General features: G+C 68.9%; 48 protein-coding genes, 1 tRNA gene and 4 pseudogenes (1 of these 53 running past the window's edge). 37 read left to right on the top strand and 16 right to left on the bottom strand.

Annotation, left to right across the window (positions count from 1 at the left end):
* The 14 genes from ACIOC1_RS20540 to ACIOC1_RS20475 form a co-directional block, all read left to right on the top strand.
* On the top strand, positions 1-334 hold the final stretch of the coding sequence (locus ACIOC1_RS20540; RefSeq protein WP_188282694.1) for a CDP-alcohol phosphatidyltransferase family protein. It extends 446 nt beyond the left edge of the window; 334 of the gene's 780 nt are visible here — the last part of the coding sequence; its start codon lies beyond the left edge, outside the window; its stop codon occupies positions 332-334.
* A 44-nt stretch (positions 335-378) separates the two neighbouring features.
* On the top strand, positions 379-1,224 hold the full coding sequence (locus ACIOC1_RS20535; protein ID WP_355339541.1) for a glycosyltransferase: 846 nt from the start codon (positions 379-381) through the stop codon (positions 1,222-1,224).
* A gap of 80 nt (positions 1,225-1,304) precedes the next feature.
* Positions 1,305-2,234: an ABC transporter permease gene (locus ACIOC1_RS20530; protein WP_355339451.1), complete on the top strand. Its 930-nt coding sequence runs from the start codon at positions 1,305-1,307 to the stop codon at positions 2,232-2,234.
* The gene (locus ACIOC1_RS20525; protein ID WP_355339454.1) at positions 2,221-3,030 is read left to right on the top strand and encodes an ABC transporter ATP-binding protein; all 810 of its coding nucleotides are present in this window, start codon (positions 2,221-2,223) and stop codon (positions 3,028-3,030) included. The genes ACIOC1_RS20530 and ACIOC1_RS20525 overlap by 14 nt, the downstream gene beginning before the upstream one ends.
* Positions 3,031-3,336: 306 nt before the next feature.
* The gene (gene hpnC / locus ACIOC1_RS20520) at positions 3,337-4,227 is read left to right on the top strand and encodes a squalene synthase HpnC (protein WP_401855871.1); all 891 of its coding nucleotides are present in this window, start codon (positions 3,337-3,339) and stop codon (positions 4,225-4,227) included.
* Positions 4,224-5,168, top strand: coding sequence for a presqualene diphosphate synthase HpnD (gene hpnD / locus ACIOC1_RS20515; RefSeq protein WP_355339460.1), 945 nt, complete (start codon positions 4,224-4,226; stop codon positions 5,166-5,168). Before hpnC ends, hpnD begins: the two co-directional genes overlap by 4 nt.
* 144 nt (positions 5,169-5,312) lie before the next feature.
* Complete coding sequence (gene hpnE / locus ACIOC1_RS20510) at positions 5,313-6,725, top strand: hydroxysqualene dehydroxylase HpnE (RefSeq protein ID WP_391051414.1); 1,413 nt, start codon at positions 5,313-5,315, stop codon at positions 6,723-6,725.
* Complete coding sequence (locus ACIOC1_RS20505) at positions 6,722-7,792, top strand: polyprenyl synthetase family protein (RefSeq protein WP_188282688.1); 1,071 nt, start codon at positions 6,722-6,724, stop codon at positions 7,790-7,792. Before hpnE ends, ACIOC1_RS20505 begins: the two co-directional genes overlap by 4 nt.
* A gap of 108 nt (positions 7,793-7,900) precedes the next feature.
* Positions 7,901-9,928 carry a squalene--hopene cyclase gene (gene shc / locus ACIOC1_RS20500; protein ID WP_391051416.1) on the top strand — a complete coding sequence of 676 codons (2,028 nt, stop codon included), beginning with the start codon at positions 7,901-7,903 and terminating at the stop codon, positions 9,926-9,928.
* A gap of 3 nt (positions 9,929-9,931) precedes the next feature.
* Positions 9,932-10,534, top strand: a complete 603-nt coding sequence (locus ACIOC1_RS20495; RefSeq protein ID WP_355339469.1) for a 1-hydroxy-2-methyl-2-butenyl 4-diphosphate reductase — start codon at positions 9,932-9,934, stop codon at positions 10,532-10,534.
* Between the two features lie 5 nt (positions 10,535-10,539).
* The gene (gene hpnH / locus ACIOC1_RS20490) at positions 10,540-11,568 is read left to right on the top strand and encodes an adenosyl-hopene transferase HpnH (protein ID WP_355339472.1); all 1,029 of its coding nucleotides are present in this window, start codon (positions 10,540-10,542) and stop codon (positions 11,566-11,568) included.
* Between the two features lie 7 nt (positions 11,569-11,575).
* A complete protein-coding gene (gene ispG / locus ACIOC1_RS20485; protein WP_391051419.1) occupies positions 11,576-12,769 on the top strand; it encodes a flavodoxin-dependent (E)-4-hydroxy-3-methylbut-2-enyl-diphosphate synthase in 1,194 nt (397 codons plus the stop codon).
* A 36-nt stretch (positions 12,770-12,805) separates the two neighbouring features.
* Entirely contained in the window at positions 12,806-14,818 is a 2,013-nt protein-coding gene (gene dxs / locus ACIOC1_RS20480; RefSeq protein ID WP_391051421.1) for a 1-deoxy-D-xylulose-5-phosphate synthase, read from the top strand.
* Entirely contained in the window at positions 14,805-16,259 is a 1,455-nt protein-coding gene (locus tag ACIOC1_RS20475; RefSeq protein WP_355342852.1) for an aspartate aminotransferase family protein, read from the top strand. The genes dxs and ACIOC1_RS20475 overlap by 14 nt, the downstream gene beginning before the upstream one ends.
* A 60-nt stretch (positions 16,260-16,319) precedes the next feature.
* On the opposite strand, the gene ACIOC1_RS20470 is transcribed toward ACIOC1_RS20475, so the two are convergent.
* Positions 16,320-17,177 (bottom strand): tyrosine-protein phosphatase, encoded by an 858-nt coding sequence (locus tag ACIOC1_RS20470; protein ID WP_391051424.1) that lies wholly within the window; start codon positions 17,175-17,177, stop codon positions 16,320-16,322.
* 214 nt (positions 17,178-17,391) lie between these two features.
* Between ACIOC1_RS20470 and ACIOC1_RS20465 the strand changes: the two genes are divergently transcribed.
* Complete coding sequence (locus tag ACIOC1_RS20465; RefSeq protein ID WP_391051426.1) at positions 17,392-18,183, top strand: GDSL-type esterase/lipase family protein; 792 nt, start codon at positions 17,392-17,394, stop codon at positions 18,181-18,183.
* Here ACIOC1_RS20465 and ACIOC1_RS20460 read toward each other — a convergent pair whose 3' ends face one another.
* Positions 18,184-18,645 (bottom strand): ATP-binding protein, encoded by a 462-nt coding sequence (locus ACIOC1_RS20460; RefSeq protein WP_355342846.1) that lies wholly within the window; start codon positions 18,643-18,645, stop codon positions 18,184-18,186.
* 178 nt (positions 18,646-18,823) lie between these two features.
* Between ACIOC1_RS20460 and ACIOC1_RS20455 the strand changes: the two genes are divergently transcribed.
* The 5 genes from ACIOC1_RS20455 (at position 18,824) to ACIOC1_RS20435 (ending at position 21,941) form a co-directional block, all read left to right on the top strand.
* On the top strand, positions 18,824-19,648 hold the full coding sequence (locus ACIOC1_RS20455) for a helix-turn-helix transcriptional regulator (RefSeq protein WP_355342885.1): 825 nt from the start codon (positions 18,824-18,826) through the stop codon (positions 19,646-19,648).
* A gap of 105 nt (positions 19,649-19,753) precedes the next feature.
* Positions 19,754-19,969: a DUF397 domain-containing protein gene (locus ACIOC1_RS20450; RefSeq protein WP_355342882.1), complete on the top strand. Its 216-nt coding sequence runs from the start codon at positions 19,754-19,756 to the stop codon at positions 19,967-19,969.
* 121 nt (positions 19,970-20,090) lie between these two features.
* Positions 20,091-20,897: an SAM-dependent methyltransferase gene (locus ACIOC1_RS20445; protein WP_391163745.1), complete on the top strand. Its 807-nt coding sequence runs from the start codon at positions 20,091-20,093 to the stop codon at positions 20,895-20,897.
* Between the two features lie 61 nt (positions 20,898-20,958).
* Positions 20,959-21,747, top strand: a complete 789-nt coding sequence (locus ACIOC1_RS20440; protein WP_401855863.1) for a helix-turn-helix domain-containing protein — start codon at positions 20,959-20,961, stop codon at positions 21,745-21,747.
* The gene (locus tag ACIOC1_RS20435) at positions 21,744-21,941 is read left to right on the top strand and encodes a DUF6126 family protein (protein ID WP_355342840.1); all 198 of its coding nucleotides are present in this window, start codon (positions 21,744-21,746) and stop codon (positions 21,939-21,941) included. Before ACIOC1_RS20440 ends, ACIOC1_RS20435 begins: the two co-directional genes overlap by 4 nt.
* A 76-nt stretch (positions 21,942-22,017) precedes the next feature.
* Here ACIOC1_RS20435 and ACIOC1_RS20430 read toward each other — a convergent pair whose 3' ends face one another.
* Positions 22,018-23,052, bottom strand: coding sequence for a saccharopine dehydrogenase family protein (locus ACIOC1_RS20430; RefSeq protein ID WP_401855859.1), 1,035 nt, complete (start codon positions 23,050-23,052; stop codon positions 22,018-22,020).
* Between the two features lie 102 nt (positions 23,053-23,154).
* Between ACIOC1_RS20430 and ACIOC1_RS20425 the strand changes: the two genes are divergently transcribed.
* The 4 genes from ACIOC1_RS20425 (at position 23,155) to ACIOC1_RS20410 (ending at position 28,207) form a co-directional block, all read left to right on the top strand.
* Positions 23,155-23,415 (top strand): DUF5302 domain-containing protein, encoded by a 261-nt coding sequence (locus ACIOC1_RS20425; protein ID WP_355342836.1) that lies wholly within the window; start codon positions 23,155-23,157, stop codon positions 23,413-23,415.
* A gap of 188 nt (positions 23,416-23,603) precedes the next feature.
* Complete coding sequence (locus tag ACIOC1_RS20420; RefSeq protein ID WP_401855856.1) at positions 23,604-25,622, top strand: M3 family metallopeptidase; 2,019 nt, start codon at positions 23,604-23,606, stop codon at positions 25,620-25,622.
* A 67-nt stretch (positions 25,623-25,689) separates the two neighbouring features.
* Positions 25,690-26,655, top strand: coding sequence for a GNAT family N-acetyltransferase (locus tag ACIOC1_RS20415; protein ID WP_401855854.1), 966 nt, complete (start codon positions 25,690-25,692; stop codon positions 26,653-26,655).
* 190 nt (positions 26,656-26,845) lie between these two features.
* Positions 26,846-28,207, top strand: coding sequence for an MBL fold metallo-hydrolase (locus ACIOC1_RS20410; RefSeq protein WP_391051438.1), 1,362 nt, complete (start codon positions 26,846-26,848; stop codon positions 28,205-28,207).
* Here the strand turns inward: ACIOC1_RS20410 and ACIOC1_RS20405 are convergent.
* Positions 28,183-28,803, bottom strand: coding sequence for a GNAT family N-acetyltransferase (locus ACIOC1_RS20405; RefSeq protein WP_401855852.1), 621 nt, complete (start codon positions 28,801-28,803; stop codon positions 28,183-28,185). The two genes, ACIOC1_RS20410 and ACIOC1_RS20405, sit on opposite strands and share 25 nt — an antisense overlap.
* Entirely contained in the window at positions 28,800-31,790 is a 2,991-nt protein-coding gene (locus ACIOC1_RS20400) for a glycoside hydrolase family 2 TIM barrel-domain containing protein (RefSeq protein ID WP_401855850.1), read from the bottom strand. The genes ACIOC1_RS20405 and ACIOC1_RS20400 overlap by 4 nt, the downstream gene beginning before the upstream one ends.
* A gap of 356 nt (positions 31,791-32,146) precedes the next feature.
* Here ACIOC1_RS20400 and ACIOC1_RS20395 point away from each other — a divergent pair, with 356 nt between their 5' ends.
* Positions 32,147-32,902 carry a hypothetical protein gene (locus tag ACIOC1_RS20395; RefSeq protein ID WP_401855848.1) on the top strand — a complete coding sequence of 252 codons (756 nt, stop codon included), beginning with the start codon at positions 32,147-32,149 and terminating at the stop codon, positions 32,900-32,902.
* A 297-nt stretch (positions 32,903-33,199) separates the two neighbouring features.
* Here the strand turns inward: ACIOC1_RS20395 and ACIOC1_RS20390 are convergent, their stop codons facing one another.
* Positions 33,200-34,102 (bottom strand): transketolase family protein, encoded by a 903-nt coding sequence (locus ACIOC1_RS20390; protein ID WP_401856103.1) that lies wholly within the window; start codon positions 34,100-34,102, stop codon positions 33,200-33,202.
* Positions 34,103-34,280: 178 nt separating this feature from the next.
* Entirely contained in the window at positions 34,281-35,000 is a 720-nt protein-coding gene (locus ACIOC1_RS20385; protein WP_401856102.1) for a transketolase, read from the bottom strand.
* A 60-nt stretch (positions 35,001-35,060) separates the two neighbouring features.
* On the opposite strand from ACIOC1_RS20385, the gene soxR reads away from it, so the two are divergent.
* On the top strand, positions 35,061-35,609 hold the full coding sequence (soxR, locus tag ACIOC1_RS20380; protein WP_401855846.1) for a redox-sensitive transcriptional activator SoxR: 549 nt from the start codon (positions 35,061-35,063) through the stop codon (positions 35,607-35,609).
* 82 nt (positions 35,610-35,691) lie between these two features.
* Here the strand turns inward: soxR and ACIOC1_RS20375 are convergent, their stop codons facing one another.
* On the bottom strand, positions 35,692-35,982 hold the full coding sequence (locus tag ACIOC1_RS20375; protein WP_188280171.1) for a YiaA/YiaB family inner membrane protein: 291 nt from the start codon (positions 35,980-35,982) through the stop codon (positions 35,692-35,694).
* 159 nt (positions 35,983-36,141) lie between these two features.
* On the opposite strand from ACIOC1_RS20375, the gene ACIOC1_RS20370 reads away from it, so the two are divergent.
* Positions 36,142-36,215: transfer RNA gene (locus ACIOC1_RS20370), tRNA-Pro, on the top strand.
* Between the two features lie 344 nt (positions 36,216-36,559).
* On the top strand, positions 36,560-36,808 hold the full coding sequence (locus tag ACIOC1_RS20365; RefSeq protein WP_401855843.1) for a hypothetical protein: 249 nt from the start codon (positions 36,560-36,562) through the stop codon (positions 36,806-36,808).
* A 457-nt stretch (positions 36,809-37,265) separates the two neighbouring features.
* On the opposite strand, the gene ACIOC1_RS20360 is transcribed toward ACIOC1_RS20365, so the two are convergent.
* From ACIOC1_RS20360 to ACIOC1_RS20350, 3 genes are all read right to left on the bottom strand, one after another.
* Complete coding sequence (locus ACIOC1_RS20360; RefSeq protein WP_401855841.1) at positions 37,266-37,796, bottom strand: hypothetical protein; 531 nt, start codon at positions 37,794-37,796, stop codon at positions 37,266-37,268.
* Between the two features lie 339 nt (positions 37,797-38,135).
* On the bottom strand, positions 38,136-39,230 hold the full coding sequence (locus ACIOC1_RS20355) for an IS630 family transposase (RefSeq protein WP_401855838.1): 1,095 nt from the start codon (positions 39,228-39,230) through the stop codon (positions 38,136-38,138).
* A gap of 51 nt (positions 39,231-39,281) precedes the next feature.
* A complete protein-coding gene (locus ACIOC1_RS20350; protein WP_401855835.1) occupies positions 39,282-39,548 on the bottom strand; it encodes a hypothetical protein in 267 nt (88 codons plus the stop codon).
* A gap of 558 nt (positions 39,549-40,106) precedes the next feature.
* Between ACIOC1_RS20350 and ACIOC1_RS20345 the strand changes: the two genes are divergently transcribed.
* Both ACIOC1_RS20345 and ACIOC1_RS20340 read left to right on the top strand, forming a co-directional pair.
* On the top strand, positions 40,107-40,973 hold the full coding sequence (locus tag ACIOC1_RS20345) for a class I SAM-dependent methyltransferase (protein WP_401855832.1): 867 nt from the start codon (positions 40,107-40,109) through the stop codon (positions 40,971-40,973).
* Positions 40,974-41,158: 185 nt separating this feature from the next.
* Positions 41,159-41,497: a hypothetical protein gene (locus tag ACIOC1_RS20340; RefSeq protein ID WP_401855829.1), complete on the top strand. Its 339-nt coding sequence runs from the start codon at positions 41,159-41,161 to the stop codon at positions 41,495-41,497.
* Between the two features lie 119 nt (positions 41,498-41,616).
* Here ACIOC1_RS20340 and ACIOC1_RS20335 read toward each other — a convergent pair whose 3' ends face one another.
* Complete coding sequence (locus tag ACIOC1_RS20335; RefSeq protein ID WP_401855826.1) at positions 41,617-41,961, bottom strand: hypothetical protein; 345 nt, start codon at positions 41,959-41,961, stop codon at positions 41,617-41,619.
* A gap of 5 nt (positions 41,962-41,966) precedes the next feature.
* Positions 41,967-48,224, bottom strand: a complete 6,258-nt coding sequence (locus ACIOC1_RS20330) for an RHS repeat-associated core domain-containing protein (protein WP_401855824.1) — start codon at positions 48,222-48,224, stop codon at positions 41,967-41,969.
* A gap of 542 nt (positions 48,225-48,766) precedes the next feature.
* Here ACIOC1_RS20330 and ACIOC1_RS20325 point away from each other — a divergent pair.
* The 4 genes and pseudogenes from ACIOC1_RS20325 to ACIOC1_RS20310 form a co-directional block, all read left to right on the top strand.
* Positions 48,767-49,222: pseudogene (locus tag ACIOC1_RS20325) on the top strand (DUF4265 domain-containing protein); the annotation flags it as partial.
* A pseudogene (locus tag ACIOC1_RS20320) lies at positions 49,158-49,625 on the top strand (Mu transposase domain-containing protein); the annotation flags it as partial. The pseudogenes ACIOC1_RS20325 and ACIOC1_RS20320, both read left to right, overlap by 65 nt.
* Before the next feature lie 186 nt (positions 49,626-49,811).
* A pseudogene (gene istB / locus ACIOC1_RS20315) lies at positions 49,812-50,513 on the top strand (IS21-like element helper ATPase IstB); the annotation flags it as partial.
* Between the two features lie 79 nt (positions 50,514-50,592).
* Positions 50,593-51,174, top strand: coding sequence for a suppressor of fused domain protein (locus ACIOC1_RS20310; RefSeq protein WP_401855821.1), 582 nt, complete (start codon positions 50,593-50,595; stop codon positions 51,172-51,174).
* Positions 51,175-51,320: 146 nt separating this feature from the next.
* Here the strand turns inward: ACIOC1_RS20310 and ACIOC1_RS20305 are convergent, their stop codons facing one another.
* Both ACIOC1_RS20305 and ACIOC1_RS20300 read right to left on the bottom strand, forming a co-directional pair.
* Positions 51,321-51,725, bottom strand: coding sequence for a DUF6896 domain-containing protein (locus ACIOC1_RS20305; protein WP_401855818.1), 405 nt, complete (start codon positions 51,723-51,725; stop codon positions 51,321-51,323).
* A gap of 1,666 nt (positions 51,726-53,391) precedes the next feature.
* A pseudogene (locus ACIOC1_RS20300) lies at positions 53,392-54,634 on the bottom strand (IS701 family transposase).
* A 125-nt stretch (positions 54,635-54,759) separates the two neighbouring features.
* Between ACIOC1_RS20300 and ACIOC1_RS20295 the strand changes: the two are divergent.
* The 3 genes from ACIOC1_RS20295 to ACIOC1_RS20285 all read left to right on the top strand — a co-directional run bounded on the left by ACIOC1_RS20295 (position 54,760) and on the right by ACIOC1_RS20285 (position 56,248).
* Complete coding sequence (locus ACIOC1_RS20295; RefSeq protein ID WP_401855815.1) at positions 54,760-55,164, top strand: hypothetical protein; 405 nt, start codon at positions 54,760-54,762, stop codon at positions 55,162-55,164.
* Positions 55,165-55,415: 251 nt separating this feature from the next.
* Positions 55,416-55,823: a hypothetical protein gene (locus ACIOC1_RS20290; RefSeq protein WP_401855812.1), complete on the top strand. Its 408-nt coding sequence runs from the start codon at positions 55,416-55,418 to the stop codon at positions 55,821-55,823.
* Between the two features lie 122 nt (positions 55,824-55,945).
* Positions 55,946-56,248, top strand: coding sequence for a hypothetical protein (locus ACIOC1_RS20285; RefSeq protein ID WP_401855809.1), 303 nt, complete (start codon positions 55,946-55,948; stop codon positions 56,246-56,248).
* 1,021 nt (positions 56,249-57,269) lie between these two features.
* On the opposite strand, the gene ACIOC1_RS20280 is transcribed toward ACIOC1_RS20285, so the two are convergent.
* Positions 57,270-57,671: RHS repeat-associated core domain-containing protein (locus ACIOC1_RS20280; RefSeq protein ID WP_401855807.1), on the bottom strand; the 402-nt coding region annotated here is incomplete at its 5' end.

Below are 57,671 nucleotides of genomic sequence, written 5' to 3'. Positions count from 1 at the left end.
CCTCGCCGCGCTCGGCGCGGTGCTGATCAAGGCCGAGACCGACCTCGTCGGGGTCGCCCGGCACCAGGGCGGGCTCCCGCCGGTCAAGGAGGCGGCGTCCGAGCCGCGCTCCTCCGGAGTGGCGCTGGCCCGCAAGGCCGCCGCCGCGCTGAAGTGGCACCGCCTCGTGCTGGGCGTCGAGGCGTCCCTGCTCATCCTGCTGCTCGCGATCGTGGACCAGGCGCGCGGCGACCTGTTCTTCACCCGGCTCGGCGTCGCCGTGCTGGCGGGCATCGCGCTGCTCCAGACCCTGCTGCACCTGGTCTCCGTCCTCGCCTCCAGCAGGCTGAAGTGAGCACGCAGGGGACGCCGCTGCGCGTCGGCGCGATCATCATCACCATGGGCAACCGCCCCGCGGAGCTGAACGACCTGCTGGACTCGGTCGCCAAGCAGCAGGGCCCGCCGGTGACGGTCGCCGTGGTCGGCAACGGGTCACCGCTGCCGCCGCTGCCCGCCGAGGTGCGCACCGCGGAGCTGCCCGAGAACCTGGGCATCCCCGGCGGGCGCAACGTCGGCATCGAGATGTTCGGCCCCGGCGCCGAGGAAGTGGACGTCGTCCTCTTCCTGGACGACGACGGGCTGCTGCCGGGCGACGACACCGCGGAGCTGGTCAGGCGGGCCTTCGAGGCCGACCCCGAGCTGGGCATCATCAGCTTCCGGATCGCCGACCCCGAGACCGGGCAGACGCAGCGCAGGCACGTCCCCCGGCTGCGCGCCGCCGACCCGATGCGGGACTCGCGGGTCACCACCTTCCTGGGCGGCGCGTGCGCCGTGCGCAGCCGCGTCATCCAGCAGGTCGGTCCGCTGCCCGCCGAATTCTTCTACGCGCACGAGGAGACAGATCTGGCCTGGCGCGCTCTTGACGCGGGTTGGCTGATCGACTATCGGCATGACATGGTGCTGTTCCACCCGGCGACCTCACCCGCCCGGCACGCGGTGTACCACCGGTTGGTGGCCCGTAACCGGGTGTGGCTGGCCCGGCGCAATCTGCCCTGGCCGCTGGTCCCGGCGTACCTCGGCGTCTGGTTCGCGCTGACGCTGGTGCGCCGGCCGTCCGGGCCGGCGCTGCGAGCGTGGCTCGGCGGATTCCGTGAGGGATGGACAACCCCCTGCGGTCAACGGCGGCCGATGCGCTGGCGGACCGTCTGGAGGTTGACCCGGCTAGGCCGACCCCCGATCATCTGACAAGCTCGGACCTGAGAGCATCAGGCGCAGCCCGGGATTCCCCTGCCCCGGCGCGCACCTTGAGGACGAAAGTGTCAACTGTGAGCGAGACAACGCACAATGGTGCGGTCGCCGTCGGTGTCCCCCCGGCACCCACGGCCGATGACGGCCTCAGCCCCGCCCAGGTAGCGGCCAAGTACGGCTTGTCCGTCAGTGGCGCCCGGCCTGGCCTGGTGGAGTACACGCGGCAGCTCTGGGGCCGTCGACATTTCATCAACGAGTTCGCCAAGGCGCGCACCCAGGCGCAGTACACCCAGGCCCGCCTCGGCCAGCTCTGGCAGGTGATGACGCCCCTGCTGAACGCGGCGGTGTACTACCTGATCTTCGGTCTGCTGATCGGCACCAGCAAAGGCATCGACAACTTCATCGCCTTCCTGGTCACCGGCATCTTCATCTTCACCTTCACGCAGTCCTCGGTACTCAGCGGCGTGCGCGCGGTGTCCGGCAACCTCGGTCTGATCAGGGCGCTGCACTTCCCGCGCGCCTCGATGCCGATCGCCTTCACGCTGATGCAGCTCCAGCAGCTCATCATGTCGATGTTCGTCCTGCTGGCGATCGTGCTGATGACCGGTGAGGTGCCGAACGCCTCCTGGCTGCTGATGTTCCCCGCGCTGATCACGCAGTGGGTCTTCAACACCGGCCTGGCGCTGATCGTGGCGCGGCTGGGCAGCAAGATGACGGACCTGGCGCAGCTCATGCCGTTCATCCTGCGCACCTGGATGTACATGTCCGGCGTCATGTACAGCATCGAGAAGCTGACCAGCGACGCGCCGCACTTCGTACGCATCCTGCTCGACATCAACCCGGCCGCGGTCTACATCGATCTGATGCGCTTCGCGCTCATCGACAGCGTGACCTCCTCCCAGTTGCCGCCGCACGTGTGGGCGTCCGCGGTCGGCTGGGCCGTGCTGGTGGGCGTCGGCGGCTACGTCTACTTCTGGAAGGCGGAGGAGCAATATGGCCGTGGCTGAGCAGCAGAGCGTCGAGAGGGCACAGCAGCCCTCCGACAGCCGCGTTCCCACCGTGATAGTGGACGACGTGCACATCGTCTACACGGTGCACGGCGCGGGCACCGGCAAGGGCAGCGCGACCGCCGCCCTGGGCCGGCTGATCTCCCGCAAGGGCTCGCCGAACGTCCGCCGGGTGCACGCGGTCAAGGGCGTCAGCTTCACCTCGTACCGCGGTGAGGCGATCGGCATCATCGGTTCCAACGGCTCCGGCAAGTCGACGATCCTGCGCGCCATCGCGGGTCTGCTGCCGCCGGAGCGCGGGAAGATCTACACCGACGGCCAGCCGTCGCTGCTGGGCGTCAACGCGGCGCTGATGAACGACCTCACGGGTGAGCGCAACGTCATCCTGGGCGGTCTGGCCATGGGCATGACGCAGGACGAGGTGCGCCGCCGCTACCAGGGGATCGTCGACTTCTCGGGCATCAACGAGAAGGGCGACTTCATCTCGCTGCCGATGCGGACGTACTCCTCCGGCATGGCGGCGCGCCTGCGGTTCTCGATCGCGGCGGCCAAGAACCACGACGTGCTGATGATCGACGAGGCGCTGGCCACCGGCGACCGCGCGTTCCAGCGCCGGTCAGAGGCCCGGATCAGGGAACTGCGCAAGGAAGCGGGCACGGTCTTCCTCGTCAGCCACAACAACAACTCCATCCGCGACACGTGCGACCGCGTGGTGTGGCTGGAGAAGGGCGAGCTGTTGATGGACGGTCTGACCGATGACGTGCTCAAGGCGTACGAGGAGCACACCGGCAAGTAGCGTTCCCTGCCTGCTCGCAGGCGTACGAGGTCCCCGTCGGACGATCCGGCGGGGACCTTGTATGTCAATCCCACCACGTGTCACGCCCCCGGCGTACGCCGCAGCATCACCGGTCGTAAGCTGTACCGGTGCTGGGAGCCTGGAGATGATCGAAACCGCTGACCGACACCCGGGTGCGACACCCGGTGCGGCGTGTCCGAAATGGGAAGTATCTGCTGGGCGGTGTAGAACGGGGGGTGTGGCGGCCATGATGATCGGGACCATCCTGCTCCGGGGCACGCTCGCCGCCTGTGTGCCGGGAAGAGCATGGTGACCGGGGACGCCGAGTCCCGGGCCGTCCTGGACAAGGCCGCGCGCGAGAACTTCCCCGTGGCACCGGTGTTCCTGCCGCGTGCCTGGCGCCGGGACCTGATGGCGGTGTACGGATTCGCCCGGCTGGTGGACGACATCGGCGACGGCGACCTGGCGGGGGGCGGCCGGGAGGACGCGCTGCGACTCGGACTGTCCGCCGACTCCGCCGACGACCGGCTCGCGATGCTGGACGCCTTCGAGGCCGACCTCAACCGCGTGTTCGACAGCACTCCCCGGCACCCGCTGCTGCTCGCGCTCCAGCCCACCGTCCGCCGCCACGACCTCAGCCCCGAGCCCTTCCTCGGTCTGATCGCCGCCAACCGGCAGGACCAGCAGGTGCGGCGGTACGCGACCTACGACGACCTGCTGGCGTACTGCGAATTGTCCGCCAATCCGGTCGGCCGGCTGGTGCTGTCCATCACCGGCACCTCGACGCCCGAGCGCGTCCGGCGCTCGGACGCGGTCTGCACCGCGCTCCAGATCGTGGAGCATCTCCAGGACGTGGCCGAGGACCTCGGCCGCGACCGGATCTATCTGCCCGCCGAGGACATGAAGCGTTTCTCGGTCGAGGAGGCCGATCTCGCCGCCGCGACGGCCGGCGCACAGGTGCGCGCCCTGGTCGCGCACGAGGCGGAACGCGCCGGATACTTGTTGGATGAAGGTACCCCCCTGGTGGGCAGCGTCCGTGGCAGGCTCAGGCTGCTGCTCGCCGGATTCGTCGGCGGCGGCCGTGCCGCGCTGAAGGCGGTCGAAGCGGCGGGGTACGACGTACTGGCGGTATCGCCGAAAGCCACCAAGCCCAGCCTGCTGCGCGAGGTGGGGTCGACATTGCGAAGAGAGGGGTGAGCCGGACCGTGAACGGTTCCGCCCACACGTCCGGTCCCGTGCTCGCGGCCTACCGCTACTGCGAGGCTGTGACCGGCCACGAGGCCCGCAACTTCGCGTACGGCATCCGCCTGCTGCCCGCCCCCAAACGGCAGGCGATGTCCGCGCTGTACGCGTTCTCCCGCCGGGTCGACGACATCGGCGACGGTGAACTGCCGCCGCGGGAGAAGGCCGAGCGGCTCGACGGCACCCGCGCGCTGCTCACCCGCGTCCGCGCGGGAGAGGTCGCGGAGGACGACACCGACCCGGTCGCGGTCGCGCTCGCCGACTCCGCGCGCCGCTTCCCGCTGCCGCTCGAAGGGCTCGACGAACTCATCGACGGCGTCCTGATGGACGTCCGCGGCGAGACGTACGAGACCTGGGACGACCTCGCCGTGTACTGCCGTTGCGTGGCCGGCGCGATCGGACGGCTCTCGCTTGGCGTGTTCGGCACCGCGAATGGGCACGATCATGCGCGTGCCGCAGAATATGCCGACACGCTCGGCCTCGCCCTACAACTCACCAACATCCTCCGGGACGTCCGCGAGGACGCCGCGAACGGACGGACGTACCTGCCCGCCGAGGATCTCGCCAAGTTCGGCTGCGCGGCCGGTTTCCACAGCGATACCGCGCCGCCCGGCTCCGACTTCCCCGGCCTGGTGGAATTCGAAGTACGGCGCGCCCGCGCCCTGTTCGCCACCGGATACCGGCTGCTCCCGATGCTCGACCGGCGCAGCGGCGCTTGCGTCTCGGCCATGGCCGGGATCTACCGCAGGCTGCTCGACCGGATCGCCGCCGACCCCGAGGCCGTCCTGCGCGGCCGGGTGTCACTGCCCGGACGGCAGAAGGCGTACGTCGCCGTCCGCGGCCTCGCGGGGCTCGACGCCCGCCGTACCGCCCGCTCCCCACGAGGTGACGCGTGAGACCGTCCCGCGACGGCGCGGGTCCGCGCGCACGGCACGGGGCACGGTACGCGCACGACGAGGCAACCACCGGGACACGTACGGCGTCACTGCCAGCAACGGTTCGCCGTGCTGGACACGGCGGGGCCGAAGGGGGGAGGACGCATGACCGCGCATGAGCGGATCACCACCGACGGCGGCGGCATGCGCACCGCCGTCGTGGTCGGCGGCGGACTCGCCGGTACGACGGCCGCGCTCGCGCTGGCCGACGCCGGGGTGCGCGTCACCCTCGCCGAGGCCAGACCCCGGCTCGGCGGCCTCGCCTTCTCCTTCAAGCGCGGCGAGTTGACCGTCGACAACGGCCAGCACGTCTTTCTGCGCTGCTGCGACGCCTACCAGTGGTTCATCGACCGGATCGCGGCCCGCGACCTGGTGACCCTTCAGGACCGGCTGGACGTACCGGTCCTGGAGGCCGACACGCTCCGGCTGGGGCGGCTGTCCAGGACCGCGCTGCCGGTGCCCCTGCACCTGGCCGCGAGCCTGCTCCGCTACCCGCATCTGAGTCCGCGTGAGCGGGCCTCGGTGGGCCGCGCCGCGCTCGCGCTGGGCCGCCTCGACCTGGACGACCCGGCCCTGGACCGTACGGACTTCGCGAGCTGGCTCAGCGCGCGCGGGCAGTCGGCGCGCACCATCGAGGCGCTGTGGGACCTGGTCGGTGTGGCCACGCTCAACGCGCGGTCGGCCGACGCCTCGTTGGGCCTGGCCGCGAAGGTCTTCAAGACCGGACTGCTCTCCGACCCGGGGGCCGCCGACATCGGCTGGGCCTCGGCGCCGCTGGGCGACCTGCACGACGGCCGGGCCCGCGCCGCGCTGGACACCGCGGGCGTACGCACCATGCTGCGCTCCCGTACCACCGGCATCAAAGAGGCGGCGGACGGCGGCTGGCACGTCTCGATCGAGACCGGACCGGGACGCGGCGAGCAACTCGACGCGGACATCGTGGTGTTGGCGGTCCCGCAGCGCGAGGCGCACGGCCTGCTGCCCGCCGGATCGCTCGAAGATCCGGAAAAGCTCTTGCGCATCGGTACCGCTCCGATCCTCAATATGCATGTGATCTACAACAGACAGGTGCTCCGACAGCCGTTCTTCGCGGCACTCGGCAGCCCCGTCCAGTGGGTCTTCGACCGCACCGTCAGTTCCGGGCTCACCGGCGGCGGTCAGTACGTGGCCGTGTCCCAGTCGGCGGTGGAGGACGAGATCGACCTCCCCGTGGCCGAGTTGCGCGCCCGCTACCTGCCCGAGCTGGAACGGCTGCTGCCCGCGGCCCGCGGCGCGGGCGTCCGCGACTTCTTCGTCACCCGGGAACGCACCGCGACCTTCGCGCCCACTCCGGGTGTCGGGAGCTTGCGGCCCGGTCCGGTGACCCGCGCCCCCGGCCTCTACCTGGCCGGGTCGTGGACCGCCACCGGCTGGCCCGCGACCATGGAGAGCGCGGTGCGCAGCGGCCTGCACGCCTCCCGAGAAGCGTTGTCCGCGCTCGGGATGCCATTCGACAACGGCGTCCTGGAGGCGGCATGAGTGCTATTGGTGCAACCAGAGGAGAGAACGTGACCGCCACCGGCGTCATCGAACTGCTGGAAAACGGCCGCATCCTGACCACACCCGTACTGCGCGCGGCCGTGGCCCGCCTCGCACCCCCGATGGACACCGTCGCCGCCTACCACTTCGGCTGGATCGACGAGGCGGGCCGCCCCGCGGACGGCGACGGCGGCAAGGCCGTACGCCCGGCGCTGGCCCTGCTGTCCGCGGAGGCCGCGGGCGCCTCGGCCGAGACGGGCGTACCCGGCGCCGTCGCCGTGGAGCTGGTGCACAACTTCTCGCTGCTGCACGACGACCTGATGGACGGCGACGAGCAGCGGCGGCACCGCGACACGGTATGGAAGGTGCACGGTCCCGCCCAGGCGATCCTGGTCGGCGACGCGCTCTTCGCGCTCGCCAACGAGCTGCTGCTGGAACAGGGCACGGTCGACGCCGGCCGGGCCACCCGCCGGCTGACCACCGCCACCCGCAAACTGATCGACGGTCAGGCGCAGGACATCTCCTTCGAGCACCGCGAGCGGGTCACCGTCCAGGAGTGCCTGGAGATGGAGGGCAACAAGACCGGCGCGCTGCTGGCCTGCGCGTCCTCCATCGGCGCGGTGCTCGGCGGGGCCTCGGAGTCCGACGCCGACGCGCTGGAGGAGTACGGCTACCACCTGGGGCTCGCCTTCCAGGCGGTGGACGACCTGCTGGGCATCTGGGGCGACCCCGCGGCCACCGGCAAGCAGACCTGGAGCGACCTGCGGCAGCGCAAGAAGTCGCTTCCCGTGGTCGCCGCGCTCGCCGCGGGAGGGTCCGCGTCGGAGCGCCTGGGTGAACTGCTCGCGGCGGACGCGAAGAATCCTGAAACCGGTGCCTTCAGCGAGGAAGAGTTCGCTATGCGCGCGGCGTTGATCGAAGAGGCCGGTGGACGTGAGTGGACCTCCCAGGAGGCCAGGAGGCAGTACGCGACCGCCATCGCCGCGCTGGACAAAATGGACATGCCGGAACAAATTCAACGTAAGCTCGTTGGTCTCGCGGATTTTGTGGTGGTCCGCGAGAAATAAAGAGAACGACAGAACGAAACGTGGAGCGCTAACGTCGCCGGTCCCTCTTATGTGACGGCCGACGGCCGCCCCAACACCGCAGATAGTCTCAACTGCAAAGGGGAAGCCATGACAGCGACGACCGATGGCAGTCCAGGGACGCCAACCCACCGGACACCTTCGGCCAGCAGCACCTCGGAGCCGGACCCTGTTCCAGCCGACGGCACCGAGGCGGCGGCGCAGCGTGCCGTGCAGCGCGCCGCAGACCACCTTCTGGCACGGCAGCACCCCGACGGATGGTGGAAGGGCGACCTCGAAACGAACGTGACGATGGACGCCGAGGATCTGTTGCTCCGACAGTTCCTGGGTATCCAGGACGAGCAGACCACCGCGGCCTCCGCCCGGTGGATCCGCTCGCAGCAGCGTGAGGACGGCGCCTGGCCCACCTTTCACGGCGGGCCGGGCGACGTGTCGGCCACCATCGAGGCGTATGTCGCGCTGCGACTCGCCGGGGACTCCCCGGACGAGGCGCACATGGCACTCGCCGCCAAGTGGTCGCGCGGCGAAGGGGGAGTGGCGGCCAGCCGGGTCTTCACCCGCATCTGGCTGGCCCTGTTCGGCTGGTGGAGCTGGGACGACCTCCCGGAACTGCCGCCCGAGATCATCTACCTGCCCAAGTGGATGCCGCTGAACATCTACTCGTTCGGCTGCTGGGCGCGGCAGACCATCGTGCCGCTCACCGTCGTCGGAGCCCACCGCCCGGTCCGCCCGGCGCCGTTCGGCATCGACGAGCTGCACATCAACCCCAAACAGCCCAACCCCAAGCGGCGCAGAGCCTCCATCAGGACCTGGGACGGCGTCTTCGAGCGGCTCGACCAGGTGCTGCACGTCTACCGCCGCTTCAGCCCGCGCATGGTGCGGCGCAGCGCCATGCACGCCTGTGCCCGCTGGATCATCGAGCGTCAGGAGGCCGACGGCTGCTGGGGAGGAATCCAGCCACCCGCCGTCTACTCCGTGATCGCCCTGCACCTGCTGGGCTACGAGCTCGACCACCCGGTGGTCAAGGCCGGTCTCGACTCGCTGGATCGTTTCGCCGTATGGCCGGAAGAGGGCGTCCGGATGATCGAGGCGTGCCAGTCCCCGGTCTGGGACACCTGCCTCGCCGCCATCGCGCTCGCCGACGCGGGCGTCCCCGCGGACGACCCGGCGCTGGTCAAGTCGGCCGAATGGATGCTCGGCGAGCAGATCACCCGGCCGGGTGACTGGTCCGTGCAGCGGCCCCAGCTCGCCCCGGGCGGCTGGGCGTTCGAATTCCACAACGACATCTACCCCGACATCGACGACACCGCCGAGGTCGTCCTCGCCCTGCGCAGGATCGACCACCCGGACCGGGCGCGCGTCGACTCCGCGGTGGAGAAGGCCGTGCGCTGGAACGTCGGGATGCAGTCGCGGAACGGCGCGTGGGGCGCCTTCGACGCCGACAACACCAGCCGGTTCCCGAACCGGCTGCCCTTCTGCGACTTCGGCGAGGTCATCGACCCGCCGTCGGCCGACGTCACGGCGCACGTGGTGGAGATGCTCGCCGCGCTCGGTCTCGAGCACGACGAGCACGCCCGCCGCGGCATCGAGTGGCTGCTGGCGGAACAGGAGGACAACGGCGCCTGGTTCGGCCGTTGGGGGGTCAATTACATCTACGGCACGGGGTCCGCCGTCCCCGCGCTGGCCTCGGCCGGTCTGCCGTCGAGCCACCCGGCGATCCGCAAGGCGGTGAGCTGGCTGGAATCGGTGCAGAACAACGACGGTGGCTGGGGCGAGGACCTGCGCTCCTACTCCGACCGGGAATGGGTGGGCCGCGGTGCCTCCACCGCCTCGCAGACCGCGTGGGCCCTGATGGCGCTGCTGGCGGCGGGCGAACGGGACGGTGACGCGGTCGCGCGCGGGGTGCGCTGGCTGACCGACACCCAGCTCCCCGACGGGTCGTGGGACGAGCCGTACTTCACCGGTACGGGCTTCCCTCGCGACTTCTCGATCAACTACCACCTCTACCGCATGGTCTTCCCGCTGACCGCCCTCGGGCGATACGTACGCGACGAGCCGTTCGGTACCGCGGGTGCCCCGGCCGTCACCGCCGGAACCGCCGCTGGAAAGGGGGCCTAGTTCGTGGGCCATACAGGACCGCCGCTGCTGGTGGTGTGCGCCCTGCGCATCGAGAAGGTCGCGCTGCGCAGGGGAGCGGCCCGGAACGCCGCCGAAAGGGTCACCGTGCTCAGGACCGGCATGGGACCCACGGCCGCCGACCGGGTGGTCCGTGAGGCCCTGCACCAACCGGAGCTGCGCGGCTCGGCCGTCCTCACCACGGGCTTCTGTGCCGGGCTCGCGCCCGGCATGCGCCCCGGTGATGTCGTGGTCGCCGAGGACGGCCACGAGAGCGAGGCGCTCGCCGCCGCGCTCAAGGCGGCCGGTCACACCGTGCACACCGGCCCCCTCGCAGAATCCGACCATGTCGTGCGGGGCGCCGAGCGCACCGCACTGGCGGCGACCGGTGCCATCGCCGTGGACATGGAATCGGCCGCGATGCGACGCGCCGCGCTCGCCGAAGGCGCGCGCCACATCGCGGCGGCCCGAGTCGTCGTCGACACGCCCGAGTTCGAACTCGTACGTGTCGGAACGCTTCGCACCGGGATCATCGCATTCCGGGTGCTCAGAGATCTTGTTCCTGCCTTTCTTGATTGGCACCGCACTACCGTGCTCCCCTGGAGGTGAGCTAGATGGCTATGCCGCTCCGTCAGACCATCCGTGTCGCGTCGTACCTCTTCGAACAGAAAATGGTCAGGCGCCGCGAAAAGTTCCCGCTCATCGTCGAGCTCGAACCGCTCTTCGCCTGCAACCTCAAATGTGAGGGCTGCGGCAAGATCCAGCACCCCGCCAACGTGCTGAAGCAGCGCATGCCGGTGGCCCAGGCCGTCGGCGCGGTGCTGGAGTCGGGCGCGCCGATGGTGTCCATCGCGGGTGGTGAGCCGCTGATGCACCCCCAGATCGACGAGATCGTCCGGCAACTCGTCGCGAAGAAGAAGTACGTCTTCCTCTGCACCAATGCCCTTCTGCTGCGCAAGAAAATCGAGAAGTTCACACCTTCTCCTTACTTTGCCTTTACCGTTCACATTGACGGTATGCGCGAGCGGCACGACGAGTCCGTGGCCAAGGAAGGCACCTTCGACGAGGCCGTGGCCGCGATCAAGGAAGCCCAGCGCCGCGGTTTCCGGGTCACCACGAACTCGACTTTCTTCAACACCGACACGCCGCAGACGATCATCGAGGTGATGAACTACCTCAATGACGATCTGAAGGTCGAGGAGATGATGCTGTCTCCCGCGTACGCCTACGAGAAGGCGCCCGACCAGGACCACTTCCTGGGCGTGACGCAGACCCGTGAGCTGTTCAAGAAGGCGTTCGACGACGGCAACCGGCGCAAGTGGCGGCTCAACCACAGCCCGCTCTTCCTGGACTTCCTGGAGGGCAAGGCGGACTTCCCCTGCACCGCGTGGGCGATCCCCAACTACTCGCTCTTCGGCTGGCAGCGCCCCTGCTACCTGATGGCCGACGGGTACGTGGCCACGTACCAGAAGCTCCTGGACGAGACGGACTGGGACAAGTACGGCCGGGGCAAGGACGACCGGTGCGACAACTGCATGGCGCACTGCGGTTACGAGCCCACGGCCGTCATGGCCACCATGGGCTCCCTGAAGGAGTCCATCCGCGCCGCCCGTGAGACGGTCGCCTCCAACAGGGCGAAGTGACCTGACGATGACAGCAGTCGAGCCGGTCGCGCTCGGCCTGCCCTCCCTGCCGGCCCGGCCTCTGGCGACGCGTCGTGTTTCGCGTCGTATCCAGGTCGGGTCGGTCCCGGTGGGCGGGGACGCGCCTGTTTCCGTCCAGTCGATGACGACGACCCGTACTTCTGACATCGGTGCCACTCTTCAGCAGATCGCTGAGCTGACGGCTTCGGGCTGTCAGATCGTGCGGGTGGCGTGTCCGACGCAGGATGACGCCGACGCGTTGGCGACGATCGCGAAGAAGTCGCAGATTCCGGTGATCGCGGACATTCATTTTCAGCCGAAGTACGTGTTCGCGGCGATCGATGCCGGGTGTGCGGCGGTTCGGGTGAATCCGGGGAACATCAAGCAGTTCGACGACAAGGTGAAGGAGATCGCGCGGGCGGCTTCGGACGCGGGGACGCCGATCCGGATCGGTGTGAACGCGGGGTCGCTGGACGCGCGGCTGCTGAGGAAGTACGGGAAGGCGACGCCTGAGGCGCTGGTGGAGTCCGCGCTGTGGGAGGCGTCGCTGTTCGAGGAGCACGGTTTCCGGGACATCAAGATCTCGGTGAAGCACAACGACCCGGTGGTGATGGTCAACGCGTACCGGCTGCTGGCGGCGCAGTCGGACTATCCGCTGCACCTGGGTGTGACGGAGGCGGGTCCGGCGTTCCAGGGGACGATCAAGTCCGCTGTGGCGTTCGGTGCGCTGCTGTCGGAGGGTATCGGGGACACGATCCGGGTGTCGTTGTCGGCTCCTCCGGCGGAGGAGGTCAAGGTCGGGATTCAGATTCTGGAGTCGTTGAATCTGCGGCAGCGGCGGCTGGAGATCGTGTCGTGTCCGTCGTGCGGGCGTGCGCAGGTGGATGTGTACAAGCTGGCGGATCAGGTGTCGGCGGGTCTTGACGGTATGGAGGTTCCGCTGCGGGTCGCGGTGATGGGCTGTGTCGTCAACGGTCCGGGTGAGGCCCGTGAGGCCGACCTCGGTGTGGCGTCGGGCAATGGCAAGGGTCAGATCTTCGTCAAGGGTGAGGTCATCAAGACCGTGCCGGAGTCGAAGATCGTCGAGACGCTGATCGAAGAGGCGATGAAACTCGCCGAGCAGATGGAGGCCGACGGCACCACGTCGGGTGAACCCTCCGTGACCGTCGGCGGCCAAGCCGTCGCGGGAACGGTCGGCTGAACATAGCAATCCCGGCAGGGGGAACGAGGTCCACTTATGTCGATGCTGGAGAACATCCGAAGCCCGCGCGACCTGAAGGCACTGCCCGAAGGCCGGCTCGACGAACTGGCCGCCGACATCCGGCAGTTCCTGGTCCAGGCCGTGGCCAGGACCGGCGGCCACCTGGGACCGAATCTGGGGGTGGTGGAGCTGACGATCGCGCTCCACCGCGTCTTCGACTCGCCCGCCGACCGGATCCTGTGGGACACCGGCCACCAGTCCTACGTCCACAAACTGCTCACCGGCCGCCAGGACTTCTCCAAACTGCGCAGCAAGGGCGGCCTGTCCGGCTACCCCTGTCGCGCCGAGTCCGAGCACGACGTGATCGAGAACAGCCACGCCTCCACCGTCCTCGGCTGGGCCGACGGCCTCGCCAAGGCCAACCAGGTCAAGGGCGGCGACGACCATGTGGTCGCCGTCATCGGCGACGGCGCGCTCACCGGCGGCATGGCCTGGGAGGCGCTGAACAACATCGCCGCGGGCCGGGACCGCCCGCTGATCATCGTCGTCAACGACAACGAGCGGTCGTACGCCCCGACCATCGGCGGTCTGGCCAACCACCTCACCACGCTGCGCACCACCGACGGCTACGAACGCTTCCTGTCCTGGGGCAAGAGCGTCCTCCAGCAGACCCCGGTCATCGGGCAGCCGCTCTACGAGTCGCTGCACGGCGCGAAGAAGGGCTTCAAGGACTCCTTCGCCCCGCAGGGCATGTTCGAGGACCTGGGCCTGAAGTACGTCGGCCCGATCGACGGCCACGACATCGCCGCCGTCGAGACCGCGCTGCGCCGCGCCAAGCGGTTCAGCGGCCCGGTGCTGGTGCACTGCCTCACCGAGAAGGGCCGCGGCTACCCGGCCGCCGAGCAGGACGAGGCGGACCGCTTCCACACCGTCGGCGCGATCAACCCGCTCACCGGCCGCCCGCTCGCCCCGGTCGGCGGCCCGTCGTGGACCTCCGTCTTCGGCAAGGAGATGGTCCGGGTCGGCGCCGAGCGGCCCGACGTCGTGGCGATCACCGCGGCCATGCTGCAACCGGTCGGACTCGAAGCCTTCGCGAAGGCGTACCCGCACCGGGTCTACGACGTCGGCATCGCCGAACAGCACGCCGCGACCTCGGCCGCGGGCCTGGCCACCGGCGGACTGCACCCGGTGGTCGCGGTCTACGCGACCTTCCTCAACCGCGCCTTCGACCAGGTCCTGATGGACGTGGCGCTGCACAAGTGCGGAGTCACCTTCGTCCTGGACCGGGCCGGGGTGACCGGGGTCGACGGCGCCTCGCACAACGGCATGTGGGACATGTCGATCCTCCAGGTCGTGCCGGGGCTGCGGATCGCCGCGCCGCGCGACGCCGACCAACTGCGGGCCCAACTGCGCGAAGCCCTCGACGTGGACGACGCGCCCACCGTGATCCGCTTTCCGAAGGAGACCGTCGGCGAGCCGCTGCCCGCCGTCGACCGGGTCGGCGGCATGGACGTGCTGCACCGGCCGTCCGAGGGCGAGACGTCCGATGTGCTGCTGGTCTCGGTCGGCGCGCTCGGCGCCACCTGCCTGTCGGTCGCGGAACTGCTGGCCGGCCGAGGTATCGGCGTCACCGTCGTCGACCCGCGCTGGGTCAAGCCGGTCGACCCGGCGCTGCCCGAACTGGCCGCGCGCCACCGCATGGTGGCCGTCGTGGAGGACAACGGCCGCGCGGGCGGCGTCGGTTCGACCGTCGCGCAGGCGCTCCGCGACGCGGGCGTGGACGTGCCGCTGCGCGACTTCGGCATCCCGCAGCAGTTCCTCGCGCACGCCAAGCGCGCCGAGGTGCTGGCCGACATCGGACTGACCCCCGCCGAGATCGCGGGCCGGATCGGCGCGGCCCTGACCCGTATCGACACCCGTACCGACACCCGGAACGGCGGCGCGCGTACGGTGACGGTCGGGGAACCGGCCGGGGCCGCGGACGACACCGCGCGGGAGGCCGTACCCATTCACGTACGCAAGGAGCAGGTGAGCGATGACATCGTCTGAGAGCAGCGTGGGCGAAGGGCCCGCCCCGCAGGCCGGCGGCGGCGAAGTGCCCGGCCCGGCCAAGGGGTTCGACCTGGCGACGCTGCTCGCCGAGCGCGGCGGCGAGCGCTACGACCTGCACGCCAAGCACCTGAACCACCAGCTTCCGCGGATGCTGCACACCATCGGCTTCGACAAGGTCTACGAGCGGGCCGAGGGCGCGCATTTCTGGGACGCCGACGGCAACGACTACCTGGACATGCTCGCCGGATTCGGCGTGATGGGCGTCGGACGCCACCACCCGGTGGTCCGCAAGGCGCTGCACGACGTGCTCGACGCGGGGCTCGCGGACCTGACCCGCTTCGACTGCCAGCCGCTGCCCGGCCTGCTCGCCGAGAAGCTGCTCGCCCACTCGCCGCACCTGGACCGGGTGTTCTTCGGCAACAGCGGCACCGAGGCCGTCGAGACCGCGCTGAAATTCGCCCGGTACGCCACCGGCAAGACGCGCGTCCTGTACTGCAAGCACTCCTTCCACGGGCTGACCACCGGGTCGCTGTCCGTCAACGGCGAGGCCGGATTCCAGGACGGCTTCGCACCGCTGCTGCCCGACACCCCGATCGAGGTGGGCGATCTCGAAGCGCTCGCACGGGAGTTGAAGCGCGGCGACGTGGCCGCGATGATCATCGAGCCGATCCAGGGCCACGGCGTCTACATCCCGCCGCCCGGATACCTGCGCGCCGCCCAGGAGTTGCTGCACAAGCACAAGGCGCTGCTCATCTGCGACGAGGTGCAGACCGGCATCGGCCGCACCGGCACCTTCTACGCCTACCAGCAGGAGGAGGGCGTCGAGCCCGACCTGCTGACCGTCGCCAAGACGCTCTCCGGCGGATACGTGCCGGTCGGCGCCACGCTCGGCAAGGACTGGATCTTCAAGAAGGTCTACTCCTCCATGGACCGGGTCCTGGTGCACTCCGCCAGCTTCGGGTCCAACGCCCAGGCGATGGCGGCGGGACTGGCCACGCTGTCGGTGGTGGAGGACGAGCGGCTGGTCGAGAACTCCCGGCTGATGGGCGACCTGCTGCGCACCCGGCTGGCCGCGCTCACCGACCAGTACGAGTTCCTGAAGGACGTCCGCGGTCGCGGCCTGATGGTCGGCATCGAATTCGGCCGCCCCAAGTCGCTCGGCCTGCGCAGCCGTTGGACGATGCTCCAGGCCGCCCGCAAGGGGCTCTTCGCGCAGATGGTCGTGGTGCCGCTGCTCCAGCGGCACCACATCCTCACCCAGGTCTCCGGCGACCACGTCGAGGTCATCAAGCTGATCCCGCCGCTGGTCGTGAACGAGGCGGACGTCGACCGCTTCGTGACGGCCTTCACCGCCGTCATGGACGACGCGCACGGTGGGGGCGGCCTGATGTGGGACTTCGGCCGCACGCTGGTCAAGCAGGCGGTCGCCAACCGCTGAGGCGCACCGCCGGGACACGGACGGGGGCCCGTACGCCGCGCGTACGGGCCCCCGGGGGTCTCAGTCCGTCAGCAGCACGTCCCGCAGCCGCTCGCGCCGCTCCTTCGTCAGGCCCAGGCCCTCCTCCAGATAGCGGTCGACCGAGCCCCACTCCTCGTCGATGGTCTCGAAGGCGGCCCGCAGGTACTCCGCCCGCGCCTCGAAGAGCGGGTCGAGCAGCGCCATCACCGCCGGGTCGATCTCGGAGCCGGTGCTGCCGTCGCCGCGGCGCACCCGGTAGCGGCGGTGCGGCGCGTTGCTCTCCAGGTAGTCCGCCTCGATGGCGGCGCGCTCGACGCCCAGCGCCAGCAGGATGATCGCGATCGACGTACCCGCGCGGTCCTTGCCCGCGGCGCAGTGCAGCAGCGCGGGGACGGCCGGGTCGGCGGGCTCGGTGAGCAGTTCGAGCATCCGGGCGTGCTCCGCGGTGCGCTCGCGGATCAACGTGCGGTAGGACTGCGCCATCCGCTCCGCGGCGCGCCCCTCGCCCAGCACCTCCTCCAGCGCGGCCAGGTCGCCGTTGCGGACGGTGTGCCAGAAACCGGCGTTGTTGTTGTTCGCCGGGTCGCTGAGCGGGAGGTTCACATTGACGGTGCCCGGCAGGTCGACGTCCGGGCCCTCGACGCGGATGTCGTCCCGGTTGCGGAAGTCGAAGATCGTGTGCAGGCCGAGCCCGGTGAGGAACGCGATGGCGTCGGCGTCGGCGTGCGCGAGGTGACCGCTGCGGAACAGCACGCCCGGCCGTACCCGGCGCCCGTCCGTCGTGGGCAGACCCCCGACGTCCCGGAAATTCCGCACACCGGTCAGTTCGGGCTCTGACAGCGCCTCGGCTATCGGCTCGGATCCGGTCGGGTCGGTCCGCGGCAATTCCTGCGTCACCGGTGATCCTCCTACCTCTCATACGTCGCGACCTGGGGCACTGCCGACGATACGGCAGCGCGGAACACCACGTACCGAACGGTATGTGTCCGGTGCGCCGTCATCAGGCGGCCTATTCCTTCCTGGCGGCTTTGACCTGGTGGGATGAATCACGTCGCGTCAACCCCTCCTTACGGTCGCGTAAGTCACACCCGGAGGAGAAAGATGGTCCGACGTGGCTGACGATTCGCAAACAGACGACAACGGTGCGATCGGGTCGTACACCGCGGTGGGGGACAGCTTCACCGAAGGCGTCGGCGACCCCGGTCCTGACGGTATGTACGTGGGCTGGGCCGACCGCCTGGCCGTACTCCTCGCCGACCGGCGCGAGGAACACACCTTCCGCTACGCCAATCTCGCGGTCCGCGGCCGGCTGCTCGACCAGATCGTGGCCGCGCAGGTGCCGCGCGCCAAGGAACTCGCTCCCGACCTGGTGACCTTCTGCGCCGGGGGCAACGACATCCTGCGCCCCGGCGGTGACCCCGACGCCATCGCCGAGCGCTTCGAGGCCGCCGTCGCCGATCTCAGCGGCGCCGTCGGCACGGTGCTGGTCTGTACGGGCTTCGACACCCGCGACGTACCCGTGCTGCGGCACCTGCGCGGCAAGATCGCCACGTACACCGCGCATGTCAGGTCCATCGCCGACCGCTACGACTGTCCGGTGCTCGACCTGTGGTCGCTGCGTTCGGTGCAGGACCGCAGGGCCTGGAGCGACGACCGGCTCCACCTGTCGCCCGAGGGGCACACCAGGGTCGCGCTGCGCGCCGCGCAGGTGCTCGGCCTCGACGTGCCCGCCGACCCCGACCAAGCGTGGCCGCCGCTGTCCCAGCGGCCGGCCTCCGCGGTGCGCAAGGACAACATCCAGTGGGCCAGGGAGTATCTGGTGCCGTGGATCGGACGGCGGCTGCGCGGGGAGTCCTCCGGCGACGACGTCGAGCCGAAGCGGCCCGATCTGCTGCCGCTGTAGCTAACACGAGGGCGCGGGGTGTACGGCCAGTTCGGCCCACACCACGCGCCCTGTCCCGTCTTCCGCGGGTTCCGATCCCCAGGCCGTCGCCAGCACGCTCACCAGGAGCAGTCCGCGACCGCCCTCCTCGTCCGCGCCCGCGTCGCACGGTTCGGGCCTGCTGGAGCCCCGGCCCTGGTCGGTCACTTCCAGCCGTATCACCGCGCCGCGCTGGTGCACGACGCAGGTGATCTTCTCGCTGTCGGTGTGCCGCACCGCGTTGGTGAACAGTTCGGTCACCACCAGGCTCGCGTCGTCCACCAGTTCGGGGCACACGTTCCACTCGCTCAGCCGGTCGCGTATCCGGCCCCGGGCGTCGGCCACCGAAGCGCTCTGCGCGGGCAGCCGAAAGACGTCGTGGCGGCCACAGCCGCCACCGGTGTCATGGCGCTCGCGTCGGAGAGCGTTGGGTGAAGGAACCACTCCGTAACTATGGGGCTCGTGCCGGACACATGGCAAGGTCCGTTCTGTAATTTGCAAATTCAACAGAACACGCTGTCGCTGACGCTGACGACATGCCACACTGCTTATCAGTCAAGGGAGTTGGGGGTTGAGCCACGTGATGGACCCGCGGCCGGGCGGCGCTCCGACCGTCCTGCGCATGGTGCTCGGCAAGCGACTCCAGGACCTCCGCGAGCGGGCCGGGCTCAGCTTCGAACAGGCCGGGCAGGCCCTCGATGTCACCCACGCCACGATCCGGCGGATGGAAAAGGCCGAAGTCGGGCTGAAGATCCCCTATGTCGAAAAACTCCTGATCACCTACGGAATCACCACTCCCGAGGAGATCGGCGGCTTCCTGGCCCTGGCCCGCGAGGCCAACCGGCCCGGCTGGTGGCACAGCTTCCGCGACGTCCTGCCGGACTGGTTCAGCGCCTTCGTCAGCCTGGAGGGCGAGGCCACCGTCATCCGCGCCTACGAGCCGCACTACGTGCCCGGCCTGCTCCAGACCCCCGCGTACGCGCGCGCCGTACTGCGCGCGGGGATGCCGCACGCGGCGGCCGAGGAGATAGACCGCCTGGTCGAACTGCGCGTCGAGCGCCAGACGCTGGTCCGCAAGCACGAGGCCCCGCTGCTGTGGGTCGTCATGGACGAGACCGTGCTGCGCCGCCCCATCGGCGGCCGGCGGGTGATGCGCGAGCAGATCGACGCCCTCGCCGAGGCGACCGAGCTGCCGAACGTGCGCCTCCAGGTCATCCCGTTCGCCTCCGGCCCGCACCCCGCCATGTACGGGCCCTTCCACATCTTCCGGTTCCAGCTCCAGGAGATCCCGGACATCGCCTACGCGGAGAGCCTGGTGGGCGGCGTCTACTTCGACGAGCGGGACGACGTGTCCACCTTCCTGGAGGCACTCGACCGGATGTGCGCGCAGGCCGCGCCGGCACAGAGCACCAAGGCCATCCTCGATGGCATGCGCAAGGAGATCTGAACCATGGATCGCGTCAGCAACGACGGCGTGTACGGGTACGGCGACATCTACGACACCGTGCACGACGCCGCCCACGGCAGACATCACGACGGCATCTACAACGGAATGCCCGCCACCGAACTCGGTCCCGACGGGTGGCGCAAACCCTGGAGCGGCGGCAACGGCGGCTCCTGCGTGGAAGCGAAACGGCTGAACGACGGACGGGTGGCGCTGCGCCAGTCGACCGACCCCGACGGTCCGGCGCTGATCTACACCAATCACGAGATCACCACCTTCATCCAGGGCGCCAAGGCAGGCGAAGCGGATTTCCTCCTCGGATGAGCACCACGCACGAAGGACCGCGTGTCACCCACGCGCGAAGCGCCGCGTACGACGCGGGACGCACCACGTATGACGCACAGAGCACAGCGGCACAGCAGAAGCGAAGGAAGCGGAGGACGGCGTGACCGACCAGGGATTCCCCGTCGACGAGATAGACACCAGCAAACCGCATCCGGCCCGTATGTACGACTACTTCCTCGGTGGTTGGGACAACTACGAGGTGGACCGGGAAGCCGCTCAGCGTGTCCTCGACGTCGCCCCGGACGTGGTCCTGGGCGCCCGCGCCAACCGCGCGTTCCTGAGCAGAGCCGTCCGCCACCTGGTGGAGGGCGGAATCCGGCAGATCATCGACATCGGCACCGGCATACCCACCTCGCCGAACACCCACGAGGTCGCGCACTCGGTCTCGCCCGACGTCCGGATCGCCTACATCGACAACGACCCGATCGTGGCCACCCACGCCGGGGCGCGGCTGATCGGCACCGGCAACACCGGCTTCTTCCTCGGGGACATGCGCGATCCGCGCACGATCCTGGAGCACCCCACCATCAGCGAGCTGATCGACTTCGACGAGCCGGTCGCGCTGCTGCTGGTGTCGGTGCTGCACTTCGTCACCGACGCCGAGGACCCGGCAGGCATGCTCGGCACGCTGCGCGAGGCGCTGCCGGCCGGCAGCTACCTGGTGCTCTCGCACGCCACCGCGGACTTCCACACCGACGTGGCGCCCGAGGTGATGGAGGTCTACAAGAAGGCCACCGCCTCGCTGACCGCCCGCAGCCACGCCGACGTGCTCGCCTTCTTCGACGGGTACGACCTGATCGAGCCCGGTCTGGTCCAGGTCCCGCTCTGGCACCCGGAGGGCCCGGAGCTCAAGCCCGCCGAGCTGCGCAAGATCGGGGTCTACGGGGGCATCGGCCGCAAGCGCTGATCACCGCGGTTTTTTGCCTCTGAGGTAACTCGTTTGCCTGAGAGGCAAGCCGTGCTGTTCCATGGAAGGCATGGACGCCACCCACGGCACGGACATCCTCGACTCCGTGGACAGTGCGCCACCCCCGGGTGCGCTGTCCACGGACCATCTCGTCCTCGCGCCCCGCCTGCGGGACCGGCGACGCGCCAGCGGCCTCACCCTGGAGACCGCCGCCCGACGGCTTGAGCTGTCCGCGGCCCATCTGTCCCGGCTGGAGTCCGGCCTGCGCCAGCCCTCGCTGCCAGTCCTGCTCGGCCTGGCCCGGCTCTACGGCACCACCGTCTCCGACCTGCTGGGCGAGACGGAGGCCGAGCCGGATCCCATCGTACGCGGCGACCGTATGACGGCCGTGCCCGCGGGCGGCTGGACGTACTGGCGGGCGGGCGGCACCGGCCGCGCGATGCAGGCGCTGCGCGTGCACATACCCTCGGGCGCCCAGCGCGCGCTCGTCCGCGTCCACCCCGGCGAGGAGTGGCTGTACGTGACCGGGGGCACGCTGCTGCTCAGCCTCGGCGACCGCGGCCACACCCTGGGTGCGGGGGACTCCGCGCACTTCGACTCGCTGGTGCCGCACCGGCTGGAGGCGGCGGACGCCGGGGGAGTGGACCTGCTGTTCGTCCACACCCTCATGCAGAGCGAGACCTCCGCCCTGTGCGTCAGCCCGCAGGACGCCGCCGCGGGCCCCGCGCCCGCCGACGCCCCGCGCACCGGTACCGGCCGCGCCGACCCCACGCGCGGCACCCACCAGGACCGTACGGATCAGCCCCGCGCACGCGCCCGGGGCGACGAGACCAGAGGAGCCCGGCGATGAGCGGCCAGAACCCGGCACCCGCCCCGACCCCCGAGCAGGTGCCCCCGCCCCGCTCGCTGGTGGTCGGCACCACCAACGGCAGCGAGAAGCGCAAGGAACGCGGCGTCGTCCTGCGCGTCCTGGTCTACGTCGTGGTCGCCCACGCGCTGGCCTTCTTCATCTGGCTGCTGTTCCTGGTCGGCAACCGCGGCTGAGCGGCCCCTGTGGGGCGGGACCGCCCGCCGCGTCAGCACACCGCGCCGCGTCAGGACACCGCGCCCGGCGGCGCGCTCAGCCCAGCGCCTCCACCGTGACCGTCACCCCGTCCAGCGTGCCCGCGTAGTCCGCGCCCAGCGCCAGCGACGGCGTCTGGAAGCCGGTCGGCAGCCCCGGCAGCCGCCCGACGATCCGCAGCACGGAATCGGCCGTCATACCGTACGGGCCGGGGCCGGTGAGGGTCGCGGTCACCGTGTTGCCCGCCGCGTCGCGGGCACGGCCCCACACCTCGCTGCGGCTCCCGCTCAGGGCGCGCTCGCCGGGACCGCGCACCAGCTTGCCGACCACACCCGCCAGCGCCCCGCGCAGCGGCCCGACCCGCAGCAGCCTGCTCGCGGCGAGCGCGGGCGTCGGCACGGGCACATAGGTGTACGTGGTCACGTCGGGAATGCCCGTCGAGTAGTAGGCGGTGCTGACATCGCCCCACGGGATCGACACGACCTTGCGGGTGCCGGAAGGGAAGGCGGCCTGCACCTGTCGGGAGCCGACCGGCACCGTACGGATCTCGCCGCCGGTACGGATCCTGCCGCCCACGCCCATCCCTTCGAGCGCGGTCCGCGCGGTACCGGGACTCGCCCCGCCGCCGATCAGGAAGGCGAGGTCGAGCTGGGTCGCGTCCGGCAGCCGGGCGGCGAGCAGCGCGGCGACGCAGTCGGTCGGCACCACGTCGAAGCCCGCGCCGGGCAGCAGGGTGATCCCGGCCTTCTCCGCGCGCGCGTCGAGCGCGTGCAGCGACTCGAAGACATCGATCTCACCGGTGATGTCCACGTAGTGGGTACCGGAGTCGAGACAGGCGGTCGCCATCGGCAGCGCGGTGCGCGCGAAGGGGCCCGCGCAGTGCGCCACCGTCTCCACGCCGTCCAGTCCATGGCGTATCGCGACCGGGTCACCGAGACCGAACACCCGGTGTTCCAGGCCCAGTTCGGCGGCCAGCGGCACCAGTTTCGCGGCGTTGCGACCGGCCAGCACAGGGCGCTGTCCCAGTGCTGCGGCGCGGCGGGCGATCAAGCGGCCGGTGTAGCCGGTGGCGCCGTACAACAGCCAGGTCATCAGTCTGATCCTCCCCGGAAGTGGTGAACGGAACCGTACACGCGCCGTGTGCCCCGGCGATATCGGGTGGGCCGACGCCGTCCGGCATGCGACTCTGGTGGCATGACCGACCAAGAGCAGGAGGCCACCGTGGCCGCTGAAGCAGCACCGCAGGACGCCGCGGCGGAACCGGAGACCGATTCGGACGCCGAGGCGCAGGCGCCGGACGAGGACGAGGTGAAGCGGAAGTTCCGCGAGGCACTGGAGCGCAAGCAGAGCGCGCGCAAGGGATCCGCCTCGGGCGGCAACAACCAGTCCAAGATCCATGGCGCGCACGGCAAGGCCGGAGGACAGCGGGAATTCCGTCGCAAGAGTGGCGGCTGACACCGGGACCGTAGCCGCACGGCACCGCAGTCCCACCGTCGTACCGGCAGCACATCACCGTCCCACCGCCGTACCGGCATCACATCGGCGCCCGCACAGGTCAGTGACCTGTGCGGGCGCTTTTCACGATCCGCGCGAGCGCTCGTCACGGCCTGACGGCGGGCAGGGCGCCGCGTAGGGTCGACGGGGTGACGACGAATCCGTTCCTCAGCCCGAGTCCGCTGCCGTACGAGCTGCCGCCGTTCGCCGACATCAGGGACGAGCACTACCTGCCCGCCTTCGAGCAGGGCCTGGCGGAGCACCTCGCGGAGGTCGAGGCCATCGCGGCCGACCCGGAGCCCGCGACCTTCGAGAACACCCTCGTCGCGCTGGAGCGTTCGGGCGCGCTGCTCGCCCGGGTGAGCGCCGCCTTCTTCAACCAGGCGTCCGCGCACATCACCCCCGCCGTGCAGGAGACCGAGTCACGGATCAGCCCGCTGCTCGCCGCGCACAACGACGCCGTCCGCCTCAACCCCGGCCTCTACGCCCGGATCACGTCGCTGTACGACACCCGCGACTCCCTCGGCCTCGACGCCGAGTCGCTGCGCCTGCTGGAGCGCTACCGCACCGCCTTCCAGCGCTCCGGCGCGGAGCTTGACGCGGACGGCCAGCGACGGCTGCGCGAGCTGAACGCCGAGATCGCCGCCGCCTCCACCGCCTTCGGCCAGAACATCGTCGCCGCCAGCAAGGCCGCCGCCCTCGTCCTCGACGACCCCGCCCAGCTCTCCGGCCTGTCCGCGGGCGCGATCGCCGCCGCGGCCGAGAACGGCACCGCGCTCGGCCACGACGGCTCCTACGTACTGAGCCTGCGCAACTTCTCGAACCAGCTCGAACTCGGCTCGCTGGACGACCGCGACGTGCGCCGCCGCCTGCTCACCGCGTCCCTGAATCGCGCCCAGGACACCAACGGCCCGCTCGCCGTCACCATCGCCACCCTGCGGGCCGAACGCGCCGCGCTGCTCGGCTACCCCAGCCACGCCGCGTACGTCGTCGCCGACCGCACCGCGGGCACCCCGCAGGCCGTCACCGACCTGCTCGACCGCCTGGTGCCGCCCGCTCTGGCCAACGCCGAGCGCGAGGCGGACGCCCTCGCGGAACTGGCGGGCGGGCCCGTCGAGGCGTGGGACTGGTCGTACTACGCGGAGAAGGTCCGCAAGGAGCGCCACGACATCGACGAGGCCGCGCTGCGCCCGTACTTCGCGCTCGACAAGGTGCTGCACGACGGGGTCTTCCACGCCGCCCACGAGGTCTACGGCATCACCGTCACCGAACGCCCCGACCTGGTCGGCTACCACCCCGACGTCCGGGTCTTCGAGGTCTTCGACGCCGACGGCAGCCCCCTCGGCCTCTTCCTCGGCGACTTCTTCGCCCGCGCGTCCAAGCGCGGCGGGGCCTGGATGAATTCCCTGGTCAGCCAGTCGGAACTGCTGGGCAAGCGACCGGTGGTGGTCAACAACCACAACATCGCCAAGCCCGCGGCGGGCGAGCCCGCGCTGCTGACGTTCAGTCAGGTCGACACGCTCTTCCACGAGTTCGGGCACGCGCTGCACGGCCTGTTCTCCGCCGTCCGCTACCCGTACTTCTCCGGCACCAGCGTGCCGAGCGACTTCGTCGAATACCCCTCCCAGGTCAACGAGATGTGGTCGTTGTGGCCCTCGGTCCTGGAGCGCTACGCCGTCCACCACGAGACGGGCGAGCCGATGCCCGCCGACGTCGTCCAACGCATGCGGGACGCCGCCCGGTTCGGACAGGGCTTCACCACCGTCGAGTACCTCGCCGCCGCCCTGCTCGACTGGGCCTGGCACACCCTGCCCGCGGGCACCGACCCCGGCGACGCGCTGGCGTTCGAGGCGGCGGCGCTCAAGAAGGCGGGACTGGCCCACCCCGCGATCCCGCCGCGCTACCGGACGACGTACTTCCAGCACGTCTTCGCCAGCCAGTACAGCGCGGGCTACTACTCCTACATCTGGAGCGAGGTCCTGGACGCCGACACCGTCACCTGGTTCGAGGACAACGGCGGCCTGCGCCGCGCCAACGGCGACACCTTCCGCCGCGCGCTGCTCTCCAGGGGCGGCAGCGTCGACCCGATGGCGGCCTTCGCCGCCTTCCGCGGCCGGCCGCCGCGCACCGAGCCGCTGCTGGAGCGCCGGGGGCTGCTGACGCCGTGACCGCCCCGCGCGGCCGACGCCGGAAAACGGGGTGCGCGCGGCCCGGGCGCGGGGCCACCATGGGCCGATGAGCTGGACGATCACCGCGGACCTGACCGCGTTCGAGACCGAGGCGGGACCGTTCCTGCGGGAGCGCCCTGTGGAGAATTCGGTGCCGATCACCGTCACCGCCGCGCTGCGCCGCCGCGGGCTCGACGCGTACGGCGGGCAGCCGCCGCTGTTCGGCTGGTGGCGCCCCGAACCCGGCGCAGCGGTCGCCGCGGCCTTCCTCCGTACGCCGCCGCATCCGCCGCTGCTGACCGGCGGCCCGCCGTCCGCGGCCGGTGAGCTGGCCGAGGTCTGGCCCGGCGAGGCCCCTGGCGGGGTGCGCGGCGAGCGCGAGAGCGCCGAGGCGTTCGGCGCGGCCTGGGCCGCGAGGACCGGCGCCGAGGTCACGGTCGAGCGCGCCATGCGGCTCTACCGGCTCTGGGACCTCACCCCGCGCAGGCCCGCGCCGCCCGGCCGCGCCAGGGTCGCGGGCCCCGCCGACCGCGAGCTGCTGCTGCGCTGGCACCGCGCCTTCACCGTCGACATCGGCGAGCCGCCCGTGGACGACGAGCGGGCCATGGACGACGCCATCGCGCTCGGCGGACGCACCTTGTGGGAGCGGGACGGCGAGCCCGTCGCGATGGCCGGGAGGGCCGCCGACGCGGCGGACCCGTCGGGCACCGTCCGGGTGGTCGCCGTCTACACCCCGCCCGCGCACCGGGGCCACGGGTACGCGGGCGGCGCCACCGCGGCCGTCTCGCGCGCCGCGCTCGACGCGGGCGCCCGCGATGTCGTGCTCTTCGCCGACCTCGCCAATCCGGTCAGCAACGCGCTGTACCGGCATCTGGGGTTCCGGCCGGTCCGCGACCACGTGTCGCTGGCCTTCGGTGACGGGGATCGGGACGGGGACGGGGACGTGTCGGGCGGCGGGGCCTTGGCCGGCGGCGGGGACGTGTCGGGCGGCGGGGCCTTGTCCGGCGGCGGGAGCGGCGAACCGGGGGAGTGACGCGAAACGGCCGTCGCGGCGGCCGGGCCACCGTAAGCGGATATGACGGCAGATGTGACACCGGGGACGGGGGAGAACCGGTGAAGGCGGCCCGGCCCGGGGCCTCGGCGCCCCGGCGGGCGCGGCGGACCGCCGCATAATGGGTGGTGGCGGGACCCCGCCGCTCGTCGTCATCTGCTCTGGAGGACCCGTGACCGGCGCCGGCCGACAGCCGTCCCGCCTCGTGAAGATGCGCCCCCCGTCGTTCGGCGCGGACCCCACGGGCGCCCGGCTGGAACGCATCCTTTCCTCACCGAATTACGCGGACGGCGCCTTCGTCAACCCCGTCGGCGCCCGCAGCGTCCCCAGCGGCAGCATGTTCAAGGCGCTTCCGGCCAGTTTCCGCAAGGAGGCCAGGCAGCCGCGCAAGCCCGCGGGGCCGGTGCCCCTGCACCCCACCACGCTCGCCGACATCGCGCGCCCGCCCGCCTCCGGGCTGCGGCTGACCTGGATGGGCCACTCCACGGTGCTCGCCGAGATCGGCGGCAGGCGCGTGCTGTTCGACCCGGTGTGGGGCGAGCGCTGTTCGCCCTTCGCCTTCGCGGGCCCCAAGCGCGTGCACCCCGCGCCGGTCCCGCTGGAGTCGCTGACCGGCCTGGACGCGGTCGTCATCTCGCACGACCACTACGACCACCTGGACATGCCCTCCATCGTCGCGCTGGTCCGCAGCGACGCCGTCTTCGCGGTGCCGCTGGGCGTCGGCGCGCACCTGGAGCACTGGGGCGTACCGCCCGAGCGGCTGCGCGAGCTGGACTGGAACGAGTCCACGGAGATCGCGGGGCTCACCCTGACCGCCACCCCGGCCCGGCACTTCTGCGGACGCGGCCTGCGCGGTCGCCAGCAGACCCTGTGGGCGTCCTGGGCCGTCACCGACGGCACCCACCGCATCTACCACAGCGGCGACACCGGCTACTTCCCCGGCTTCGCGGACATCGGCGCGCAGCACGGCCCGTTCGACGCCACGATGATCCAGATCGGTGCCTACAGCGAGTACTGGCCCGACATCCACATGACCCCGGCCGAGGGGCTGCTGGCGCACAGCGACCTGTCGGGCGGCACGCCCGCGGGCACGATGCTGCCGATCCACTGGGCCACCTTCAACCTGGCCATGCACTCCTGGGCGGTGCCCGCCGAGGGCAGCGTCGCCGCCGCGCGCGAGACCGGGGCGAAGATCGCCACCCCGCGGCCCGGCGCGCCCTTCGAGCCCGCCGACGAACAGCCCGAGGACTGGTGGTGGCGGGCCGTCGCCATGCCGCCCGCGGGCGGCTGGCCCGAGCGGCCGGAGCACGCGGAGGGGACCGAGCGGATCAACGCACCGGACGGGTCGGAGACCGCCGAGGCTCCCGAGGCCGCCGGAAGCGTGGACGGGGACGCGGCGGCCGAGTCCGGCTCCGGGTCCGAGTCCGCTTCCGGCTCCGGTTCTGGCTCCGCTTCCGGGTCCGCTTCCGGCTCCGATTCCGAGGACGCCGGTCGTACGGACAGCGGCGACTACGAGGTGGCGCGGCCCAAGTAGGTCAGCTCCCCGGCGTCCGGCACCGCGATCTCGTGGAAGCCGAGCCGGTCGTAGAAGGCCCGCGCGGGAGCGTTGGCGGTGAGCATCCCCAGATGCACCGCCGATACGCCCCTGGCGGCCAGGGCGCCGAGGAACGCCTCCATCAACGCCCGCCCGTGGCCGCCGCGTTGGAAGTCCGGCAGCACATCGATGTGCAGATGCGCCGGATACGCGGCCAACTCCGGCTGCCGCGCCATCCGTTCCGGGTGGTGCAGCAGCACGGCCATCGCCTCGCTCGGCGTCCCCGGCTCCCCGGCCGGCTCGGGGAAGCGGTCCGCGACCGTCGGCAGCCACTCGTCGCGGAAGCGCTCGACGAAGGCCGCCGTGTCACCGGTGCCCAGCACGTAACCGACCGCCCGGCCGCACCCGTCGTCCAGCACGAAGGCCGCCTCCGGCTCCAGCACGGCGTACGGCGCCGCGAAGATCGCCCCCAGCAGCTCGTGGTCCCGCTCCGGATACCGCGCGCTCGCGTCCCCGCCCGCGTCAGCCGTGCGCAGGCAGATGTCGTACAGCGCGGGCAGGTCCTCCGGCCTGAACGGGCGTATCGCGGTGGTCACTCGGTCTCCAGAAGCGGGAGGTCCGCGGGCTCCTCGGGGTCCGCGGCGGCGGGCAGGCTCATGAAGGTGAACGCGAAGGCGGCGGGCGCCGCGCGCAGTTGGTGCCGGGGGAGTACGTCGGGGCCGCAGGCCGCGCTGCCCATGCCGTGCAGCGCGTGGTCGAGGTGCACCCACAGCACCTCGGAACGCGTCAACTCGTGGGTGTGCGTGGCCCGGTCGAGTTCCCCGGTGCTCCACGGACGGGCGGTGAACCAGAACGGCGGCTCGCCCTCCACGTGCAGCCCGGTGCCGTCCGCGCGGCGCAGCCGCGCCCACCGCACGTCCGCGCGTGCGCCGTTCTCCTGGGGGCGTACGTACGGCGTCTGGAGCCCGTCCACGGTGCCGGTGTACCGGCCGATCCGGGACGCGGCGCGCGTGTCGGGGTACGCCTCGCCGGGCCCGCCGCCGTACCACTCGACGCGGTCCAGGGTCTGGCACAGCCCGAGCCGTACCCCGAGCCGGGGGAGCGGCAGCGTCCAGTCGCCCTCGGGCGTGACCTCGACGCCCAGGCGCAGCCGGTCCCCGGTGGCCGTCCAGGTGTAGACGGTACGCAGCGCCAGGTCGGAGGAGGCCGGGGCGACCCGGGTGGTGACGGTGAGCGCGTCACCGCCGACGGCCACGGAGACGATCCGGTGCCGCATCCGGTCGAGGCCCAACTCCCGCCACAGCCGATCCAGTTGACCCTCGGGATTCCAGTCCGCGCCGCGGTCGTTGTCGGTCGGGGCACGCCACACGTCCAGCACGGGTCCGGTGACCGCCGCGCCCTCCAGATAGCGCAGCGTGCCGTCCGCCGCGTCGAAGACGCCGGGGCCCAGCACGATCAGACCGCCCTCGGCGAGCCGCGGGGAGTGCGGATCGCCGACGCGCGCGGTGGCCGCGTCCGCCGGCGCGGGGGCCGCGAACTGCGTCCACGCCACCTCGTGACCCGACGGCGCCCACGCGGTGTCCTCGGCGAGCACCGCCCGCACCGTCCACCACCCCTCGCCGCGGCCCACCGTCCGCGCCGCCCGCGGCAGTTCGAGCACCGCGCTCTGCCCGGGGCCGAGCGACGGCACCTCGAACCGGCCCGCGCCGCTCCGCGCGCCCGCCACCTCGTACGACCAGCGGAACGCCAGATACGACAGGTCGGTGAAGTCGTGCAGATTGGTCACCGTGACCGTGCCGCGCTCCGCGTCGCCCTCGATCCTCACCGGTTCGACGACCTTCTTGTACTCGGTCAGCCCCGGTGACGGCGTGCGGTCGGGGAAGACCAGCCCGTCGCAGACGAAATTCCCGTCGTGCATCTCCTCGCCGAAGTCGCCCCCGTAGGCGAAGTACGACGTCCCGTCCGCGGTGCGCTGCCGCAGCCCGTGGTCGATCCACTCCCAGACGAAACCGCCCTGGCAGCGCTCGTACGCCTCGAACAGCCGCTGGTACTCACTGAGCCCGCCGGGCCCGTTGCCCATCGCGTGCGCGTACTCGCAGAGAATGAGGGGCAGTTCGCGCCGGTGCTTGTCCAACTCCGCGTCCTCCAGCGGCGGTTCCTCACGGCGGCCGATCAGCTCGGTCTCGGCGTGGTTGGCGTACATCCGGGAGTAGACGTCGGTGTCGGCGCAGGTGAGGTCGCCCTCGTAGTGGATCGGCCGGGCCGGGTCACGGCGCCTGATCCAGTCCGCCATCGCGGAGAGCCCGGCGCCCGTGCCGCACTCGTTGCCCAGCGACCACATCACCACCGACGGATGGTTCTTGTCCCGCTCCACCATCCGCGCGGCCCGGTCCAGCAGCGCGGGCGTCCACCGCTCGTCGGCGACCGGGTTGCCGCGCCAGCCGACCACCTCGAAACCGTGCGTCTCCAGATCGCACTCGTCCATCACCCACATTCCCAGCTCGTCGCACAGGTCGAGGAAGGCCGGATGCGGCGGATAGTGGCTGGTGCGGACCGCGTTGATGTTGTGACGCTTCATCAGCAGCAGGTCGCGGCGCATCGTCTCGCCGTCCACCACCCGGCCGTGGTCGGGGTCGAACTCGTGCCGGTTCACCCCGCGCAGCAGAATCCGGCGGCCGTTGACCTTCAGCACACCGCCCTCCACCGCGACGGTCCTGAAGCCGATCCGCAGCGGTATCCGCTCGCCCTCGGTCGCCAACTCCGCGTCGTACAGACGCGGTACCTCCGCCGACCACGGCTCCACCGGCACCGTCACCTCCTCACCGGTCGCCAGGTCGAGCCCCAACTCCGGTACGGTCACCGTCCCGCCCGGCTCGCAGTCCACCCGCAGCGTGCCCGTGCCGCTCGCGTGGTCGTAGCCGCAGTGCACGAAGAAGTCGGTCACCGCGCCCTCGGGCCGCTCGATCAGCGTCACATCGCGGAAGATGCCGGGCAGCCACCACTGGTCCTGGTCCTCCAAGTAGCTGCCGGACGACCACTGGTGGACCCGGACCGCCAGCACATTGCCGCGCGGGCGCAGCAGTTCGCCGACCTCGAACTCCACCGGCAGCCTGCTGCCCTTGAAGGTCCCCAGCTCCTGCCCGTTCAGCCACACCCGCGCGCACGAGTCGACGCCGTCGAAACGCACCACCGCCGCGCCGCCCGGCCAGTCGTCCGGCAGGTCGAAGGCGCGCAGATGGTCACCGGTCGGATTCTCCGTCGGCACGTGCGGCGGGTCGACCGGGAACGGGAAACGGACGTCGGTGTACGCGGGCCGCCCGTACTCGTGCTCATGGGTGTGCCCCTGGAGCGGCCAGTGCGACGGCACCGTCACCGCGCCCCAGCGCGTCGCGTCGAACCCCGGCTGGGCGAAGGAGTCGTCCTCCGCGTCCGCCGTCGCCGACAGCCGGAAGCGCCAGGCGCCGCCGAGATTCACCCGCCGCGCGTCCGACACCGCCCACCACGCGCGCGGCGCGAGCGCGCCGGTGCCGGGCGACACATCCTCGTAGTACGGAACTACCCCGGACTGTGACGCGTCGCGCATCGTGCTGCTCCTCATGAGGATGCTGGTGGTGTGCCCGCTGTATCGCATGCGGCTGTACGGGTATGGGGCGGTATCGGGCTGTACGGCCGCCAGGCTCCGCGGCCCCCAACGGCGTTGGGACATGCCGGTGGCCTGGTCGGTCACGGATGATTCTCCTGAGATGAGGGCCCGCGTGGCTAGGGCCTGTCCGGGGGAGCGGGTCGGCTCCGCGCCGGGCGCGGCGGTGACGTACTGCCCTCCGCCGTAAGGGAGCTGGCGGTACCTGCCGATTTGACCGGCGTACGGCGGCGCTGGGAGCATGCCCGCCCGGGGCGCGGGGGGCGGACCCGTGGTGCGGACGAGGGGGGCGCTTCACCATGACGGACTTCACGACCGTTCACGTCGCGGCGGCGAATGCCGGGACCGGCCGGGGGCCGGCCGCGGCGGCCGAGCCGATCAGCGGGCTCAACGGCGGCTCCGCGCTCGTCCTCATCTCGGTGGTGGTCGTGGCCGTCGCAGCGGTCGCGGTGATACCGCTGATCATGGATGTGCGGCGGGCCACGGCCTGGCGCCAGCAGATCACCGACCGGCTGCTCGAGGACGCGGCCCGCGACCACGAGGTACGCGACCTGCTGCGCGACCTCCGCGAGCCGCGCGGCGTCCGCGGTCTGACCCGCAGCGTCATCGCCGTCCTCATCCTCGCGCTCGTCGCCTTCGCGCTGGCCGTCGCGATGCTGTCGTCGGGCGCCGACTCCGGCGACCTCCGCAAGACCATCGTCACCTCGCTGATGACCGTCCTCGCCACCGTCTCCGGCTTCTACTTCGGCTCGCTCGGCGCGCAGAACAGCGCGGAGGACGCGCGGCGGCAGGTGGGGCGGTCTTCGGCGGCCCCGCCGAAGCCGGGCGCCTCCGGCGGGGGTGCCGCCGGGGGGAGCGGCAAGGGGGCGGTGCCGCCCGCGCCGGGGCCGGGCGCGCCTGGTGGTCCGGGCGCTGTCGGGGCTCCTGGCGGTCCGGCTGCTCCGGCGGGTGCTGGCGCTTTCGAGGGCGGGCCCGCCGCCGCGCAGCCGACGCACTCGGCGGGCGTACCGCGGCAGGGGGCCGTACCGGCGCCGGAGGGCGGGCACGGGGCCTGAGGGGTTCTCGCCGAGTCGACTCTAGGCCGGGAGCCGGGAGCCGGGAGCCGGGAGCCGGGAGCCAGAGCCGGAGCCTGGCCCGGGACCGAGGCCGGGCGCGTACGGGCACCGAGGCTTTCCCGACCGCGGCCGGGGCGGTACGGGGCCCCGAACTTTCCGACCGCGGCCGGGGTCAACGGCCCTCAGCTCCAGGCATTCGGACCGCGCCCCCGGCCTTGCCGCCCGCGCCCCGGTCGTACGGTTCCGGCCTCGGCCCGCATGCGGGCGGTGCCGCCCTCCGCCACGCCCCCTCGCGGGTCAGACCCGCAGGAACGCGTCGATCCGGGTCCGTAGCGACCGCGCGTCCAGGCCGTGCCCGGCCACGTGCTCCTGCCAGGTGCCGTAATGGCGCAGTTCGGCGCGGCGGGTGCCGAGCGCGAGCACGCGGTGCGGGACGTCGGCCAGCGCCTCGGCGGCGTGCGCCGAGGACGTACCGGTGAGGTAGGGCTCCACGACGACGAGGTCGGCCGCATCGGTCCGAGCGGTCGCCTCCCGTACGGTCGCCGCGTCGAACGGCCGGACCGTCGAGGCGTACAGCACCGTCACATCGCGCCCGGCCGTCGCGTCGAGGACGGCGTCCAGCATGGGCCCGACGGCCAGGACGACCCCGGCGCGCCCTTCGCGCAGCACCTGGAAGCGGCCGGGCGAGACGGGTCGCGGCGCCACGTTCGAGTGATCGCTGAGCCGTACGTAGACGCGGCTGTCGCCGTCCGCCGCCGCGTGCCGCAGCAGCGCGTCGGCCTCGTCGGGGTGCCCCGGCACATGGACGGTCCAGCCGTCGAGCGTGTCGAGCAGCGCGACGTCGCCCGGCGCCTGATGCGTACGCCCGCCCGCGGCGACGTCGTACGAGGCCCCCGCGCTGACCAGGACCGCGCCCACGCCCTGGTGCCCGATGTCGAGCTTGACCTGCTCGAAGGCCCGCTCGGTCAGGAAGCTCGCGAAGGTGTGCGCGATCGGCCGCAGCCCGGCGAGCGCCAGTCCGCCCGTCGCGCCGACCAGCAACTGCTCCCTGATCCCGACGTCGATCACCCGGTCGGGGTGGGCGCGGGCGGCGTCGCTGAAGCGGTCCGAAGAGATCACGGCGAGGACGACGGCCAGCCGCGGATCGGAGTCGAGCAGTTCGGTGGTGACGGCGGCGAACCGCTCCCGCATGGTGTCCATGGAATCCCCAGTCATGTCGTTTCTTCGCCTGCCCTCAGTCGCGGCCTCGGTCGCGGTCTCGGCCTGTCCTCGGCCTCGGTCTCCGCCTCGGCCTCGGCGTCGGTCGCGGTCTCGGCCGCTGTCGCTCGGGTGGCGACGTTCGGGTGACGTCGCTTGTCGTCGTTCGTGGACCCGGCGGTCACTTCGGCTCGACGCGGGCGACCACGGCGTGCGGCCGTCCCGGATGCGGCGCGGTGAACGCCTCGTACAGAGCGGCGTGGTCCCGGCCGTCCACGGTCACCGCGGACCAGCCCTCGGCGGCGAACCGCGAGGCCAGCCCGCCGGGCCAGCCGTACGTGGCCGAGGCGTTGTCGACCGCGACGACATGGAGCCGGTCGAGGCCGACCGCCCCCGCGTACTGCACGGCCTCGTGATTGCTGCCCTCGTCCATCTCGGCGTCGCCCACGAGCACCCATACCGCCGGTTCGTCCAGCCCCTGGGCCCGCAGCCCCAGCGCGCTGCCCACCCCCAGACCGAGCCCGTGCCCGAGCGACCCGGAACCGATCTCGACGCCCGGTACGAGCGTGCGGTCCGGGTGGTGGCCGAGCGGGGAGTCGTACGTCCCGAAACCGGCCAGCCACTCGTACGGGATGAAGCCCTTGGCGGCGAGAACGGCGTAGTACGCCATCGGGCCGTGGCCCTTCGACAGCAGGAAGCGGTCCCGGTCCGGGGCGTCGGCGCTCTCGGGCCCGACCCGCAGTACCCGGTCGTACAGCACCCACAGGACGTCGAGGGTGGATGTGGCGGCGGTGTCGTGCTTCTCGTCGCCGGTCATCCGTGACATCAGGTGGCGCAGGTCGTCGTACTCGTAGCGCTCGGGCTCTTCTGAGTGGCCGGACGGCCCGGTGCGGTGCGTCATCGTCATGGGACGACCTTGCAACTTCAAGCCGACTTGAAGTCAAGCGTATGCTGGGCCGATGTGACCCTCTCCACCCGTGACCTGCTGCCCATCGGCGAGCTTTCGGCCCGCAGCGGCATCGCCGCCTCCGCGCTGCGCTATTACGAGGACCTCGGGCTGATCCACTCCGAGCGCACCTCGGGCGGCCAGCGCCGCTACCGCCGCTCCACGCTGCGCCGGCTCGCCTTCATCCGCGCCGCCCAGCGGATCGGGCTCTCGCTCGACGAGGTCGGCGCGTCCCTCGCCCGGCTCCCCGTCGACCACGTCCCCACCACCGCCGAATGGAACGGCGTGGCCCGGTCCTGGGAGCAGCGCATCGACGACCAGATCGCCGAGCTGCGACGCCTCAAGGCCAAGCTGACCAGCTGCGTCGGGTGCGGCTGCCTCTCCCTGACGCGCTGCGGTCTCTACAACGTCGACGACGCGGCGGGGGCGGCGGGCCCCGGAGCCCGCTATCTGCTGGGCGACACGCCTCCCGAAACGGCTTCCCCGCCCCCTCCTTCTGCCGCGTCCTCTCCGTCTTCCGCGCCCTCCCCGTGCGACGCGTCCGACGCCCCCGTTACGCCCTGAGGGCCCCCGCCGGGGCGATCCCCGTGGAGGCCCCCGACCGTCGGAAGTCCCGCACCCGCACGCGTCACGCGCGGGCCGCCGACTAGATGCCCTCCATCTTGAAGGGGTCGTGCTCCGCGAGCAGCTTGTCGAGCCGCGCCTGGTCCACCCGGCTCACGACCTGCCCGACCTCCTGCCGGTCCCGCACCACCTTCGCCAGCGTGAACGCCGCCGTCACCACATACAGCAGTCCCAGCCCCAGAAACGCCCGCTCCCATCCCCCCACCGGCAGATACGCCACCCCGACCACCATGGCCCCCAGCGCCACCGCGAACGAGATCGCCGCCTGCGCCGCATACGCCGCCGTCGTCTCCTGCTGAATCGGTTTCGTCATGCCCCGACCTTCCCCCCGCCCCGCCCCGCCCCACATGAGTACCCCTACTCAACTCCCCCCGCCCCGGCCCCCACCCCCTCTGCGCACAAACACCCCCCGAGGTGCGGTATCGTTCTCGTGCACGGTCACCCGGGGCCACCACCCCGACCGACCAAGCACCGGGACGTGGCGCAGCTTGGTAGCGCACTTGACTGGGGGTCAAGGGGTCGCAGGTTCAAATCCTGTCGTCCCGACGGTGTTTTTGCAGGTCAAAGCCTGTTTCCACGATGTGGAGGCAGGCTTTTGGCGCGTAGATTGTCCGTTTCGAATGTGAGAGGTTGTGAGAGCCGATTGCGGATGCCCGTATCTCCGCAGGTCAGGGGGGTCGGGTGTGCGCGAATCACGTGACTCGTGTCATCGAGCGCCGATCGTTGTCCAGTCGCCTCGGCGTCAAGACAACGGCCGGGGCCACGCTCGTCGCCGAAAGACGCGGGACCGCGTGCAGCACCCCTGTCTGGCGCAGACCCCCAAGTCCTGCCGCACCTGCGGGGCGCTGCCGCTGCTACTCCACCGCTCGGCGGGCGGTAGGCAACTGCTCGTGCTCGTCGAGCCTGAGCTGGTCGTCGACAGCGACGCCACCAGCGATGGCGAACGGCTGGCGAAGGCTGTGCTCGCGACGAAGAGCATTCTCCTGTTCCTCAACCTGAAAGGCACCGAGGAGTCGCTCGTCCACTTCGCAGGCGCGCAGGAGATGACACGGGTCCGGACGGTCAGTGCGGCGAGGCGATCGCGCGCCCCGGCAAGATGGGCGTTCTGCCGACGCGAGATGAGGAATTGCAGCAGTTGATCGACTTGCGGAAACGGTGTCGCGCACCTCGCCGGCTCTGCGTCTGACGAGGGCTTCGACTGCTTGAAGGAGTTCGCCCGCACGACGAGCACCTTGCTGCCGCACCTCGCGAAGTCCGCTGCCGAGTACTGGGACCGGTTCGAGGTCAGCCCGCGAGGGCACCTGCCCGTCTCCTGTTCCACCGCGAACAGCGCGCCGCTCAGCTCGAGCAGCGATGCAGGGCCGGTTGAATGCAGCACGTCCGTGCCCGCCTTCTGCCAGCGCTGCACCGAGCGCACGATGACCAGAACTCCTTGGCACTGTCCGCGGTGGAGACTCGCGCCGGGAACCGCTCGGCGGCCTCCAACCGGATCCGCACACGCAACGTTTGCCGCTCAGAGCGTCTCCGTCCTTGCGAATTCCTCATAGACACGGCATGCCACACCAGTCAGCTCCCAGCGACATCCCACCTACAGCCTCAGGACTGGAAGGGTTGGCTGCGTCCACCCACGCGCCTTGTCGGGAGAATCCGGAGGGCCATGAGGGTGCCGTTGTCACGGAAGGACACGGGCCCCCAGCCGTGCGCTGTGGTTCCGGTCGGCCATGCGCTGCGTTGTTCGTAGGCGAGGCGGCGGTACTCCTCTACTCGCCCTGCCTCCAGGAGCTTGTATAGCGACGACGCGATTCCGGAGAACGCCTCGACTCGCTGTCCATCGAGCCGGAAGACCTGGTCGGTGCCGACGAAGAGCTCTCCGTCGATCTCGTGGTGGGCGTCCCGGACGTTGGCCGCGCCCGCGCAGGTGCGCTCCAGGTAGCGCTGACGGCCCTGTACGGCGGTCAGGTAGCGGCCGATCTCCTGGCCGACTCCGGCCCAGGCGAGTTGTCCGGCGGCGCCGGCAGCCGCCAGTACCTGGGCGAACCAGCCCAGTTCGTTGCCCGGCACGAGGAAGGCATTGTGCCAGCGGTCTCGGGGATCGGCGTCCGGGCCGGGGACGCGGATGGTGTCCACGTACTTCAGGCTGCGTTTCAGCCGGCGGTCGATGTCGGTGCTGTCGTCGACGTCGAGGTGCGCCTTCCGCAGGAGTGCGCTGCCGGGGGCCTGAGTCCACCAGCTACAGCACCGATTGTAAGTCCGCCGGCACCCGCTTTCGCTCAGGCAACCAGCAGCAGCTCCCGCGTAACCACCCATGATTCCGATCGTTGCGCCCGCCGCACATCCTGTGGTGGCGCCTGCAACGCCGCCGAATCCACCATCCTGAACTCCGTCGTGAATAGCAGCCCTTACATGGCTCATAAAGCTAGTGCCGCATCAGGCAATGTTTGCCCTGTCGACGACGGCGCGTAGGCGCTAGTCGTCGGCGTGGCGGTTTCGCCAGATGATGTAGCGGCGGATGATGCTGCCCTGTTCTTTGTGGGTGGCGTGGTCGGTGCCGTCGAGGGTGAAGTAGAGCAGGGCGGTGAACTGGGCCTCGATGCGGTTGAGCCAGGAACTGTTGGTCGGGGTATAGGCGATCTCGACGTTGTTCATGGCGGCCCAGTCGCCGACGCGCTGGCACCGCTTCGTGGTCAGGTGCGGGGAGAAGTTGTCACACACGATCGCGATCCGTACCGATGACGGGTAGAGCGTGCGCAGGTAGCGGCAGAACTCCAGGAACTGGGTTCGCTTCTTCACCGGTTTGGCGTGGCCGTAGAGCTTGTCCCTGCCCAGGCCCAGGGCTGCGAACAGGTGCCGCACCCCGTCATAGCGGTTGCAGGTCGCCCGCCGCCTGCGGCGTGGTTCCCGGTCGGGGTCCTTGTTCTTTCCGCCGCATTCGGCCCACTGCCGGCCGGGGTGGGGCATGAGGTTAAGCGGTCCGAACTCGTCCATGCTGAGGATGACTTCGGGCTCGCCTTCCTCGGGTATGACTTCCCCGTCGGCGATCGCGTAGAGGTGCTCGACCCGCGCTTTCCTGGTCGCGTAGTCGGGGTCGCGGGAGGTTTTCCAGGTCTTCAGGCGTTGAAAGGAGACGCCTTCCTCGCGGAGCAGGATGCGCAGGCCCTCGTGGCTGATGTCGTCGACCACCCCCTCGGCGACCAGGAAGTCCGCCAGCTTGCTCAGAGTCCAGGTCGAGAACGGCAGGTCGTGCTCGGTCGGCTTGGACTTGGCGATCTTCTTGATCTCGCGGCGCTCGGAAAGTGTGAACGTCTTGGGCCGGCCACCGTTGTACTTCGGATACAGCGAGTCGAAGCCGTCGGTGTTGAAGTTGTGGATCACGTCGCGAACCCGGTCGTCGCTGGTGAACGTCACCTCGGCGATCTTTGCCACGAGCATGCCCTGTGCGGACAGCAGCACCATCTGCGCCCGCCGCCAGGTCACCACCGACCCGGTGCCCCTGCGGATGATCCGCAGCAGCCGTCGGCCCTCGTCATCATCAATCTCACGAATTCGTACCCGCTCAGCCATGCGCACAGCCTGCCGGCGCCGTGGACCCTGGCTGCCGCTTTCCCGGCCGTGTCACACCACTCGGCGTTTCCTCAGCTCAGCGAGCCAACCCCGTGCTTGCTCATCGTCGTGCAGGTAGCCGCCGCCCTCATCCGCGGGCAGGTCCATTCCGCACAGGAGGTTCAGCGCCCACCACGAGATGTCGTCCCAAGCAAGCCGGTCGTCGGCCACCCACCGCGAAGCCCAACGGTCAGCCTCATCCCTCGTCAGCCGACCCTCGACGAGCGACGCGAGGCGATCCTCAACCTCATCAAGTGTCGGCTGGTGCCCGGCATCCATGTCCTCACCCTACTGCCAGGGCAAACGTTGCCGGTCGCGGCACTAGTTCGGCGGCGACGCAGTCCGACACGATGTGCAGGCCCTTACTGGCGCAGGCATCCAGCGCCGCGAGGGGCAATCCGGGCGGCTTTTGAGGCCCTCACCGTCGAACGTCTCGCTCTCCTGGTTGACGAACTCCTGACGCGGCGACATGAGCCCGGTGCGCATCAGAGCCTGCGCGGCTTCGCGCAGGAGCAGAGCGCTCGGCGCGGCGGTGGCCATTTCCGACATCCATACAGCCTTCCTAGGGCCGACTTTCCGTTCAAGTGCCCTCGTGAACGCCGATACGTCAGCATCGAAGCCACATCGCACAGGCACAAACCTGACCTGGGCCCCTGGTCGGGCGATCGGCGCACGGCGCACACATGCACGGCCCAACGCGGGGGAGTTGCTGGAGGTTGGCTCACCGGTTCGGTAACCGTCGTCTGTTGGGAGGCCGTAGGGTCTTGCTCCGTGAGGCGACTTGAGATCTCGGATCTGATCACTGCGGTGGACTCGCGGAGCGGTGGCCGGGTTCCGGTGCGGCGTGCCGAGGTGATTCGGCGGCTCAGGGAGAGTGGAGATGAGCCCACGGCCAGGATCGTCGCCGGGCTGCCTGCGGATCAGGACGGCGTACTCGACCCGCACGCCGTGGATAGTCTGCTCATCACCGTGCACACCGAACTCCAGCGGTTGAGCGAGGAACTGCGGATCGGCGAGCGCCTGGTCTATGTGCTCGGCCCGCTCTTCACCGCGATCCGGGCGACTTCCGGGTGGCCCGGCCCGTACCGCCTGGTCGACATCGGATGCGGACTGGGCTATCTGGTGCGCTGGCTGGCGGCCACCGACGCGCTCGGCGCGGACGTGGAACTGGTCGGAGCCGACCTCGATGCCGCCCTGGTCGGCGAAGCGAGCCGCCTGGCGCGTGCGGAGGCGCTCAACTGCCGGTTCGTTCACGCGGACGCGTTCGCGCTGCCGAAAGCGGCGACCGTCTACGTCTCGACCGGTGTGCTGCATCATTTCCGTGGTCCGGCTCTGGACAGGTTCTTCCAGACCCAGGCCGCCTCTCCTGCGGCTGCCTTCTGCCACTTCGATATCGCCGCGACCCGCCTTGCGCCCATCGGCGCCTGGATCTTCCACCGGGCCCGGATGCGCCACCCGCTGGGCCGCCACGACGGCGTCGTGTCCGCACAGCGCGCACACAGCGACGAGACGCTCCTGCGCGCCGCCGACGTACCTGGCATCCGGCCCCTGCTGTACGAGCCGCAACGCTTGGCGAATCCGTTCTGCACGACGGTGCGTCCGGTCATCGGGGTGCGCCCGCCGCTGGAGGCGCCGTTCCGGCTGGCCCTCGGCCGGGCCGCCCGTCACATGGTCGGCCCGGAGTACCTTGCCCAGGCACCTTGATGACGCCCGACCTACCGCTGGCGCTCCTTGGCCTGGTGGACGCGGTGTTCAGTGGCTTCCGGGCCTACGCGGGCCGTGATGCCCGCATCCGCAAACGCCGGGCCAACGCCCGAGCCGCCCTACGCGGGCTGGCCGTCGGGAGCGTCCTTCTGCTGGCTCCCGCACTGACGGCTACCCTCGTCCTCATGACTGCGGCGGACCGAAACCGCTCGTACGACAACCTGACCGCCGGGGGCCTCGGCTACCTGCTCCCGCTCACCGGCTACGCCGCCATCGTGTTCCTCTCGCTCGCCGCGTACTTCGTCCTGCCGTTCCGGGCCAGCACACTCGCGATGGTCGTCGGCCTCGGCCCGCTGACCCTGGTGCGCCCGCTCGCACTCGCCGTCGCGTGCGCGGGAGCGGTTCTCAACGGCGGTGGGAGGACCGCACTGCTGGTCGGGACGATCGCCAGTGCCGCCGTGCTGTGCGTCGAACCCGTCGTTCACCGTCGCTGGTACTGCCGCGTGCGGACAGCAGCTGAGTGAGCAGTCGACTCCCCGCTGATGCTGTTCGGGAACACGAACAGTCGACACAGTGACAGAAGCGCTGACTGGTCGGGTGGACGAAGGTTCCTTACACCTTCGTCCACCCGACCAGTTTTACATCACACAGCAAGAAGCATGGCTGCGAAGAAGGCAGCCAAGCCGCTGAAGAACACCGCAGCCGCGCAGGTATTCCACTTCTCACGGCGGGGGATGTCTTTGCCGTGGACGTACCAGGCCGTGGCGACACCGGCGACGTAGGGCAGGACTGCTGCGGCGATCATGACGCAGCCCCAGACAGCGGAGCCACCGTTAGGGGCGCTGACCCGGCCCATGGCCGCGAGTATCTGCTGCGATCCGTTCAACGCCAGTGGCAGCGTAGCGAGGAGCGCGGGCAGAATCGCCAGACCTAGGACGATGAGGCGCTGCGCCACGTCTTCCCCACCCTCTGCGATCAGTTTCCTCACTGCTTTCACCACACCCCATAAAGCGACGTATAAAAAGATATATTAATCGCAAACAGTCCCCACATGCTTTTTGCGAAAACGTTGGTGTTCAGCCATGCGCACGGGCCGCTCCGATTACACCAGGTGTTATTCGGCCCGCTGGCCTTTACGGTCATGCGTAGTGTCCCGTACTTCTTGCCGAAATGGAACTCGATCTTCTTTCCGGCCCCCTCTACGTGCCCGGGTAGAGACGTGAACTGCCAGTATGTCTTGCCTATCGCCGTGACGCGGACGGGACCCTTGCCGTAGGCGAGATTGCAACGCTCGCCTTTACTCAGGGTAGCGCCGCATCCGCTGAGCGGGAACACCCAGAAATGGTGGCGTATCCAATTGAAGACCGTTTTTGCGGAACTCCAGTAGAAGCCCAGGGAGTAGGTGGACGAGTAGGAATAGGCTCCGCTTAGGTCCGTGCAAGACACGGGATTTCCGCGACAGTATTCGTAGGCGTTGTCGTTGCCGCCGTAGACTGGGTCGGTCTGCAGGAAGCGTCCGGTGGACGGGTCGTACAGACGGATGCCCATCAAAGTGACGCCACTGAGGGTGTCGCTGTTGCGCTGATGGCTGCCTAGCCAGCCGTATGCGGTGGCGACGGTATCGCTCATCGGGTTGCCGTATTCGTCGTACCGCTGAACTGTGGGTGCTGAAGTTGCACTGAGAGGCAGTTGGACTGCGATGTCGGTATGAAGATTGGAAAACTGCAGTACGACACCTCCGCCGGATGTTGCGGTTGCGCCCAGTCCGCCTGCCGCGTCCCCGCTCGCGCGGGTGACCTCTCCGGTCGACGACTTCGTCCAGGAAGGGCTGTCGCAGCTGCATCCGTAATGGGAGATTGTGGTTGTACCCGCGGCCCAGGTGCCGTCGGTCTGCTGAGTCTTCGCAGTGCTGACAGCAAGTCGGCTGGCGGCGTCCAAGGTCCACTCGGTGCGCCGGGCGCCTACCGTCTCGGTGCTGACCAGATCGTTCGTGTAGTAGGTCCAGGCGGCTGAGCCAGCCGAGAGAGTGCGGCCGAACGTGTCGTACTTACGTCCCTGGGTCAGCAGGCGGTCACCGCCGTCGTAGTTATATGCCACTGTGCTGGTGGTTGCGTCGTCCGTGTTGGCGACGCAATTGTCGGCGGTCGTGGTCAGTCCGGTGCGATTGCTGTTCACGTCGAAGGTGTAGGTCCGGCTGGTGCACCCGTTGGCGGTGGCGTCGGCTGCCTTGATCAGATGTCCGGATGTGTCGTATGAGTAAGTGGTGCTGATGGTGGAGCCGTCGGTCTCGGTGTGGCCGACCAACTGCCCGTTCGCTGAGACGGCTGCTACATCGGAAAGGATCACGGTCCCCTGCGAGTCCGTGTACTGCCGGTCGGTTTCATTGCCCGCCGGGTCTGTTCCGACAGCGAGGTGGTAGCCCCCGGGGAGCGACTCGCCGATTACGTTCCCGTCAGCGTCGTAACTCGCGGTGTATACGCCGACTCCGACGTCGCTGACAGTCTTTATCAGTCCTGCGGTGTTGTATGTGAAGGCGCGGTCAGATGGAGCCGAGTCGGTCACTTGGACGGGCCGGTCCAGCGCGTCGTAGCTTGTCTTGGTGATGTTGCCTGCGCCATCGTCGTAAGAGGTCTGTCGGCCGAGTACGTCGTAGCGATAGGCGATGGTCTGGTCGCTAGAACTCTGACTGGAGAGCTGTCCTGTGCTCGCGTCGTAGGCGATCCGGATGTCGGAAACTTGCATTCCGGTGCCGCCTGTGATCGCGGTCCTGATGGTGCGTCCCGCGGCGTCGGTTGTGGTGGTGACGGCCCTAGTTACGCCGTTCGCAGTTTCCGCTTTGGTGGCTACCTGTCCCCACTGGTCGTAGGTGAGGATGGTGCTGACGAGTTCTGGATTGTCTCCATCCCCGGCCACCTTGCCTGCGGGTGCCGTACGGCATAGCATCCCCGCCCATTCGGGCTTGCCACCGCATGTGCCTGAGCCGTCCGCCGTGTAGTACGTGTACTTCAGCGTGCCCGCGTCAGATCCGTTGGATGCGGGCATGCGGGTTGTCGTGATTTTCCCGGCGGTGTCGTAGGTCGCATATGTCACTGCCCCGCTGGTTCCGTGGCCGGCGCTGATCGGCTGGCCACTGGTCCAGTCGTAGGTGGTGGTTGTCGTTTGTGGGTCTGCGTCGCTCGGGTAGTAACTGACCGACGCGCCGATGGTCGTGGTCGTCGCCAGCCCGGACACGGAGGCATCGTTCGGCCGGCCTTCGTCGTAAACGTATGACGTGTGCTGTCGCGCGGCCACGGTAGAGCCGACGGTAAGGGTGGGATGCGTTCCGTCACCGGCCAACTCCTTCACCAAGGTGGTCTGGTGCAAGGGGCCGTAAACGTCAGTTATTCGCAGTCCGTCCGCGGAGTACGAGGTCTGTACGGAGAGGAGGTCCGCCCGTGTAGAGGAGGGCTGCTCGGCCAGCCCAAGAGCTGTAAGTTCCGCGTCCGCGCCGGAAGCCGTACCAAGCGCCAAGGCGCGGTTTCCGGGGGTCAGTTCACGGACTACCGACCCTTGTGAGTTGTACTGCGTGACGCTGATGCCGCCGCCCGGCGACGCGGTGTTCGTCTCGTCTCCGTTGGCGTTGATGTAGGTGATGGTTGCCCGGCTGTAGTCCGCACTACGGAGATCGCCACCCGTGTGAGAGGCCGGAACGCTGTCGGCGGGGAAAATCGCTGTGGCGTCCGTGGGTGGTTGGTCCTGCGCCCACGTGGACACGGTGTCCTTGTCCATGGCGTGCGGTGCGGCGATACCCGCTGTCGGCACGTCGTAGACGACGGAGGTTACCGCGCTGCCGGAGACTTCGCTGTCCGAACCAGTCAAGAGCGCGGGCCGGGAGGCGGTCAGCAGCATGCCATCTCCCGCTGTCGGAACGGAGCCAGACTTGCCGTAGCTGAAGGTCCAGGGTAGTTCGCCCCCCTCGCTGAGCGACGCGACCCTTCCGGCGGAGTCGTAGGTGTAGGCGGTCTTCAGCGACGTACCCAGGCGTGGATCCCACACCTCTCGGAGACGCCCCACACTGTCGTACGCGTACGACGAGACAGGCACGGCGCTAGAGCTCGCAGCACTGGGGGCCGTTCTCCACAGCTGCAGAACCCGCACCTGTCCCTTGTAATCGCCGAGGTTGCCTGCGGTGGCGGTGGTGGTGTCCGCGTAGACGAACTCAAGGACACGACAGCCCTTGGTCGACGGGGCCGCCTGGCATGTGGCGGCAGGCAGGGCCTCGGTGGGTGAGATCACGTACTTCGGTCTGGCCAGTGAGGCACTGCCGTATGGCACCACCTCGGAGGCGATCGTGGCCTGAGAGTCACTCACAGCCGCCGCCGTCGAAGCCAGAGGCCACGTGGTGGCTGTGTCGCCCGCCCTTTTGAACACACTCACATCATTGGTTTCTGTGTCTTTGAGGGTGAACGACTGTCCCGTGAGGGAGCCGGTCAACGCCATCGATTCCTGCCCCGGTTCGGAGGTCCAGCCCCCTGACGAGGTCGCGGTAAAGGCCAAGGACGAACCGTCAGCACCGAGCACCTCGACCGACGTAGTGGAAGTCTTGCGCAGTTGAGTGTAGGCAGCCGAGCCGTCAGAGGTGACGGACGCCGTCCAACTCGGGCCGAAGATCGTAGCCTGCCCCTCGTGATTCGTGTCATTGGGACGCGAGGAGAAGGTTCGGGCTATGGAAACCGCGAACGCCGTGGTATCCGGTTCAGTAAGGGTAAAACTCCCCGTCAGAAGATTCACCTCACCGGGACCTGCCTCGCCTGCAGGAGCGGTGCCAGCGTCGCGGTCAACAGTCACTGTGTTCCACGGGGAGTTGTCACTCGTAGTGCCATCGGTGAAGACCGCCCGCACGTCCACCACGCCGTCCTCCACCAGAGTGCTGGTGATATCCCAGGTCAGTGCGGCAGGAATCCCGCCCGGGGCATTGAGCGGCCACGAACTGAGTGTGGCACCGCTGATGGCGACAGTAACGTCTGACGTGGGCACGTTGTGCCAGGTCGTGTCGGCCTCTCCCCGCCGGTACTGATAGGTGACTCCGGTCTCGGACGGCTTGCCCTGGCCGGTCAGCGTCACACGCCGAGCCGGTGTATCCCCGTCGGCTGGAGCCAGCAGAGCGGCGCCGGAACCGGCGTAGAAGACGAAGTAGGCGCCGGAAGCGGTATTGCCCGCCTTGTCGTGGGTCTTGGCGATCAGCGTGTGCTTGCCCGCTCTGAACGTCAGCGACTTCGTGAACTTGGCACCCGTCGTTGAAGTGTGATTCCACGCCTCCGCGTCCAAATGCCAAGCTATTTCGCCCACATCCGTGCTCGGTGGGGTGAAGGTGAAGGAGCCGGTGAAGTTCCCCTTGGAGTCCGGGGTTCCCGACCACACGTTCGAAGGGAAGTCGCTGGACGAGACCGTAGTGTTGGCCGGTGCCCTGGTGTCGATGATCAGGGACTTGGCCGCCGTCCACGCGGAATAGTCGCGGCCGTCGTACGCCCTGACCTTCCAGGTGTACGAGCCGTCCGCCAGAGCCGTGGACACCTTCCACGTACCAGCAGTGCCGGAGTTGACGAACGCCGAACTCCCCGAAGCCTTGACGGTGGTACCCGACAGCACCTGGTAGTCAAGACGCACGGTGTCACTGTTGGCGTCGGTGGCCTTCGCCGACAGCGTCGGAGTCGCACTGGCCGCGTAACCGTCGGTCGCCGTCGGCGAGGCCGCCAGCGAAGTCGGCGTGGTGGGCGGGGTGTTGTACGTGATCGACAGTGACGCGGCGCTGGAGAACCGCTTGAACTGGACCTCGTTGGTCTCACTGCTGGCGACCAGCACGAAGCAGATGGTCTGCCAGTGGTTCGCGGCGGCGTTGGTGACCTGGTTCATGAAACTGAACGTCCCCGACGGGCTGGACGTACACGCCGGACCGAAGTTCACCGAGCTCTGCTGGGCGACCTTCCCCGGCGCGTTGGCCCACGTGGTGGAGGCGTCGAAGACATTCGTGGACCACGCCTGGACACCGTAGGACGTGGTGCCGCACGACGCGGAATAGCTCTCCGTCATCTTCATGTCGGCGCTCAGCACCGTGCCACCCCAGATCGCCGAGGGAATGCTGACGCGGTAGTAGGTCCGCTCGATTCCCTTCGGTGAGGAAAACCCCTGGTACCCGACACCGTTGCCGTTCGATGGGCTGGAGTCGTAGTTCGACGTGTTCGGATACGCCTGCTGTACCTCGTTCCAGTGCAGGCGGCTGCCACTGGCCGGGTGCGGCACATAGGCGGGGTCGATGTAGACCGGGAAGACGGTGCTCTTCGCCGTCAACAGCCCACGGTCGGGCGTCAGATGGAGCTTGCGGTCCTTCAACGTGGTCTTCACCGCCGCATGGTGGGCGTGCGAACCCGGCCCCTGGGCGGTGGAACGGGTGCCCGCGCGGGGCTTCGCCTTGTCCGCCTGCGCGGGCGCGAGCCCGGCGGTGCTGTTCCCGCCGCCCGCCGCAGCGGGCTCGGTACTGGTCGCGGAGTCCCACATCACCGGCGCCGGAGAGTTCACCAACAGACGGCCGGTGCCGTCGGTCACCGTCAGATTCCCGCCCGCGTCCGTCGCCGCGATGACGCCGTTGCTGGTCGACACGCTCTGCACCAGATCCGACAGCCCCGGGCCGGAGGCCGCCTCGGCGGACTTGACCACCAGCGTCTCCTCCACCCCGCCCTTCAGCGAAGCGGTCAACTCAAGGTCCACGTCCTTCAGCACGTTCGCGTACGTCGCCTTCGCACCGGACAGCACCGGCATCGGCAACGCCGTCGGCCACGTCAGCGACAGGTTCTTGCCGTCGACCGTCAACGAAGCCAACGGCCCCGAACCACCGCCGGACAGCACCAGATCCGTCTCGGCCGCCACCGGCACGACACTGCCATCGGCCCGCAACCGGAGCGTGGGGTCCAGATCCACCCACGAGCCGCCGCGCTGGGTCCACTTCGGCTCCGCGAACGCGGTGTACGTCACCGTTCCGTCGGCGTTCACGAACGTCTGCGAAGCATCCGTACGCTCACTCAACGCCTCGATCCGCCGACCCTGCAACCGTGCCATCAGCCGCGCCGACAGCACATCCCGCGCCTCCGCCACCCCGTACGACGGCGCCGACGCGACGGTCCCTTCCCGCTCCGACCGAGGAGCGGCGAACGCCATACCTGAGTCCGCCACCGTCGCCGTCTCAACGGCCAGCGTCAACACCGCCAGCACCGACACGCGCCGCAACCAACGCGGCACCGGTCTCCCCGGACCGCCCGACCCCGAACGCCGAGCGTCCCCCCAGAACATCCCCACGACCCCTCCCTCATCAGACCCGAGCCGCGAAGTCGCCTCCACACCCGGAAAACTGAAGGATCTTCACACATTCGCCACACGTAAGGGAAGGACTCAAAAGAACTGACCAAGTGGAGTAAAAGCGATGTCATGCAACGGTCAGATGGATCACTGAATCAATCGAATCGGAAGAACGGTTGAAGTCGTCATCAATCGGTACTTACTTCACAGATGAATGCGGCATATCGTATCTCAAACATGTTACAAAGCGACCAACGTCACAGATGGCGAGGTCGCTCGAAGCCCATGCGCTCGTGGTCTCTGCACTATTTAGAGGGCGGTTCGTGAGTTTGGTGCTCGGTCGGTTACTGCTCCTGGCGAAGCTGCCAGCTTCGCCTTCGAAGGGCGTTCACGAGTGGATCTGACCAGTGCCGCCGCGCGGCGTTGAAGATCGTTCCCCGTGTGCGAAGTGATCCTTCCCCACTGTGGTCGTAACTGTGGATGATGATGTCGTGACGAGCGTCAGGGATGATCATGTGAAGGTTCATTTCCGGCTGGAGGCGGACGAGGACGGCTGGCCGCCGGTAGGCGTGGAGAGTCTGTGGGCGGTGGACCTGGGCGACGGGACCGTGTGCGTGGACAACACTCCGTGGTTCGTGCGCGGGGTCGCCAGCGACGATGTCCTCCGGGTGGAGGTAGATGAAGAGGGTCTCCGCTGGGCCGGGGAGACCGTGCGGGCCTCGGAGAACTGCACCATCAGGTTGATCGTGTTGAGGGAAGGTGGCTCGTGTACTGCGCGGCAGACTGTGCTGGAGGCGTTCCATCGCCTCGGCACCACTGGCGAGGGGGTCGAGCAGTTTCGGATGGTGGCTCTCGATGTTCCACCGGACGCTGAGTTGCCTCGGATTCGGGAGCTCTTGGAGCATGAGGAGGCCAAGGGGTGGTGGCATTGGGAGGAGGGGTGCGTCACTGCCGCGTGGCGGGCCACGCCGCAACCACTTCGTCCCCGTCCCCGAGGTGTCCTCGCTCGCAGAGCTGAACGAGATGGTCGAGCGGTGGGACAGGCAGGACGATGCCCGCCGGATCGGCTCCAGGTCCCGGACCATCGCCGAGGACTTCGCGCTCGAACGATCGCTGCTGATGCCGTTGCCGGAGGAGCCGTTCGAGACCGGGCGGCTGTTCACGCCGCGAGTCGACCGCTACGGCCAGATCCCGGTCCGCACGAACCGCTACTCGCTCCCCATCCGGCTGATCGGCAAACGGGTTAGGGTCATCCTCCACGCCTCTCACCTGGTGGTTTACGACCAGAACGTGGAGGTGGCCCGGCACGAGCGGCTGATCGCCAAAGGCGCTGTTCGCCTTGAACCGGACCAATACCTGGAGGTCCTGGTCCGCAAGCCTGGCGCCTTCCCCGGCTCGACCGCTCTCGCACAGGCCCGTTCGGCCGGCAGGTTCACCCCGGTCCACGACGCCTGGTGGGCCCAGGCCATGAAGATCCACGGCGAGCGGGACGGAACCCGCGCGTTCAACGAGTTCTCCGACATCGCCGACCGGGCGATCAAGGACCAGATGACCTACCGCGGCTTCCTCGCCGAACTGCTGATGACCGAATGCGACGACCGGGCGCGCCGCCGGTCGGAGAGGCGGATCAAGGCAGCCGGCTTCCCGCGGGAGAAGTCCCTGCGGTCCTTCGACTTCGACGCCAACCCGAACATCGACCCGGCCACCGTCCACACCCTCGCCAGCTGCGAATGGATCAAGAAGAGCCAGCCGCTCTGCCTCATCGGCGACTCCGGCACCGGCAAGTCCCACATGCTCATCGCGCTGGGCACCGAGGCCGCGATGAAGGGCTACCGCGTCCGCTACACGCTCGCCACAAAGCTGGTCAACGAGCTGGTCGAGGCCGCCGACGAGAAGCAGCTGAACAAAACCATCGCCCGCTACGGCCGCGTCGATCTCCTTTGCATCGATGAACTCGGCTATATGGAACTTGGCCGACACGGCGCCGAGCTCCTCTTCCAGGTCCTGACCGAACGCGAGGAGAAGAACAGCGTGGCCATCGCCTCCAACGAGTCGTTCGGCGGCTGGACCAAGACGTTCACCGACCCACGGCTCTGCGCGGCCATCGTCGACCGGCTCACGTTCAACGGCACCATCATCGAGACCGGCACCGACTCCTACCGCCTCGCCAGCACCCGAGCCCGAGCTGAGGAACCGGTCAAGGCCAGCTGAACCAGCCAAGTCCGCCCCGCCGCAGGCGGGGCGGACTCACAGCCAGGACATCTGGGCCAGCCGTGAGATCCTCTCCGTCATGTTCGAGAGCGAGCGCAACCAGCGGGCGATAGCAGGCGTCGAGGCCCACGTTCGCGAGTTCTTCACCGGCCACATGATCACGGTCAGCGACTACGACCTGGGACCTGGACGAAGGGAATTGGTTCCCGACCTGCGGATCCTCACCGTCAGCCCAGGACCGCGCGGCGACAGTTGGGCCTACATCACCGCCGGCTGCTGGTCCACGGTTGAGACGGACGGCTACGGCCTCGAATTCGTCCTCACCGCTCCCGTCAGCGACCAACGCTTTGCTGAGCTCCTGGCCATGAGCGCCTACTACCATGCCGATCACCACCTCGATGTCGAGCACAACCTGCCCATCAGGGAGCCGTGGCTGCCCGGGTCCCACTGCGACCACCTGCTGATCAGCCTCCCCTACCTCCACGGACCTGACCTCGAGCAGTGCCCACTACCGGACGGCCATGCCCGCATCCTCTGGGCCCTGCCGGTCACCGCAGCCGAGATGGCATACCGCCGTGAGCACGGCCACGAAGCCCTTGAACAGCTCTTCGACGAGCACGGGATCCTCCCGACCGATCCAAGGCGTCCATCCGTCGTCTGACCTAGCGAGCTTCAGAGAAGCAAGAGGCAGCCGCGGAGTCCTCCAGTGCCGTCAAAACTCGTCGCCATGTCGAGGCACAGTGATCACCGACTGCCGCCCAAAGCCATCGACAATCGCTGTCCGTTTTCATCAGCGAAGCCAAGCGATCAGCTGGCGACACTGAACCACCCCGGTCGCACCTCGGTCAGAAGCGGTTGAAGGGACCGCACGGCAGCCCGCAGGTCCTGATCCGTGACGTCAAGAGGCTCAGGCAGGCTCAGCCCGTACCAGCGCAGCCGCCAGAGGTCGAAGATCTCGCTCCCGTCGGGTGCGAAGTCGACATCGACCTCGATGCCGTCGTCACTGACGAAGCGGCACCCGGCCCCATGAACCGAGTAGGAGTAGGTGCCCACCCGCCCACTCCGGTTGATGATCCGGTGCGAACGGACCAGGCCGAAAACATCTGCGAGTCGCTCAAGCGAAGGGATCGCCGCCCTCATGGCCGCGTCCACCGCGTTCAGAGCGTCGACGTAACCAAGCACGAGCCCTCGCGCATCCCCAACCCGTTCCATACGACGTCATTCCCCTGAGCCCGTGGTTGAAGGGGATTGTTCCATGGGCCGCCAGCGTCTCCGCAGGACGGCATTCTGAAACGATCAGTAAGTCTTCCGCCCGCGGGCGCACGGCCAGCACCGTCGGTGGTCAAGCACCTCGTGCGGGTCGTCCCAGCGCGAACAGGCCTGCCATCACCCGACGCCCCCACGGACGGCATCACAAGACGGCACACCGGAGCCGCGCGCCCGGTGTCGCAAGAATCCCCGAACTGCCCCTCACCGTTGGGCGCACGGCGGTGGGGCTGCGGGGGGCGACGGGGGAGGGCAGCTCGGGCGGGGTTGTGACGTCGTGTCGGCCGGGACGCTGTCCACTGCCACGGGGACATGCCACGGGCCGCTGACCTCCCAGGCTTTTCCTGTGACAACGTCGATTTCATACCGGTGCGGCACCGCGGCACCAGAGGATGGGGAATCAGATGGCTGATAGCGGAATGAGCCATTCCTTCTCGGGGTGAGCGTGGGAACACTCAGCTTCGGATGGCCGGAATGTTCTCTTCCTGCTTCGGCTTCCGTGCCTGCCCCCCGTTCCAGTTTCCGGCTCTCCGTGGAGGCATGCGGGTGGGCGCTCGTGCATCCCGCCAGTGAAAATAGAGCGGCGCTCAAGATCACCCCGAAGCGGGTTAATCGCGGAGAATCAGCTTCCGCTTCACGTCGGCCGAAGATCTTTTTAGTCTCGTCCTCGCGCCTTAATTCCACCGTCCGAAATGCGCTCGCGTTAAACATGTGGCCTACCGATGCGTCTATTTGCGTGAGTGAATTTCATTAATGCGCGACCAAGAAACTCTCAAGAGAGTTCCAGAAGGGACGCACACGTGAAGAGAATGAAGATGAGGGTCGGAATACTGACCGCGGCCGTAGCCGCCGCACTGGGCGGCGCCGCGCCCGCTTCCCTTGCGGAGACGCCCTCGAACCATTCGGCGAGTGAACTGCGCTGGATAGGCCGCGATCCGGCACAGCCGGTGCCTGCGGGGAGGGCGGCGACGTACAGTGTCGACACTGCTCGGGGCACGATCACGTTCACAGGCTATCGCGATCGGGCCATCGGCGGAGCGACCGGTAAGACTGCCGGACGCACGGGCGTCGTGCCCTTCACCACCAACGTGCGGAACCCTCCCGCAGTCGGAGACGTGATTCTCCAGGCCCCTGTGCCCTACGCCTTGTACGGCTTCTATGGGCGGGGCAGAAATACGACGCTGAGGGCTGGCACTCCCGGACCGGCGTCACCTCGGGAAACTGGACAACTCAGGTGACCTACTTCGAAGAGGTCAGCCATAACGGCCCCAAGAGCACACCGAAACTGGCACCGAACTCGACGGCCAGCTTCGACAGCGGACTCGCGCAGGTCACGACGGTTCGAATCTTCTGATCACGGGTCAGAATCACATTCCAAGGCGGCGGAGTAAACGCGCCACACACTCCGCCGCCCTCGGCACAGAAGACCCCACCATGGCGACTCCGTCCCATGAGGTGCAACGTCTGTTCGGCACCGTGTGAGGGCCGGAACCCGTACGCCGGTTTCGGAACAGGAGGGCGGTATCGGCCACTTCGTGACGGGATCAGGGCGGCGCCGTGGGCGTACCTGTCAGGCGGAGATATAGCCTAGTACTCCAGCGGTATATCGTGATCATGCTGGGGCTGCGGCTTGTCGTTGGTAGTGGCTTGCTTGGGATCGTGCCTGGTGGCGGCGTCGCCAGTGGGACCAGCGGAGCCTGTGGGCGGAGTCGTGGACGTGTCGGGCCACGAGGGCGATGAACAGGTGCGCGATCTCGTTGCAGGTGAGCGGGATCAGTGTGTCTGGGGCGGGACCGCGTGCGTGTTCCTCGGCACGGACAACGGCGAGGAAGGCGTGGGCGAGCATTGCGAGGGTGACCCAGCGGGACCAGGACGCGTAGCGGCGGACCTGGTGCTCGTCCAGTCCGGCCAGCCCCTTTCCGGACTGGAATGTCTCCTCGACCCGCCACCGTGATCCCGCGACCCGAACGAGTTTCGCCAGGGGCACCGGCTTGGGTGAGTAGCAGCGGTAGTAGGCGAGTTCGCCAGTGGTGCGGTTGCGGCGGATCAGCAGGTGGCGGCGCCCGGGAGCGCCGCTGAGCAGGTCGATGTGGGCCCAGTCGTAGAAGCGTTGCCCTTTGGCGCCGATTCCGGCGGACAGCTTCTGCCAGGCTCGCTTGGGGAGCTTCTTGGCCAGGGTGTCCGCGCGGAGCTTCCCGGCCCTGGTGGTGACCTCGTGAGTGCGGGCCACCGCCAGTACGTATCCGATGCCGCCGTGTTGCTCCAGGGCGGTTCGCAGTTTCGGGTTGCCGCCATAGACCTCGTCGCCGGCGACCCAGGGGGCGTGGTGGCCGGAGTTCAAAAACCGGGCGATCATGCGGGCTGCCAGTTCGGGCTTGGTCGCGAACGCGGTGTCCGGGTCGAGCCCGGCGGCATGGCAGCGGTCGGGCTGGTCGGTCCACGAACGCGGGACGTAGAGCTCCCAGTCCACCGCGGCATGTCCGTGCTTTCCCGAGTAGATCAGGTAGACGGCGACTTGGGAGTTCTCGATCCGGCCGGCGGTGCCGGTGTGCTGGCGCTGGACGCCGACGGTGTGGCTGCCCTTCTTCACGTCACCGGTCTCGTCGACCACCAGGACCGCCTGGTCGTCGTGGAGATGCTCGACCACGTGGTCGCGCAGGTCGTCGCGGACCGCGTCGGCGTCCCATTTCGCGCGGTTCAGCAGGTGCTGCATGGCGTCGGGGGTCAGGTCCCCGGCCCACTCGGCGATAGTCCAGCAGTTCTTTGCGCGGCAGGTCCGCGAGCAGGCCGAGCACGAGCGACCGTATGCGGCGGCGGGGTTCGACCCGCGTGAACCGGCCCGCGATCCGCCTCATCAAGGCGTCGAATGATGCCTGTCAGCGGGCAGGGTCTACGCTGTGACCGGCGGCCACCGCATGATCGTTTGTCTCCACACACCGATGATCAACGGCAGCCGCTTCCATCGTGGAAGACGGGGAGCATGGTGCAGGTCGCCGGGATCGACATCTATGTGAACCATCCCGTGCTGCACCTGGGGGCGACCGAGTGGGTTCCGGTCTCGCTCGCCCTGGGGGCCGCCCCTGCAGCCAGCTGCGAGACGCACGTGGCGGTGCGGGTCCGCGCCCAGAGGGGACTCATCAAAGTACGTCTCTTCACGCAGCCGCAGGAGCCGGGGAGCGAAGGGCCCGACGAGGCATTCACCACGGTCTTCGACGGCTCGCTCCTGCTGCCCGACGGCCGCGTAGCCGTCGGCGACATCGAGCAACTGACTCGCTTGGTCCACCGGATCGGCGACCGCGGAGAGTTCAACGTGCGCGTCGCAGTCGACTCGCCCGGGCTGAACGCCACGGCCATCGATGTCACGATCACCGAGCCGAGCGGCTGATCCTGGGAGATCAGCCAACCCAGTACACGCAGGCCAGGCGGCAGCAGGTCACTCCCAGCGACAAGATCACGATCTACCGCTGGAGTACTAGGTCCCAGATCATGGGAGTTCCGGGCACGGAGAACAGCATCCAAGGAGGTAAAATCAGCACCTTCTACCAGAACACTCCAGTTCGGCACGGTCAACGTTATCTCGTAAAAGTCATCAATGTGAAGTTGCCGCACGGGCTTCACTGATTATGGAGATTAGATGTGAGCAGAGTCCTCAAAAGAATCACGATGACGCCAGAGTGCAGGCAGATCATGGTCCGCGATTTCGGCACTTCAGATGCGCCCGAATGGGAGACGGGTGATGAGCCGTTGGTGTGGCTTCCCGGGAGTTTTATGATTGGCACAGTCGACGATACGGATGGGGATGTGACAGTTGAAGTCAGACTCGGTGCTGCCGATACGCCAGGTGCGAGAACAATTTTCGACGGAATTTTCTCGTGCACTTCTGGAATTGTGAGTATTATGACCCCAACGGAGTATGACAACGAAACCCTGCGGCTGCCCAGGGCTGGTGACTGGAAGATGCGTATCGCCGTCAAGGGAGCCGAGCGGCCTGACTATGTAGCGATCATCTTTGATGATAAGGAATGGTCGACTGCATTGAAATGACGCTGGCAACTTGTCACTGCTCTTTCGCGCTCCTGGTGCCAGCCTTTGACGAATCTTCACGTCGTCCGACCCAGACGTTTCTCTGCCACATGGAAGTTAGGCGGAGGAAAAAAGAAGAGGCGATGGACATGAGCACCCCTGATCGCCACGACGACTGTCACCCCGGCCTGGGGCCAGATAGCAGTCGAGGACTTCGGGAATTCAGAAACACCCTGGAGGAGTCCGACAAGGGCCGCTACGCCCGGCGCATGATCGAACTGTGGGGAGGCTTCTCAGCTCTGGCCGCCGATCTCAAGGAGGGGCCCGCCGCGAACCTGCTGTCCGAGTGGATCTCCGCCGGGAAAGAGCCCGGGCGCATCTACCAGGACCGCAAGTACCTCACGCTCGCCGACGCCCGCCCCGTAAGAAGGGTGCTAAAAACGTGACGGGCTGTCGGGAGCCGCAGCCGTACCTGGACCAGCAGTTGGGCCAGGGAGGCCCCGTCGACGGTGAAAATTCGGCCGTGGGAGTCGATGCTGATCCCGGATGTGCTGGAGCGGGCCCCCCACGAGGTGCCGTCGGTGGTGATTACGTCGTTCAGGGCCCACCGGGCAGGAAGGACGACTTTGGGGTCCAGGATGTCCACCTGCTACCGGCAGGAGTTCGGCTGGACCCCGGCCGCCTCGCTGGGCAGCGGTATCGGCTCCTTTCTTTCCGTTTCCTTGGAAAATTAGAAATACGGAAGCGATCGTTGCGGCAATGATGAAGATCACCATCCGACACGCCATGTTTCGTTCGGATTTCACCATTTCGCACCCTGCGGATAGGGTTGGTCCAGGGTCAGAAAGTAGACGGCAGTCTAGTTGGCCGTGTGCCACAGAGTATCCCTGTGGCGCACGGCCAGTATCCCTAGCTATCCGACTATGAAGAAGGAAAGCCAATCGATTTCAGGAGAAGTCTCCTTTCTCATCCGTATGAGATAATGTCGGCGTTGTACTCGGCGGTTGCGACACCAACGCCGCAACTACCCACCAATGCTGCACCAGTCCCTACCGGGCCGTAGAGGCGGGCGTATTCAACGATGCCACTCTCTGATGCGGCGCCGATTCCTGCGAGGCAACCCTCTGCATATCCAGCGATCTCGCCCACCTTATCTACGGCATCACCGAAGGAGCTCAGCGAAAGGGATTAATCTTTATGCCCCCGCCCGCCCATGAACAAATAGAGAGCCAGGAACACCAGGATTGCGGTCCCGGCTCCGAGTACGCCGGGCCAGCCGCCTACAGCGCTCACTGCCCTCCTCGCCTGCGTCGCATGTAGTCACGCATGCCGGTCCCTTGTGCCCACATTCCGAAGCCCGCCACTGCCGCGACCGCGATGATGACGATGACCAGTACCACACCGTGCATCGCATACTCCTTGCTGTGAGTGGCGCCGGGGCAATCTCGCCCCGGCGCCGACCATTATTTACAGGAAGCTCTTAGCCACGTCGACCACGTCTTTGACGTTTCCTAGGAAATCGATTGCTCCTGCAGCGCCGCTTCCTTGCTCCCCGCCATATTCCTCAAGGATGTCGAGGCCGACGTTGGTGGCGCATCCGCCGGCGAAAGCACCTACTGCTCCATATCCTGTTTCGGACGCTCCGGTGTACAGGCCGACTACAGCGCTCTGCGCACCGCCCTTGAGGCATGACAGTCCGTACTCGGACAGTGATTCGTTTCCTGTGGGGTCGGTGTTGTTGATGGGGTCGTCGCCTGCGTAGGCGTAGCGGTTGCCCTGGGCGGGGTCGGCGAGGAAGGAGTGTGCATCCTGGCTGGTGAAGCGGCCGGTGGTGGGGTTGTACCAGCGCTGGCCGTATTTGATCCAGCC

It is taken from the genome of Streptomyces sp. NPDC088197 (genome assembly GCF_044741185.1).
Classification (GTDB): domain Bacteria; phylum Actinomycetota; class Actinomycetes; order Streptomycetales; family Streptomycetaceae; genus Actinacidiphila.
Note: the sequence above shows the minus strand (reverse complement) of the source record. Positions and strands in the feature narration are given on the sequence as shown.

Excerpts from the sequence above, each read along its gene's own strand:
- ACIOC1_RS20535 (WP_355339541.1), top strand. The coding sequence starts at position 379 with ATGGGCAACCGCCCCGCGGAGCTGAACGACCTGCTGGACTCGGTCGCC.
- ACIOC1_RS20525 (WP_355339454.1), top strand. The coding sequence starts at position 2,221 with ATGGCCGTGGCTGAGCAGCAGAGCGTCGAGAGGGCACAGCAGCCCTCC.
- hpnC (WP_401855871.1), top strand. The coding sequence starts at position 3,337 with ATGGTGACCGGGGACGCCGAGTCCCGGGCCGTCCTGGACAAGGCCGCG.
- hpnE (WP_391051414.1), top strand. The coding sequence starts at position 5,313 with ATGACCGCGCATGAGCGGATCACCACCGACGGCGGCGGCATGCGCACC.
- ACIOC1_RS20505 (WP_188282688.1), top strand. The coding sequence starts at position 6,722 with ATGAGTGCTATTGGTGCAACCAGAGGAGAGAACGTGACCGCCACCGGC.
- shc (WP_391051416.1), top strand. The coding sequence starts at position 7,901 with ATGACAGCGACGACCGATGGCAGTCCAGGGACGCCAACCCACCGGACA.
- hpnH (WP_355339472.1), top strand. The coding sequence starts at position 10,540 with ATGGCTATGCCGCTCCGTCAGACCATCCGTGTCGCGTCGTACCTCTTC.
- ispG (WP_391051419.1), top strand. The coding sequence starts at position 11,576 with ATGACAGCAGTCGAGCCGGTCGCGCTCGGCCTGCCCTCCCTGCCGGCC.
- dxs (WP_391051421.1), top strand. The coding sequence starts at position 12,806 with ATGTCGATGCTGGAGAACATCCGAAGCCCGCGCGACCTGAAGGCACTG.
- ACIOC1_RS20475 (WP_355342852.1), top strand. The coding sequence starts at position 14,805 with ATGACATCGTCTGAGAGCAGCGTGGGCGAAGGGCCCGCCCCGCAGGCC.
- ACIOC1_RS20455 (WP_355342885.1), top strand. The coding sequence starts at position 18,824 with ATGGTGCTCGGCAAGCGACTCCAGGACCTCCGCGAGCGGGCCGGGCTC.
- ACIOC1_RS20450 (WP_355342882.1), top strand. The coding sequence starts at position 19,754 with ATGCCCGCCACCGAACTCGGTCCCGACGGGTGGCGCAAACCCTGGAGC.
- ACIOC1_RS20440 (WP_401855863.1), top strand. The coding sequence starts at position 20,959 with ATGGAAGGCATGGACGCCACCCACGGCACGGACATCCTCGACTCCGTG.
- ACIOC1_RS20435 (WP_355342840.1), top strand. The coding sequence starts at position 21,744 with ATGAGCGGCCAGAACCCGGCACCCGCCCCGACCCCCGAGCAGGTGCCC.
- ACIOC1_RS20430 (WP_401855859.1), bottom strand. The coding sequence starts at position 23,052 with ATGACCTGGCTGTTGTACGGCGCCACCGGCTACACCGGCCGCTTGATC.
- ACIOC1_RS20425 (WP_355342836.1), top strand. The coding sequence starts at position 23,155 with ATGACCGACCAAGAGCAGGAGGCCACCGTGGCCGCTGAAGCAGCACCG.
- ACIOC1_RS20415 (WP_401855854.1), top strand. The coding sequence starts at position 25,690 with ATGAGCTGGACGATCACCGCGGACCTGACCGCGTTCGAGACCGAGGCG.
- ACIOC1_RS20400 (WP_401855850.1), bottom strand. The coding sequence starts at position 31,790 with ATGCGCGACGCGTCACAGTCCGGGGTAGTTCCGTACTACGAGGATGTG.
- ACIOC1_RS20395 (WP_401855848.1), top strand. The coding sequence starts at position 32,147 with ATGACGGACTTCACGACCGTTCACGTCGCGGCGGCGAATGCCGGGACC.
- ACIOC1_RS20390 (WP_401856103.1), bottom strand. The coding sequence starts at position 34,102 with ATGGACACCATGCGGGAGCGGTTCGCCGCCGTCACCACCGAACTGCTC.
- ACIOC1_RS20385 (WP_401856102.1), bottom strand. The coding sequence starts at position 35,000 with ATGACGCACCGCACCGGGCCGTCCGGCCACTCAGAAGAGCCCGAGCGC.
- ACIOC1_RS20375 (WP_188280171.1), bottom strand. The coding sequence starts at position 35,982 with ATGACGAAACCGATTCAGCAGGAGACGACGGCGGCGTATGCGGCGCAG.
- ACIOC1_RS20355 (WP_401855838.1), bottom strand. The coding sequence starts at position 39,230 with ATGGCTGAGCGGGTACGAATTCGTGAGATTGATGATGACGAGGGCCGA.
- ACIOC1_RS20350 (WP_401855835.1), bottom strand. The coding sequence starts at position 39,548 with ATGGATGCCGGGCACCAGCCGACACTTGATGAGGTTGAGGATCGCCTC.
- ACIOC1_RS20340 (WP_401855829.1), top strand. The coding sequence starts at position 41,159 with ATGACTGCGGCGGACCGAAACCGCTCGTACGACAACCTGACCGCCGGG.
- ACIOC1_RS20310 (WP_401855821.1), top strand. The coding sequence starts at position 50,593 with ATGTTCGAGAGCGAGCGCAACCAGCGGGCGATAGCAGGCGTCGAGGCC.
- ACIOC1_RS20305 (WP_401855818.1), bottom strand. The coding sequence starts at position 51,725 with ATGGAACGGGTTGGGGATGCGCGAGGGCTCGTGCTTGGTTACGTCGAC.
- ACIOC1_RS20295 (WP_401855815.1), top strand. The coding sequence starts at position 54,760 with ATGGTGCAGGTCGCCGGGATCGACATCTATGTGAACCATCCCGTGCTG.
- ACIOC1_RS20285 (WP_401855809.1), top strand. The coding sequence starts at position 55,946 with ATGGACATGAGCACCCCTGATCGCCACGACGACTGTCACCCCGGCCTG.